Annotated in this window: 53 protein-coding genes and 1 pseudogene (1 of these 54 running past the window's edge); 14 read left to right on the forward strand and 40 right to left on the reverse strand. The window is 65.7% G+C overall.

The features are described from left to right. Window positions 1-320 precede the first annotated feature (320 nt). The 18 genes and pseudogenes from AC30QB_RS18110 to AC30QB_RS18195 form a co-directional block, all read right to left on the reverse strand. Window positions 321-536 (reverse strand): hypothetical protein, encoded by a 216-nt coding sequence (locus AC30QB_RS18110; RefSeq protein WP_489547657.1) that lies wholly within the window; start codon window positions 534-536, stop codon window positions 321-323. Then, window positions 536-2239 (reverse strand): AMP-binding protein, encoded by a 1704-nt coding sequence (locus AC30QB_RS18115; RefSeq protein ID WP_489547658.1) that lies wholly within the window; start codon window positions 2237-2239, stop codon window positions 536-538. Before AC30QB_RS18115 ends, AC30QB_RS18110 begins: the two co-directional genes overlap by 1 nt. An 86-nt stretch (window positions 2240-2325) precedes the next feature. Further along, window positions 2326-3468 carry an endo-1,4-beta-xylanase gene (locus AC30QB_RS18120; RefSeq protein WP_489547659.1) on the reverse strand — a complete coding sequence of 381 codons (1143 nt, stop codon included), beginning with the start codon at window positions 3466-3468 and terminating at the stop codon, window positions 2326-2328. Further along, window positions 3465-5114, reverse strand: a complete 1650-nt coding sequence (locus tag AC30QB_RS18125; RefSeq protein WP_489547660.1) for a glycoside hydrolase family 43 protein — start codon at window positions 5112-5114, stop codon at window positions 3465-3467. The genes AC30QB_RS18120 and AC30QB_RS18125 overlap by 4 nt, the downstream gene beginning before the upstream one ends. 158 nt (window positions 5115-5272) lie before the next feature. Beyond that, a complete protein-coding gene (gene xylA, locus AC30QB_RS18130; protein ID WP_489547661.1) occupies window positions 5273-6586 on the reverse strand; it encodes a xylose isomerase in 1314 nt (437 codons plus the stop codon). A 181-nt stretch (window positions 6587-6767) separates the two neighbouring features. Continuing rightward, window positions 6768-8237, reverse strand: coding sequence for a xylulokinase (gene xylB / locus AC30QB_RS18135; protein ID WP_489547662.1), 1470 nt, complete (start codon window positions 8235-8237; stop codon window positions 6768-6770). Window positions 8238-8304: 67 nt separating this feature from the next. Continuing rightward, a pseudogene (locus AC30QB_RS18140) lies at window positions 8305-8601 on the reverse strand (transaldolase family protein); the annotation flags it as partial. 21 nt (window positions 8602-8622) lie between these two features. Then, window positions 8623-9873 carry an ABC transporter substrate-binding protein gene (locus tag AC30QB_RS18145; RefSeq protein ID WP_489547663.1) on the reverse strand — a complete coding sequence of 417 codons (1251 nt, stop codon included), beginning with the start codon at window positions 9871-9873 and terminating at the stop codon, window positions 8623-8625. A gap of 40 nt (window positions 9874-9913) precedes the next feature. Then, entirely contained in the window at window positions 9914-10684 is a 771-nt protein-coding gene (locus AC30QB_RS18150; protein ID WP_489547664.1) for an ATP-binding cassette domain-containing protein, read from the reverse strand. After that, a complete protein-coding gene (locus AC30QB_RS18155) occupies window positions 10681-11862 on the reverse strand; it encodes a sugar ABC transporter permease (RefSeq protein WP_489547665.1) in 1182 nt (393 codons plus the stop codon). The genes AC30QB_RS18150 and AC30QB_RS18155 overlap by 4 nt, the downstream gene beginning before the upstream one ends. 69 nt (window positions 11863-11931) lie before the next feature. Next, a complete protein-coding gene (xylF, locus tag AC30QB_RS18160) occupies window positions 11932-12957 on the reverse strand; it encodes a D-xylose ABC transporter substrate-binding protein (RefSeq protein ID WP_489547666.1) in 1026 nt (341 codons plus the stop codon). Window positions 12958-13022: 65 nt separating this feature from the next. After that, window positions 13023-14300: an ROK family transcriptional regulator gene (locus tag AC30QB_RS18165; protein ID WP_489547667.1), complete on the reverse strand. Its 1278-nt coding sequence runs from the start codon at window positions 14298-14300 to the stop codon at window positions 13023-13025. 84 nt (window positions 14301-14384) lie between these two features. After that, complete coding sequence (locus AC30QB_RS18170) at window positions 14385-16883, reverse strand: FtsX-like permease family protein (protein WP_489547668.1); 2499 nt, start codon at window positions 16881-16883, stop codon at window positions 14385-14387. A 3-nt stretch (window positions 16884-16886) separates the two neighbouring features. Then, complete coding sequence (locus tag AC30QB_RS18175; RefSeq protein WP_489547718.1) at window positions 16887-17531, reverse strand: ABC transporter ATP-binding protein; 645 nt, start codon at window positions 17529-17531, stop codon at window positions 16887-16889. A gap of 1 nt (window position 17532) precedes the next feature. After that, window positions 17533-18486 (reverse strand): tRNA (adenosine(37)-N6)-dimethylallyltransferase MiaA, encoded by a 954-nt coding sequence (gene miaA, locus AC30QB_RS18180; RefSeq protein ID WP_489547669.1) that lies wholly within the window; start codon window positions 18484-18486, stop codon window positions 17533-17535. Then, on the reverse strand, window positions 18483-19694 hold the full coding sequence (locus tag AC30QB_RS18185) for a multidrug effflux MFS transporter (protein WP_489547670.1): 1212 nt from the start codon (window positions 19692-19694) through the stop codon (window positions 18483-18485). The genes miaA and AC30QB_RS18185 overlap by 4 nt, the downstream gene beginning before the upstream one ends. Window positions 19695-19716: 22 nt before the next feature. After that, window positions 19717-20166, reverse strand: coding sequence for a hotdog fold thioesterase (locus AC30QB_RS18190; protein ID WP_489547671.1), 450 nt, complete (start codon window positions 20164-20166; stop codon window positions 19717-19719). Between the two features lie 48 nt (window positions 20167-20214). Further along, window positions 20215-20574, reverse strand: a complete 360-nt coding sequence (locus AC30QB_RS18195; protein WP_489547672.1) for a hypothetical protein — start codon at window positions 20572-20574, stop codon at window positions 20215-20217. A 23-nt stretch (window positions 20575-20597) separates the two neighbouring features. Between AC30QB_RS18195 and AC30QB_RS18200 the strand changes: the two genes are divergently transcribed. Both AC30QB_RS18200 and AC30QB_RS18205 read left to right on the forward strand, forming a co-directional pair. Further along, window positions 20598-20996 (forward strand): PA2779 family protein, encoded by a 399-nt coding sequence (locus AC30QB_RS18200; RefSeq protein WP_489547673.1) that lies wholly within the window; start codon window positions 20598-20600, stop codon window positions 20994-20996. 4 nt (window positions 20997-21000) lie between these two features. Next, window positions 21001-21963: a PA2778 family cysteine peptidase gene (locus AC30QB_RS18205; protein WP_489547674.1), complete on the forward strand. Its 963-nt coding sequence runs from the start codon at window positions 21001-21003 to the stop codon at window positions 21961-21963. A 91-nt stretch (window positions 21964-22054) separates the two neighbouring features. Here AC30QB_RS18205 and AC30QB_RS18210 read toward each other — a convergent pair whose 3' ends face one another. The 4 genes from AC30QB_RS18210 to AC30QB_RS18225 all read right to left on the reverse strand — a co-directional run bounded on the left by AC30QB_RS18210 (window position 22055) and on the right by AC30QB_RS18225 (window position 26788). Further along, entirely contained in the window at window positions 22055-23173 is a 1119-nt protein-coding gene (locus tag AC30QB_RS18210; RefSeq protein ID WP_489547675.1) for an ABC transporter substrate-binding protein, read from the reverse strand. Between the two features lie 283 nt (window positions 23174-23456). Next, the gene (locus AC30QB_RS18215) at window positions 23457-24860 is read right to left on the reverse strand and encodes a pseudouridine synthase (protein ID WP_489547676.1); all 1404 of its coding nucleotides are present in this window, start codon (window positions 24858-24860) and stop codon (window positions 23457-23459) included. A gap of 60 nt (window positions 24861-24920) precedes the next feature. After that, window positions 24921-25826 carry a site-specific tyrosine recombinase XerD gene (gene xerD / locus AC30QB_RS18220; RefSeq protein WP_489547677.1) on the reverse strand — a complete coding sequence of 302 codons (906 nt, stop codon included), beginning with the start codon at window positions 25824-25826 and terminating at the stop codon, window positions 24921-24923. Continuing rightward, the gene (locus tag AC30QB_RS18225; RefSeq protein WP_489547678.1) at window positions 25823-26788 is read right to left on the reverse strand and encodes a tripartite tricarboxylate transporter substrate binding protein BugE; all 966 of its coding nucleotides are present in this window, start codon (window positions 26786-26788) and stop codon (window positions 25823-25825) included. Before AC30QB_RS18225 ends, xerD begins: the two co-directional genes overlap by 4 nt. A 108-nt stretch (window positions 26789-26896) precedes the next feature. On the opposite strand from AC30QB_RS18225, the gene AC30QB_RS18230 reads away from it, so the two are divergent. Further along, complete coding sequence (locus AC30QB_RS18230; RefSeq protein WP_489547679.1) at window positions 26897-27802, forward strand: AEC family transporter; 906 nt, start codon at window positions 26897-26899, stop codon at window positions 27800-27802. A gap of 1 nt (window position 27803) precedes the next feature. Here AC30QB_RS18230 and queG read toward each other — a convergent pair whose 3' ends face one another. Next, window positions 27804-28898, reverse strand: a complete 1095-nt coding sequence (queG, locus tag AC30QB_RS18235) for a tRNA epoxyqueuosine(34) reductase QueG (protein ID WP_489547680.1) — start codon at window positions 28896-28898, stop codon at window positions 27804-27806. A gap of 24 nt (window positions 28899-28922) precedes the next feature. Here queG and tsaE point away from each other — a divergent pair, with 24 nt between their 5' ends. The 3 genes from tsaE to AC30QB_RS18250 are packed head-to-tail and all read left to right on the forward strand — an operon-like array spanning window position 28923 to window position 31990. Further along, window positions 28923-29363 (forward strand): tRNA (adenosine(37)-N6)-threonylcarbamoyltransferase complex ATPase subunit type 1 TsaE, encoded by a 441-nt coding sequence (tsaE, locus tag AC30QB_RS18240; protein ID WP_489547681.1) that lies wholly within the window; start codon window positions 28923-28925, stop codon window positions 29361-29363. Then, entirely contained in the window at window positions 29360-30670 is a 1311-nt protein-coding gene (locus AC30QB_RS18245) for an N-acetylmuramoyl-L-alanine amidase (RefSeq protein WP_489547682.1), read from the forward strand. The genes tsaE and AC30QB_RS18245 overlap by 4 nt, the downstream gene beginning before the upstream one ends. Before the next feature lie 21 nt (window positions 30671-30691). Next, entirely contained in the window at window positions 30692-31990 is a 1299-nt protein-coding gene (locus AC30QB_RS18250; RefSeq protein ID WP_489547683.1) for an alpha/beta hydrolase family protein, read from the forward strand. Window positions 31991-31992: 2 nt separating this feature from the next. On the opposite strand, the gene AC30QB_RS18255 is transcribed toward AC30QB_RS18250, so the two are convergent. Further along, complete coding sequence (locus tag AC30QB_RS18255; protein WP_489547684.1) at window positions 31993-32640, reverse strand: DedA family protein; 648 nt, start codon at window positions 32638-32640, stop codon at window positions 31993-31995. A 72-nt stretch (window positions 32641-32712) separates the two neighbouring features. Between AC30QB_RS18255 and mutL the strand changes: the two genes are divergently transcribed. Continuing rightward, entirely contained in the window at window positions 32713-34503 is a 1791-nt protein-coding gene (gene mutL, locus AC30QB_RS18260; protein WP_489547685.1) for a DNA mismatch repair endonuclease MutL, read from the forward strand. Window positions 34504-34520: 17 nt separating this feature from the next. Continuing rightward, window positions 34521-35114, forward strand: coding sequence for a MarC family protein (locus AC30QB_RS18265; RefSeq protein ID WP_489547686.1), 594 nt, complete (start codon window positions 34521-34523; stop codon window positions 35112-35114). A gap of 73 nt (window positions 35115-35187) precedes the next feature. Here the strand turns inward: AC30QB_RS18265 and AC30QB_RS18270 are convergent, their stop codons facing one another. From AC30QB_RS18270 to AC30QB_RS18285, 4 genes are all read right to left on the reverse strand, one after another. Further along, on the reverse strand, window positions 35188-36189 hold the full coding sequence (locus tag AC30QB_RS18270; RefSeq protein WP_489547687.1) for a porin: 1002 nt from the start codon (window positions 36187-36189) through the stop codon (window positions 35188-35190). Between the two features lie 163 nt (window positions 36190-36352). Further along, on the reverse strand, window positions 36353-37105 hold the full coding sequence (locus AC30QB_RS18275) for an amino acid ABC transporter permease (protein WP_489547688.1): 753 nt from the start codon (window positions 37103-37105) through the stop codon (window positions 36353-36355). 15 nt (window positions 37106-37120) lie between these two features. After that, a complete protein-coding gene (locus AC30QB_RS18280; protein ID WP_489547689.1) occupies window positions 37121-37987 on the reverse strand; it encodes a basic amino acid ABC transporter substrate-binding protein in 867 nt (288 codons plus the stop codon). Window positions 37988-38085: 98 nt separating this feature from the next. After that, window positions 38086-38883, reverse strand: coding sequence for a ferritin-like domain-containing protein (locus AC30QB_RS18285; RefSeq protein ID WP_489547690.1), 798 nt, complete (start codon window positions 38881-38883; stop codon window positions 38086-38088). 37 nt (window positions 38884-38920) lie between these two features. Here AC30QB_RS18285 and AC30QB_RS18290 point away from each other — a divergent pair, with 37 nt between their 5' ends. From AC30QB_RS18290 to AC30QB_RS18300, 3 genes are read left to right on the forward strand one after another with little or no spacing between them, the layout of a single operon-like run. After that, on the forward strand, window positions 38921-39445 hold the full coding sequence (locus tag AC30QB_RS18290) for a gamma carbonic anhydrase family protein (RefSeq protein ID WP_489547691.1): 525 nt from the start codon (window positions 38921-38923) through the stop codon (window positions 39443-39445). After that, complete coding sequence (gene hslO / locus AC30QB_RS18295) at window positions 39445-40401, forward strand: Hsp33 family molecular chaperone HslO (RefSeq protein WP_489547692.1); 957 nt, start codon at window positions 39445-39447, stop codon at window positions 40399-40401. Before AC30QB_RS18290 ends, hslO begins: the two co-directional genes overlap by 1 nt. A 41-nt stretch (window positions 40402-40442) precedes the next feature. After that, window positions 40443-40919, forward strand: a complete 477-nt coding sequence (locus AC30QB_RS18300) for a CopD family protein (protein WP_489547693.1) — start codon at window positions 40443-40445, stop codon at window positions 40917-40919. Between the two features lie 5 nt (window positions 40920-40924). Here the strand turns inward: AC30QB_RS18300 and AC30QB_RS18305 are convergent, their stop codons facing one another. The 9 genes from AC30QB_RS18305 to mutS all read right to left on the reverse strand — a co-directional run bounded on the left by AC30QB_RS18305 (window position 40925) and on the right by mutS (window position 50736). Next, the gene (locus tag AC30QB_RS18305) at window positions 40925-41548 is read right to left on the reverse strand and encodes an AAA family ATPase (RefSeq protein WP_489547694.1); all 624 of its coding nucleotides are present in this window, start codon (window positions 41546-41548) and stop codon (window positions 40925-40927) included. After that, complete coding sequence (gene pnuC, locus AC30QB_RS18310) at window positions 41545-42174, reverse strand: nicotinamide riboside transporter PnuC (protein ID WP_489547695.1); 630 nt, start codon at window positions 42172-42174, stop codon at window positions 41545-41547. Before pnuC ends, AC30QB_RS18305 begins: the two co-directional genes overlap by 4 nt. 9 nt (window positions 42175-42183) lie before the next feature. Beyond that, window positions 42184-42468 carry a cell division protein FtsB gene (gene ftsB / locus AC30QB_RS18315; RefSeq protein WP_489547719.1) on the reverse strand — a complete coding sequence of 95 codons (285 nt, stop codon included), beginning with the start codon at window positions 42466-42468 and terminating at the stop codon, window positions 42184-42186. A gap of 2 nt (window positions 42469-42470) precedes the next feature. Further along, a complete protein-coding gene (eno, locus tag AC30QB_RS18320) occupies window positions 42471-43754 on the reverse strand; it encodes a phosphopyruvate hydratase (RefSeq protein ID WP_489547696.1) in 1284 nt (427 codons plus the stop codon). A gap of 30 nt (window positions 43755-43784) precedes the next feature. Then, window positions 43785-44642, reverse strand: a complete 858-nt coding sequence (gene kdsA, locus AC30QB_RS18325) for a 3-deoxy-8-phosphooctulonate synthase (RefSeq protein ID WP_489547697.1) — start codon at window positions 44640-44642, stop codon at window positions 43785-43787. Continuing rightward, window positions 44639-46303, reverse strand: a complete 1665-nt coding sequence (gene pyrG / locus AC30QB_RS18330) for a CTP synthase (protein WP_489547698.1) — start codon at window positions 46301-46303, stop codon at window positions 44639-44641. Before pyrG ends, kdsA begins: the two co-directional genes overlap by 4 nt. Window positions 46304-46373: 70 nt before the next feature. Further along, window positions 46374-47210 carry an alpha/beta fold hydrolase gene (locus AC30QB_RS18335; RefSeq protein WP_489547699.1) on the reverse strand — a complete coding sequence of 279 codons (837 nt, stop codon included), beginning with the start codon at window positions 47208-47210 and terminating at the stop codon, window positions 46374-46376. Then, window positions 47210-48034, reverse strand: a complete 825-nt coding sequence (locus AC30QB_RS18340; protein WP_489547700.1) for a proteasome-type protease — start codon at window positions 48032-48034, stop codon at window positions 47210-47212. The genes AC30QB_RS18335 and AC30QB_RS18340 overlap by 1 nt, the downstream gene beginning before the upstream one ends. Window positions 48035-48111: 77 nt before the next feature. Then, on the reverse strand, window positions 48112-50736 hold the full coding sequence (mutS, locus tag AC30QB_RS18345; protein ID WP_489547701.1) for a DNA mismatch repair protein MutS: 2625 nt from the start codon (window positions 50734-50736) through the stop codon (window positions 48112-48114). Between the two features lie 111 nt (window positions 50737-50847). Here mutS and AC30QB_RS18350 point away from each other — a divergent pair, with 111 nt between their 5' ends. Genes AC30QB_RS18350 through AC30QB_RS18360 form a run of 3 tightly spaced genes read left to right on the forward strand, consistent with a single transcriptional unit; the run spans window position 50848 to window position 53600 of the window. Next, window positions 50848-51834 (forward strand): sialic acid TRAP transporter substrate-binding protein SiaP, encoded by a 987-nt coding sequence (locus AC30QB_RS18350; RefSeq protein ID WP_489547702.1) that lies wholly within the window; start codon window positions 50848-50850, stop codon window positions 51832-51834. Between the two features lie 3 nt (window positions 51835-51837). After that, window positions 51838-52308 (forward strand): TRAP transporter small permease, encoded by a 471-nt coding sequence (locus tag AC30QB_RS18355; RefSeq protein WP_489547703.1) that lies wholly within the window; start codon window positions 51838-51840, stop codon window positions 52306-52308. Then, window positions 52305-53600 (forward strand): TRAP transporter large permease, encoded by a 1296-nt coding sequence (locus AC30QB_RS18360; protein ID WP_489547704.1) that lies wholly within the window; start codon window positions 52305-52307, stop codon window positions 53598-53600. Before AC30QB_RS18355 ends, AC30QB_RS18360 begins: the two co-directional genes overlap by 4 nt. A gap of 6 nt (window positions 53601-53606) precedes the next feature. Here the strand turns inward: AC30QB_RS18360 and AC30QB_RS18365 are convergent, their stop codons facing one another. The 3 genes in view from AC30QB_RS18365 to AC30QB_RS18375 are tightly spaced (at most 49 nt apart) and all read right to left on the reverse strand, a layout consistent with a single transcriptional unit that may run on beyond the window. Further along, entirely contained in the window at window positions 53607-54344 is a 738-nt protein-coding gene (locus tag AC30QB_RS18365; protein ID WP_489547705.1) for an arginyltransferase, read from the reverse strand. Further along, complete coding sequence (gene aat, locus AC30QB_RS18370; protein ID WP_489547706.1) at window positions 54341-55120, reverse strand: leucyl/phenylalanyl-tRNA--protein transferase; 780 nt, start codon at window positions 55118-55120, stop codon at window positions 54341-54343. The genes AC30QB_RS18365 and aat overlap by 4 nt, the downstream gene beginning before the upstream one ends. Before the next feature lie 49 nt (window positions 55121-55169). Further along, window positions 55170-56006, reverse strand: partial view of an XdhC family protein gene (locus AC30QB_RS18375; protein WP_489547720.1) — the 3' portion only. It continues 150 nt past the right edge of the window; the window shows 837 of its 987 coding nt (coding positions 151-987); its start codon lies off the right edge, out of view; the stop codon is at window positions 55170-55172.

Here is a 56006-nt window from a genome sequence, read left to right on the forward strand (position 1 = left end):
CAGCGATTCATGCGCATCGACCTGCGTCTGCCCAGCGTGCACACTTGAGAAGGTGTTACCCATGTCTGTGCACACCCGTTACCCCTGTCCCGCGTCTGAACAGTCGACACAAGAAAGTAGGTTGCCTGCCGGGGCGACATCCCGGCGCGCCTTCGCGGGAATGACGGCATGCGTGATTCTTGCCAACGCCTTTCGTCACGGCGCGCCGATGCCAGCTCGCTGCAGCGTTGCTGCACGGCCTCGCGCTCGGTCTGGGCGCGGTGGCGCTTGAGCGTTTCAACTACCACGTGGCGGTGGATGTCGAACTCGGGGTCGAGCTCCTACTCGGTAAACAGCATCCCTTGCACGGTGCGCTGGCGAAAGCGCCTGTACTTCAACAGTTTGTCGCTGAGCCGCTGGAACAGCGCCCCATGGCTGATGCCCGGGCGCAGCATCCACACGCCCAAGATCACCATCTGTTGACGTCGTTGTCGCTGCGCAGCCAGGCTGTGTCGACGAGGCGCATCGCCTCGGGCGAGGCCGTGGCGGTCTGGCATTACGCAGCGGCCTTCGGTGAGCCGGTGCGCTGCGAGTCGCTGTCGCGCAGCTCGCGCCGCAAAATCTTGCCGATGTTGCTCTTGGGCAGCGGCTCGCTGCGAAATTCGATGAACCTCGGCCTCTTGTAGCCAGTGAGCTTCTGTTGGCTGTACTCGCGCAGCTGCGCTTCGGTGAGGGTGTCGTCGCGCGGCACCACGAAGAGCTTCACCACCTCGCCCGACCGGTCGTCTTGCACGCCGATGGCTGCCACTTCACGCACGCCCGGGTGGGCCGAGATCACGTCTTCGATCTCATTGGGGAAGACCTTGAAGCCTGACACGATGATCATGTCTTTCTTGCGGTCGGTGATCTTGAAGTAGCCGCGCTCGTCCATGAAGCCCATGTCGCCGGTGCGCAGCCAGCCGTCGCTGGTGAAGACGTGGGCGGTTTCGTCGGGCCGGTTCCAGTAGCCCTTCATCACCTGCGGGCCGCGCACGCAAATCTCGCCCACGTCGCCCAGGGCCACCGGCGCGCCGTCGTCGTCGAGGATGGTGGCTTCGGTGGAGGGGATGGGCACGCCGATGGCGCCCGTCCAGTCTTTGATGTCGAGCGGGTTGGCTATCACCACGGGAGAGGTTTCGGTGAGGCCGTAGCCTTCGATGACGGCCGTGCCGGTGAGTGCCTTCCAGCGCTCGGCCACCGCACGCTGCACCGCCATGCCGCCGGCTGAGGTCATCTTGAGGTGGCGCACGTCGACGTCTTTGAACGCAGGCGCGTCTAGCAAGGCGGCGTACAAGGTGTTGACCGCAATGATGCCGGTGAAGGGGTACTTCTTCAGGTCGGCAATGAAGGCCGGCATGTCGCGCGGGTTGGTGATGAGCATCACGTGCGCGCCGATCTTCATGAACACCAGGTTGGAGAGCAGGGCATACACGTGGTACAGCGGCAGCGGGATGACGCAGATCTCTTTGCCGTCTTCGAGGTTGAGCCCGATCCACAGCGACATCTGCTGCACGTTGGCCACGATGTTGCCGTGCGTCAGCATCACGCCCTTGGCCACACCGGTGGTGCCGCCGGTGTACTGAAGGAAGGCGATGTCATCTTGCGTGAGCGGCACGTCGGTGAGCGTGAGGCCATGGCCTTCGCGCAATGCGGCGTTGAACTCGATGGCGTGCGCGATGCGCCACCCGGGCACCATCTTCTTCACGTACTTCACCACCGCATTGGTGATGAGCTCTTTCACCAACGGCAGCATGTCGCCCACCTCGGTGGTGAGCACGGTGAGCTGCAGCGACTTGTTCGACTCCAGCACCTCTTGCAGCGTGTGGGCGAAGTTCTCCAGCACCACGATCACTTCGGCACCCGAGTCGGTGAGCTGGTGCTCTAGTTCACGCGGGGTGTACTGCGGGTTGACGTTGACCACCGTGTAGCCGGCGCGCAGGGCGCCAAACAAGGCCACCGGGTATTGCAGCAGGTTGGGCAACATGATGGCCACTCGCGCGCCTCGGGGCAGCTTGAGCGACTTTTGCAGGTAAGCCCCGAAATGCCGGCTCGCTTCGTCGAGCTGCTGGTAGCTGAGGTGGCCCCCCATATTGCTGTAGGCGGTGAGCGGGCCGAAGCGGCGAACACTGGTCTCCAGCACCTGCTTGAGCGAGCTGAATTCACCGAGGTTTGCTTCGGCGGGAATGCCCTTGGGATATTGCTTGAGCCAGATCTTTTCCATGGTGTCTCCAGTCTTTGAGGGGCTGCGCTCGGGGCTGTTTCCGGCGCACCCTCAGACTCCCATGGAACACCCATGGCGCCAAGGCGTCATTGACGTGTGTCAATTCTGCGGCGCTTGCGTGCCGTGGCGAGCACGGCGTGGAAGGCCGGCTTGGGGCGGAACTCGTCGTCGAACAGAAGGGGGGCTTCAAACCGTGGCGAGGGCCACTGTCGCAGCCATGACTGCGCGTCACTGATGCCCCAGGTGAGCACCGCGCTGATGTGCTGTCGCTTGCGAATGAACAAGTCGAAGAACTCGGCATACCGCTTGGCCTGCGCCGCCAGAAGCTTCGGGGTGGCTTCGAAGACCCGGTTGTCGGCAAGGTTGTCGTTGAGCGCGATGTCGAGTTCGGTGATGTGCTGCGTGACCTTGAGCTTGGCGTATTCGTCGATGGCGCTTTCGAGCGCGCCCACGCGCGGGTGCAGCATGCTGCAATGCGCCTGGTGGCCGATGCCGTCGATCTTCACGCCGCGGGCCTTGAGTTCGCCCACCATGCGCGAGATCGCGGCCACCTTGCGCGGCTGCTGGGTTTCGTAGTCGTTGTAGAACAGCAGCGCGTCGGGGTCTGCCTTGGCCGCGGCACGAAACGCGATCTCGATGTACTCGGGCCCCACGATCTCGCGCATCTGGCTCATGCGCATGCCCTGTGGATCGGTGGGGCCGGCACCGGGCTCGTCGAAGACAAACGCCTCGTTCACCACGTCCCAGGCGAACACGCGGCCCTTGAAATGCGTGACCACGTCGGTGATGTACTTCTCCAGCCGCGCGATGAGCACGCTGCGTGACACCGTCTTGCCGGCGTCCGAGTAGAACCAGGCCGGTGTCTGCTGGTGCCAAACCAGCGTGTGGCCGCGCACCTTGATGCCATTGGCGAGCGCGAAGTCGACCATGGTGTCGGCGGTCGTGAAGTCGTACTGGCCCTCGCGCCCGCCCTTGGGCATGAGCTCTGTCGGCTTCATCGCGTTTTCAGCCACGACCACGTTGAAGTGCTGCTTGATGAAGTTGGCGGCCGACACCGTCACCTGCCCCGGGGTGATGGCCGCGCCAAACAGGAAATGCCCCGCCAGGGCCTGGGCCAGCGAGGGCTCGCTCGGGGCCGTGGCGTCGGTCCGGCTGCTGGTGGCGGCGAGCGCCGCCACCCGCAGCGAGAACTGACGTCGGGTCAGTTTCGGCGATCCTTTCGGGCTCATGCGCTCAACTCGCGGTAGCTGAAGTGCGCGAAGTCGGCATGCAGGTGCGAGCCCGACTGGTCTTGGCAGGCCAGGCCGATGTAGTTGCCGGTGAAGCCGAAGCTGCGCGGGTAGCCGCCTTCGAAGCGCGTGGCGTATTCGTCGGACAGCATCGACGAGGGCAGTGCCTCGCCGACGGGCTGCCACTGCCCTTCGGTCAGCGCGTACCAGAAGCGGAACCGCGGCCCCTCGAAGCGCAGCTTCAACCACACGCGGGGGGCTTCGCCCACGGGCACCGGCGCGGCGGCTTCGCGCAGCTTGCCGTCGTCGTTGACCTCCAGGCGCAGTACGCGGGCATCGAGCGATTCGTCGTGGGTGACGTGCAGGTACGCGTGGTTCTGCGTGTTGTAGTAGGCCACCAGCCCGGCCATCTGCTGGAACACCGTGGGCTGGAATTCGAGCACGGTGTCGGCTTCGCAGTTGAAGTGCTGCTGGCGCCTTGCCACCAGGCTCTGGTCGAAGTTCGACATCAGCGAACAGCGGCCGACCAGGCGCAGGTGGCCGGGGCGGGCCTTCAGCGAGAGCCACGATTCGTCGGCGGGTTCGCGCAGCGTGTTCCAGTGGCCCGACAGGCTGCTGGCCGAAAAGTTGTCTTGCTCGGCCTCACGCTCCACCGGCGCGGGTGGCAGCTGCGGCGCGGCGGGTTCGGTCAGCGGCGTGTTGTCGCCATGCGCGAGACGGGGCCAGCCGTCGGGTGTCCATTCCACGCGCTGCAATGCGGTCTCGCGGCCGAGGTTGCAATGCAGGCCCTCGTACTGCGCGGGTGCTTCGGGTGGCGGGTTGTGAAGCCACTCCAGCGGGCGCCCGCACAGGTGGGCCAGGTACCACTCGCCGAGGCCGGTGTCGACCAGGCTCGCATGGCCGGCGCGTTGCAGGCCGGCGGGTGCAGCGCGGTGCGCCGTCAGCATCGGGTGATGCGGGCTCAACTCGTAGGGGCCGCCGATCTGGCGTGAGCGTGCGATGGTGACCGCGTGCTCGTAGAAGGTGCCGCCCTCGGCGGTGAGCAGCACGTACCAGCCGTCGTGCTTGTAGAGGTGCGGGCCTTCGACCACACCGAGCGAGGTGCCGGCAAAGATGTTGGTGACCGGGCCTGTCAGGCAACGGCGTTCGTGGTCGTACTCCTGCAGCAAGATGCCGTTGAACTGGTTGCGCCCGGGGCGGTGGTCCCACTGCATGCTGAGCAGCCAGCTGCGGCCGTCGTCGTCATGGAACATCGAGGCGTCGAAGCCCCGGCTGTGCAGCTCGATCGGTTCCGACCAGGGGCCGCTCGGGTGCGGTGCGGTCACCAGGTAGTTGGGCGTGTCCTTGTGCGCGCCGAGCGTGCTGCGCACATTGGTGAACACCAGGTAGAACGTACCGTCGCGGTGGCTCAGGCAGGGCGCCCAGATGCCGGCGGAGTTGGGGTTGCCGCGCATGTCGAGCTGGCTGCGCCGGGTGAGCGCGTACGACAGGTGCTGCCAGTGCACCAGGTCGCGCGAATGATGGATGCGCACCGCCGGCCACCACTCGAAGGTCGAGGTGGCGATGTAGAAGTCGCGCCCCACGCGCAGGATGGATGGGTCGGGGTGAAACCCCGGCAGCACCGGGTTGTGAATGACGGTATTCATCGCGGCAAGCTCCAGATATTCAGATGTTCAGAGGGTTCGAAGGCCGAGAGTTCTTTGATTTCGGTTCGGACTGAGCCTGTCGAAGTCGGCGCAGTGCACGGCGCACCCTTCGACAGGCTCAGGGCGAACGGACGAGGGAACCGAGAACTCTCAGCCCTTTAGGCGAAACGGTTGACCCAGTTTTCCAGCGCCTCCTGGCGGCCCGAGCGCGGCAGGGTGTCGGTGTTGCGATCGAGCGCGCGCTGCGCCAGGGTGTCGAGGCCGAGCCGGCCGTCGCGGATGTCGCGGCCCAGCGGGCCTTGCCAGCCGGCGTAACGCTCGCCGAGGCTGCGGGCCATGCCGCCGTCCTGGATCATCTTTTCGGCCACGAGCAGGGCTCGGGCCGAGACATCCATGCCGCCGATGTGGCCGTGGAACAGGTCTTCGGCGTCGAGCGACTGGCGGCGCACCTTCGAGTCGAAGTTCAGCCCGCCGGTGGTGAAGCCGCCGCCCTGCAGGATGTAGTACATCGCCAGCGCCGTCTCTGGCACGTTGTGGGGGAACTGGTCGGTGTCCCAGCCGCACTGCATGTCACCGCGGTTCATGTCGATCGAGCCGAAGATGCCGAGCGCGAGCGCAGTGGCGATCTCATGCTCGAAGCTGTGGCCGGCCAGGGTGGCGTGGTTGGCCTCGATGTTGACCTTGACCTCGTTCTCCAGCCCATTGGCCTTGAGGAAACCGAACACGGTGGCGACGTCGAAGTCGTACTGGTGCTTGGTCGGCTCGCGTGGCTTGGGCTCCAGCAGGATCGGGCCTTTCAGGCCGATCTTGTGTTTGTATTCGACGGCCATGCGCAAAAAGCGCCCCAGGTTGTCGAGCTCGAGTTTCATGTCGGTGTTGAGCAGGGTTTCGTAGCCCTCACGCCCACCCCAGATCACATAGTTTTCGCCCCCCAGCTTCTTGGTGGCGTCCATCGCCTCCTTCACCTGCAGAGCGGCCAGCGCGAAGATTTCGGGGTCGGGGTTGGTGGCTGCGCCGCTCATGAAGCGGCGGTGGCTGAACACATTGGCCGTGCCCCACAGCAGCTTCAATCCCGTGCGTTGCTGCTGCTCGCCGAGCACGTCGACCATGCGGCGCAGGTTGTCGACGCTCTCGCGCGGGGTGGCGCCTTCGGGGGCCACGTCACGGTCATGGAAGCAGTAGTAGGGCAGGCCGAGCTTGCTGAAAAAATCGAACGCCACTTCGGCCTTGGCGCGTGCGGCCTGCATCGGGTCGGTGTGTCTGTGCCACGGGCGCTCGAACGTGCCGTCGTAGCCGAAGGGGTCGAAGCCGTTCCAGCAGAAGGTGTGCCAGTAGCAGGCGGCAAAACGCAGGTGGTCTTCCATGCGCTTGCCCAGCACCATGCGGTCTTTGTCGTAGTAGCGAAACGCCAGCGGGTTCGGGGTCTGCGGGCCTTCGTAACGAATAGGTTCGATGTTGGACAGGTAGCTCATGTTTTCTCCTGGGGTCGTCAATCGGTGTCTCGGGGCGGCACAGCAGCTGGCCGTGTTGTTCGCTTTGCGCCGTTCGCCCTGAGCTTGTCGAAGGGTGCACACAGCTCTGCGCCGGCTTCGACAGGCTCAGCCCGAACGGGGGGGTGAATGGCGCGTTTGGATCAAGTGGGATCAGGTTGAATCAAGTGGCTGGAAACAGCCCACGTGTGGCCGCATACAGCGCGCTGAAGCGTTTGTGGCGCGAAGCCAGCGCGTGGGCGCGAGGGGTGTCGGGCGTGAAACGGTGGCGCACGGCGGGCGGCTGGCACACCTGGGCTTCGTCGCCGCCGTCGGCCAGCCAGGCCAGGCGAGCCGCACCCAGCGCGCCGCCGGCTTCGCCACCGTCGAGCGTGACGATCGCAAGCCCCAGCACGTCGGCGTGCAGTTGGGCCCAGAAGCCGCTGCGTGCGCCGCCGCCCACCAGGGCCAGCGTGCCGGGTTGTGTGCCGGCCGCGCGCAAGGCGTCGAGCCCGTCGCGCAGGCCGAAGGCCACACCTTCGAGCACGGCGTAGCACAGGGCTCGTGCGTCGGTGTCATGGTCGAGCCCGAAGAACACGCCGCGTGCGTGGGGGTTGTTGTGCGGCGTGCGCTCGCCCGACAGGTAGGGCAGGAACAGCGGCGCCGCCAGCTGCTCGGCGGCAGAGAGTGTCTCGGTGCGAGCCACCAGCGCGGCCTCGCTTTCGGCGCCCACCAGGCGGGTGACCCAGCTCAGGCACGCGGCCGCCGAGAGCATCACGCTCATCTGGTGCCAGCGGCCCGGCACGGCGTGGCAGAAGGCGTGCACGGCCGAGGCCGGGTTGGGCCGGAAACGGTCGTTGACGACGAAGATCACGCCACTCGTGCCCAACGAGATGAAACCCTCGCCCGGGCGCACCGCGCCGATGCCGATGGCGCTGGCGGCGTTGTCGCCGCCGCCACCCGCCACGATGACCTCGGGCGACAGGCCCCAGGCTGCGGCGGTCTCGATCGAAAGACGCCCCGACACCTCGCTGCCTTCGACCAGGCTGGGCATCTGCGCCTGGCTGAGCCCGGTCAGCGCCAGCAGCTCGTCGGACCAGCGGCGCTGTGCCACGTCGAGCCACAGCGTGCCGGCGGCGTCGGACATCTCGCTCACGTACAGGCCAGTCATGCGGTAGCGCAGGTAGTCCTTCGGGAGCAGCACTTTGTCGATGCGCGCAAACAGCGCCGGCTCGTGCGTGCGCACCCAGGCGAGCTTGGGTGCGGTGAAGCCGGGCATGGCCAGGTTGCCCGCGATCTGGGGCAGCGCGGGCAGGGCCGCCATCATCGTGGCGCACTCGAGCACCGAGCGGCCGTCGTTCCACAGGATGGCCGGGCGCAGCACCTCACCGTGCCGGTCGAGCAGCACGGCGCCGTGCATCTGGCCTGACAGGCCGATGGCGCGCACTTGTGCCCAGGCCTGCGGCGCGAGCGAGCGCAGCTGGGCCACGGCCTGCTCAGCGGCGGCCCACCAGGCGTGCGGGTCCTGCTCGCTCCAGCCGGCGGCCGGCCGCTGCACGCTGAGCCGCGCGCCCGCCTGCGCCACGATGGCGCCGCTGTCAGCCAGCAGCAGGAGCTTCAGCTCGGAGGTGCCGAGATCGAATCCGAGGTACATCGACGGGCCTTGTTGTCAAAGGTTTGAGTTGAGGCGCAGGCGCTCACGCGCGGGCCGCGTGGATCAGCGCGTCGACCTCGGTGCTCACGCTGCCTGGCACCACCTTCAGGATCTCGGTGCCGAAGCGCACCAGCAAGGCGTCGGCCATGTCATCGACCGACGCCTGTGGGTGGGCCCGCACCGTCTCATGCAGCAGCGGCGCGTATGCCGCACGGCGCACGGCGTTCAGCACCAACGACGGGTTGGTGGTGGCGTCGCGCGGGGTCGAGCGCTCGATCTTGTTGAAGTCGCCGGTGTCGGCGACCACGGTCGTGTAGCGCTTCAACTGCTCCAGTTGCGACGTTGGCGTGATGCGGTAGGTCATGCTGCGGGCCGCGGGCGTGGCTCAACGGCGTGTGCGCTTCTTGACTTGCTCTTGCGCGTCGGCGAGGGCGGTCTTGATGTCCTTGCCCTGTTCGAGCACCTTGCTCAACTCGCTGTTCACCACGTCGTTGGCGATGGGGTCGAATTTGTCGACCGCAATCGCCTGGATCTTGTCGGCCGAGACCTTCCAGAGCTGGCGTGCCTTCTGGTCGCCGAGGTAGGCGATGGGCTGGTCAAGGAAGGGGTCGGACTGCGCCTCGATCAGCGCCGGGAAGGCATCGAGGCTGCGGAAGGCTTCCAGCTGCATCTCCTTGCTCAGCGTCATGAACTTGATGAACTCGAAGGCCGCGGCCTTGTTCTGCGCCTTCTTCGGGATGGCGTAGAACGAGCCGCCCCACGAAGCAAAGGTGCCGTTGGGCAACTGGGCCGAACGCCAGTTGCCCTTGGATTCGGGGGCCAGCCAACTGCTCAGGTGGCCTGCCAGCCAGGCGCCCATCATCTGCGAGGCGACCTTGTCGCGCTTGAAGCCTTCGCTCCACTCGTTGGACCAGGCGCTGATCTTGCCGTCGATGCCGGCCTCGCGCGCGCTCTTGGCCAGCTCGAAGGCCTTCTGGAAGCGCGGCGTGTTGATCAGCGGCTGGCCCTTCTTGTTGAAGTAGATGCCTTCGCCGTCTTTCAGGCCCGAGCGGATGTAGATGTCCTTGATGTCCGCCGCATTGGCCAGCAGGAAGGCGCCGGTGGCGGCTTTGAGCTTCTTGCCGGCGGCGATGTATGAGTCCCAGCTGCGGGTGAGATCGGCTTCGGTGACACCGGCCTTGTCGAGCAGGTCCTTGCGGTAGAACAGCGCGCCCGGGCCGATGTCGGCCGGCATGGCGGCCAGCGCGCCGGTGCCGCTCATCGCCTGGGGCACCGAGAATTTGGCAAAACGCGAGGTGCTGGGCATGGCGTTGTACGGCGCCTTGGCCAGGTCTTCGAGACCACCCGACTCGGCAAACTTGCCGATGTAGCTCAGCTCGACGGCCATCACGTCGGGCAGGTTGGCGCCGGTGGCCAGCGCCGTGGTCATGGCGGTGTGGTGGTCGGCAAATGCCAGGCTGGCGAGCTTGATATCGATTTCAGGATGGAGCTTTTTATACAGCGGGATGGCGGCCTTGATCGCCATGTCGAAGCTCGGGAACGAGGCCACGGTGATCGTGGTGGTGGCTTGTGCTTGCGCACCGAAAGTCACCAGGGCGCTGACGGCCAGCACCAGGGGTTTGATCAGGTTCTTCATGCTTGTCTCCTTGTTGTCCAGTGGTTGTTGTGGGGGATCTCTACAAGGGCGCCAGACGTTGCAAAGGTCTGCCACCGATGATCATGCCGAGCACCTCGTCTTCGCTGACGTCTGTGGTGCGGTAGGTGCCGACGGTCTTGCCGTTCTTCATGACCGACAGGCGGTCGGACAGGCCGAACACGTCGGGCATGTCGTGTGTGATCAGGAAGATGCCCACGCCGCTGGCCTTGAGCGTGCGCACCAGCTCATGGACCATGCGCGTCTCTTCGGGCCCGAGGGCGGCGCAGGGCTCGTCCATGATCAGCGCGCGGGCGTTGAAATAGAGCGCTCGCGAAATGGCGACCACCTGTCGCTGCCCACCCGAGAGCGAACGCACCGGCACGCGGATGTTCTTGAAGTTGGGGTTCAGGCGGTGGAAAACCTCACGTGCGGCCTTCTCCATGGCGTAGTCGTCGAGCGTGCCCCAGCGGGTGAGCAACTCGCGCCCGAGGAAGAGGTTGGCCACGGCGTCGAGGTTGTCGGCCAGGGCCAGGGTCTGGTAGATGGTTTCGATGCCGAGCTTCTGCGAATCGGCTGGGCTGTCGAGCCGCACCAGCTCGCCCGCCACCCTGATCTCGCCGCTGTCGATGCTGAAGGCGCCGGCCAGCAGCTTCATCAGCGTGGACTTGCCGGCGCCGTTGTGGCCCAGCAGGGCCACCACCTCGCCGGGGTGCACCGACAGGCTCACCCCCTCCACGGCGCGCACACCGTGGAAGGCTTTGTGGATGTCGCGCATCTCGATGAGCGGCGTGGTCATGGGCAGTGCACTCATGTCATGCGCTCCCCGGTGGCGCGGCGGTACAGCACGTCGAACACCACGGCCACGATCAGCACCTGGCCGATGATGACCATGCGCAAGCCGATGTTCACGTCGAGCAACAGCAGGCCCGACTCCAGGAACTGGATCACCAGCGCGCCCAGCACCGAGCCCAGCACGGTGCCGCTGCCACCCGACAGGGCCACACCGCCGATCACCGCAGCGGCAATCACGTACAGCTCCATGTTGGAGCCGAGCGAGTTGGTGCCGGCGTTCAGCCGCGACACCGAGACCACCGCAGCCACGGTCACCATCACGGCCAGCAGCAAGAAGAGCCTGAGCATGACCCGCTTCACCGGAATGCCCACCAGCAACGCCGCTTCGGGGTTGCCGCCGATGGCATAGACATAACGCCCGAAGCGCGTGCGGTTGACGATGAAGGCCATGCCCGCCACCACTACGCCCCAGATCACCACCGGGATCGGAATGCCCTGGCCCGCACCTTTGTCGGCCAGCACATAAGTGTTCATCGTGGCCACGAAGCCGAGCAGTGAAGCGATGAAGAAGAGCGTGAGCCCGGCCTCGAACCACAGCGGGCGCAGCGGGAAGCCGTGCGCATGCGCCTTGCGCCGGCGCGACACGGCGTTCCAGGCCAGCAGCAACGACAGGCCCACGCCCAGCACCCAGCTGAGCAGGGGGCCGAGCGAGCCTTCGAGGCCGCCGCCGATCATCAGGAAGACGGGGTCGTTGATCGGCTGTGTCTTGCCGTCGGCCACCAAAAAGGCGGCGCCGCGAAACGACATCAGGCCGCCCAGCGTCACCACGAAGGAAGGCACGCCCAGGTAGGCGGTGAGCCAGCCCTGGTAGAGCGCGATGGCCAGCGACAGCGCCAGCCCGGCCAGCGAGGCCGGCACCCAGTGCCAGCCCTTGGTGTACATGAGAAAGGCGATCAGCACGCCCACCACGCCCATCACCGAGCCGACCGACAGGTCGATCTGGCGCGCCACGATGATCAGCGCCACGGCGGCCGCGACGATGCCCACCACCGCGGTCTGCTGGGCGATGTTGTAGAGGTTCTCAGGCGTCAGGAAGGTGCCCGTGAGCCCATGAAAGACCAGCGCCATGGCGATCAACACGCCCGCCATGATGGACAGGCGCAGGTCGAGGCTGCTGATTTGAAGTTGGTTCCACATGGGGTGCTTCTGTGTGCCGGGCAGGCGCGTGTGCCGCATGACGCGGCACACGCGGGCGCAACAAGCCGCTTACTTGCAGGCGGCAGGGCCGGCGGCTTTGTCAACGCCCTTGCACAAGGCGTCTTTGGAGATGTGACCGGCCTTGACCACCACGTCGAGGTTGGCCTGCGTCACCGGCACGGCCTTGAGGAAGATCGCGCTCATCGGGATCTTCTTCTCGCCTTCGGCCCAGGTCGACGAGCCTGCGACCTTCTTGCCACCGGCCAGCGCGAGGGCCGCCGTGGCGGCTTCGCGGCCGAGGTCACGTGCGTCTTTCCAGACCGACACCGTCTGCGTGCCCAGCGCCACGCGGTTCAGGGCGGCGTGGTCACCGTCCTGGCCCGACACCGGCACGCCCTTCAGGCCGCGTGCCGACAGGGCCGCCACGGCGCCGCCCGCCGTGCCGTCGTTGGAGGCCACCACCGCGTCGACCTTGTTGGCGTTCTTGGTGAGGATCTGCTCCACGTTCTTTTGCGCCACTTCGGGCTTCCAGCCTTCGGTGTACTCCTCGCCCACGATTCGGATGTCGCCCTTCTTGATGGCATCGGCCAGCACCTCTTGTTGGCCTGCGCGCAGGAAGTCGGCGTTCGGGTCGGTGGGCGAGCCCTTGATCATCACGTAGTTGCCCTTGGGCTTGGCGGCCAGCACGGCGCGCGCCTGCATGCGGCCCACTTCTTTGTTGTCGAAGGTGATGTAGAACACGCCGGGGGCTTCGATCAAGCGGTCATAGGCGACCACCGGAATGTTCTTTGCCTTCGCCTTGGCGAGCGCGGGAACGATGGCGTCCTTGTCCATGGCCAGGATGATCAGCGCCTTGGCGCCCTTGGCGATGAGGCCGTCGATGTCGGCCAGCTGCTTCTCGGGCGAGCCGCCCGCGTCGGCGCTGACATAGCTGCCGCCTGCCTTGGCCAGCTGGCCCTTGATGGCGGCTTCGTCGGTCTTCCAGCGCTCTTCCTGGAAGTTGGACCAGCTCACGCCGACCAGGGTTTGTGCCATGGCCAGGCTGCCGAAGGTGGCCAGAAAGCCGGCGGCCAGAAGTTTGTGTTTCGTGTGCATGTTGTCTCCTTGCTGTTGTTGATGAACGCGCCGGCATGCAACGGGAGCCGGCTCGCGCTTTGGGGTCATGCGTCGGGCCGTCTCCCGCCGCTTTCGTGATCGAAGCCATGGCGCGAGATCGACTCGACGACCTCGGTCGATTCGTCGAGCCGCTGCAGCACCAGCGAGGCCGCGCCGCGCGCCCACACCTCGTCGCCCTGGTGGCGCACCACCAGCTGCACGGCCTCGCGGTGGGGCAGCAGCATGGCCTGCGTCATGGCTTCGCGCAGGGCGGGCTCGTAGAGGTCGGCTGCACTCGTGCCGTCACCATCGAGCAGCACCAGCTGGGGCGCCAGCAGGTTGACCACGTTGCCTATCCATTGGCCGAGCGTGCTGCCTTGGGTCTCGAAGATCTCGCGGGCGCGTGCATTGCCATGGCGCGCCAGCTTGATCAGCTCGGCGTGGGCGGCCATCACCCCCTCGGCCGTCAGCGGCTCGTCGCCGGCCAGGAGCCCGGCCTGGCGACCCTGGCGCACCAGCGCGTAGTGCGCGACGTAGGCCTCCAGGCAACCTTGTTTGCCGCACTGGCAGGTGAAGCCGTTGCGTTGCAGTTGCAGGTGCGCGAGCTCGGAGGCCAGGCCTGAGTGCCCGCGGTAAAGCTCACCATTGAGCACCAGGCCCAGGCCCAGGCCGTGTTCGAGCGTGACCACCGCCATGTTGGGCACACGCGCGGCCTGCCCGAACCACTGCTCGGCCAGCGCCAGCATGTTGGCGTCGTTCTCGATGAAGACGGGCACGCCCATCGCGTCGGTGAGCGCCTGGTCGAGCGACGCAGTGTCTTTGCGCGTGGCGGGTTTGAGCACCGGGGACCACAGCACCTCACCGCGCATCGAGTCGACGAAGCCCGGCAGCGCCACACCCACGCCGGCCAGCCGCTGGCGCACGGCACCGCCAGCACCGGCCAGGCAGGCTTCGATCTCGCGTACCAGCGTGCGCACCAGCGCGGCCTGCGTCATGGGCGAGGAGAGCGGCACCTTCAGCGTGTTGCGCACGCCGCCCGCAAAGTCGCACAAGGCCACGGTCAGCTGGTGCACCGCCACCTTCACGCCCACCACCCAGGCGTGATCGGGGTTCATCGCCAGCTCGCGTTCGCGCCGGCCACCGCCTTGCGAGGGCCTTGCGCCCACTTCGATGAGCGCGCCGCTCTCGAGCAGGCGCCGTGTCAGCGTCGACACGGCGGGCTGGCTCAGCCCGGTGCGCTCACCGATTTCCGCACGCGACAGCGGCTCGCTCGCCAGGCGCACCGCATGCAGCACCTGGTACAGGTGCAGCTGCGAGATTTGCCGTGATTGAAGACGCGCCATGCCAGTCCATTGAAATAATTCGGCATTTTATTTCGGCGAGTTTTAATTGAATGAGGACTTACCCGCGTGGCACCGCACGGGGTGCTACCAGTCTTCCTTCACGGCCAATGCCGCCTGCCGCGTGGCTGCGCCACGGGCGGCGATCCAGGCGGTGAGGGTGCCTGCCAGAACCACCGCGCCACACAGCACAACCAGCCGGCCCCAGGGCAGCACGAGCTCCATGGTCCAGTGAAAACTCTGCGGGTTGACCACGTGCACCAGCACCACGCTCACCGCCAGACCCAGCAGCAGGCCGAGCACGCTGCCTGCGGCCGTCCACACCGCGCCTTCGGCCGCCACCACGGTGAGCACCTGGCGGCGCGTGAGGCCCAGGTGGGCGAGTAGGCCGAACTCCTTGCGCCGCGCCAGCACCTGCGCCGAGAAGCTGGCGGCGATGCCAAACAGGCCGATCGCAATGGCCACCGCCTGCAACCAGTAGGTCACGGCAAAGCTGCGGTCGAAGATGCGCAGCGACAGCGTGCGCACCTGGCCGGCGGTGGCGAACTCGAGTGCTGCGCTGTCGGGCCCGCCCAGGCCGCGCAAGGCTTGCTGCACGGCGCCAGGGTCGGTGCCGGGTTGCAGCCACAGCGCCATGTCGTTCACGCGCAGGTCGTGCGTCAGCCGTTGGTAGTCGGCCAGTTGCAGCGTGACGGCGCCGTGCTGGTGGGCGTAGTCGCGCCACACGCCGCGCACGAACACGGTCACGCGCTGGCCGTCGGGCAGTGGCAGCGCGAAGCGTGTGCCGGGCTGTGCACCGTAGAGGCTGACCATGGCTTCGCTCACATAGGTGGCAGTCTCACCGGGCGGCAGAAGGCGCAGCTCGCCGATCAATGGCAAGTCTTTCTCGGCGTTGACGATGGGGCGAGCGAGCAGCGCCACAGCGGGCCGGCCCGCTGCGAGCTGCACAGCCGACACACGCTGCGTGCTGGTGCGCAGCACGCCGGGCACTGCAGCGGCACCTTCGAGCAATGCTGGGGGCAGGGTGAGCACGTCGCCTGCGCCGCTGCTGCTGGCGGCGCGCACGTACAGGTCGGCGGGCAGCACGCTGTCCAGCCACTGCGTCATCGAGTCTCTGAAGCTGGTCACCATCACCGTGAGCGCCACGGCCAGGCTCAGGCTGGCCACCACACCGGCGACGGCAATGGTGGCGGTGTGGCGCTCGTGGCGGGCGCGTGCCACCGCCAGCAGGGCGAGTGCATTGCGCGACGGCGGCAAGGCCTTGAGCAACCAGCCCACGCCGGTGGGCACGCAGGCGATGCCACCGAACAGCAGGCACGCCACCGAGCCGTAGGCGGCCAGCGGTATTTCGGCGATGGGCGGAAGCAACGCGAGCAGGCAACCTGCAGTCAACATGACGGGGCCGAACCAGGGCGACGCGGTGTCGGCGCTGCTGCTGCCCAACCCCTTCAAAGCCTGTGCAGGCACAAGCCGCTGAGCGCTGCGCGCAGGCCACCAGCCGCCGACCACGGCTGCGGTTGTGCCGAGCACGCCGTAGACCAAGGCGGCCAGGGCACCGAACTGCAAGCGGGGCGCCACGCCCGGAAAGTAGCCACCGCCCAGATCACCGGCCAACAGCCGCAGGGCCAACGCCGCGAGCGCTGTGCCTAGCAACAGCCCGAGCGCGCTGCCCACCAGTCCCAGCAAGGCTGACTCGGCCAGCACCAGCATCAAACGCTGGCGTGCGCTCAGGCCCAGCACGCCGAGCAGGGCCAGCTGTGGCTGCCGCTTGGCCACCGACAGCGACAAGATGGAAAACACCAAAAACGCGCCGGTGAACAGCGCCACCAGCGCCAGCACCGTGAGGTTCACACGGTAGGCGCGCGACACGTTAGACACGCGCTGCGCCGCTTCGTCGGGCGATGCGGCGCGCAGGCCTGCGGGCAGGGCCAGCTCACGCAGCACGGCAGCGCGGTCGGCGCCGGGGCGCAAGCGCACGTCGATGCGGCTCAGCCGCCCCAGCCAGGCGAACTGCTCTTGCGCGCCGGCAATGTCCATCACCGCGATGGGCGGGCCGCTGGCCGAGACGGTGCCGAGCACGCGCAGGTCTACATGGCCTTGCGGCGTTTGCGGGCGCACCGTGTCACCCAGGCGCTGCTGCGCTGCGGCGTTGAGAAAAACCGCAGCAGGGTCGAGCAGGGCGAGCCGGTCGGTGCCCTCGCGCGGGTGCGGCACCAAGGCGGGCGAAAGAGGGCCTGCGACCAGTGCATCGAGGCCCAGCACGCGCAGTGGCATGCGCTGGCCTTGCGTGTCGATGGCGTAGGTGTCGATCTCGACCACGGGGCTGGTCCAGGCCACCTGAGGGTGAGCTGCCACGTGCTCGTAAATCGCTTCGTCAAAACCGCCGCGCTGCCCGCGTAACTCGAAGTCGGGCTGGCCATTGACCGAGCGCACGGCGGCGCTGAACTCGCTCAGTGCCGACTGGTTGATGAGCTGCACCGAAAAGGCCAGCGCCACACCCAGGGTGACGGCGAGCAGCGCGGCCAGGTTACGCCAAGGGTGGTGGCGCAGCTCGGGCCAGGAGAGGTGGCGCAGCAGGCTGAGCATGGGTCAACCGGCCATGCCGTTCGCGGTGAGCGTCAGCACGCGATCGGCCCGCGCAGCGGCGGCGCGCGAGTGCGTCACCAGCACACAGGCTGCACCCTGTTCGCGCACCTGAGTGGCCAGCAAATCCATCATCTTCTCGGCCGTGGCGGGGTCTAGGTTGCCGGTGGGCTCGTCGGCGAGGATGAGCTGCGGCCTGTGCACCAGCGCACGCGCCAGCGCCACGCGCTGCAGCTGGCCACCCGAGAGTGTTTGCGGCAGCCGCGGCCCGAGCCCTTGCAGGCCGACAGCGGTGAGCAAGTTTTCTACACGCGCATCGTCGGGTCGCCGTTGCAGCAGCAGAGGCAGACCCACGTTTTGCGCCACGCTCAGGTGCGGCAACACATGGAAGGCCTGAAACACAAAGCCGAGGTGCTGGCGCCGAAACAGCGCCTGCTCGGCTTCGGGCAGCGTGGTGATGGGCGTGCCGGCGATGTGCACCGAGCCACTCGCCACGGTGTCTAGCCCCGCGATGCAGTTGAGCAGCGTCGATTTGCCCACGCCCGACTCACCGAGGATGGCGACGAACTCGCCCGCCGCGACGTTCAAGTCGACGTTGCTGAAGATGGCCGACTCGCCGTAACGCTTGGCGAGGCCGCGCACTTCGAGCAGATCAGCCAAGCGTCAGCTCCGAGGCCAGGCGCACGCCGAGCGCAGTGGCCTGGGCCAAGGCATCGGGTGCGTCGCAAGCCACGATTTGCCGCTGCGGCATGCCGCGCAGCCAGGTGATCTGCCGCTTGGCGAGCTGGCGCGTGGCGGCCACGCCGCGCTCGGGCAGCTCGCTCTGGTCGCCTTCGACCAGCGCCTCCCAGGTCTGGCGGTAGCCCACGCAGCGCATGGAGGGCATGTCGGCGTTGAGGTCACCACGCGCTTCGAGGGCAACCACCTCGTTCACCAGGCCCTGTTCGAGCATTTGGTGAAAGCGCTGCTCGATGCGCTGGTGCAGCCAGGCACGGTCGGTGGGCTCTAGCGAAATCAGCGGCGGCGTTTCGACTGTGGCCTTCTCGCTGTGGAACGACGACATGGGCTGGCCGCTCACCCGATACACCTCAAGCGCGCGCTGGATGCGCTGCTGGTCAGCGGGCTTCAGGCGCGCGGCGGTGATGGGGTCTACGCGCTCCAACTCGCGGTACAGCGCGTGCAAGCCTTTGCGCTCCAGCTCATCGCTGAGTGCCGCACGCACGGCGCGGTCAGCGGCGGGCATGGCGTCCAGCCCTTCGAACAAAGCCTTGAAGTACAGCATGGTGCCGCCCACCAGCAGCGGCAGGTGGCCGCGTGCCGCAATCTCGGTGATGAGCGCTTGCGCATCGGCCACGAAGCGCGCGGCCGAATACGACTCGCTGGGCTCGATGATGTCGATCAGGTGATGTGGCACCTGCGCACGCTCGGCGGCGCTGGGCTTGGCGGTGCCGATGTCCATGCCGCGGTACACCAGGGCCGAGTCGACGCTGATGATCTCGACGGGTCGCGTGGCGGCCAGCGCTTCGGCGATGGCGAGTGCCGCGGCTGTCTTGCCCGAGGCGGTGGGGCCGGCGAGGCACAGGTAGTTGAAAGAAGAGGTGGTCATGCAGTCTTGGGGATAGAGGGAGTGGCATGCGGGTCGCCGTGGCGCTGCACCAGCGTCCAGGCCACCAGCGCCAGGCAAATGCTGAAGGCGCACACACCCAGGGTCATGGGGTAGACGGTGCCATTGAAGCTGTGGCCCAACCACAGCCCCACGGCGAAGGCGCTCAGTGTCATGCACAAGCCCGACAACGAAGCGGCAGTGCCCGCCATTTCAGGGAACTGGCCGACCGCGCCCGCCTGCCCGCAGGGCTGGTGTATGCCGTGGCCCATGGCATACAACCACTGCGGCACCGCGATGGCCCAGGGGCTGTGTAAGCCCAGCAAGCTCAGTGCACCCATGCTCAGGCCGCCCGCCAGTGAGAGCCCGCCGCCCACCGCGACCGTGCCGCGCAGCCCGCGCGCCAGCAGCAGTCGGCGGCAGAGAAAGGTGCCGGTCACATAGGCCATGGAGCTGGAAAACAGAAACGCGCCATAGGCGATGCGCGAAGTGCCCAGCACGTCGATGAACACGAACGATGAGCCTGCCAGCATCATGAAGAGCCCGCCATAGGTCAGCGCCGACAGCGCAACCCACGCCTGGAAGGTTGGGTGGCGTGCCACGCTGGCCCAGTTGCGCAGCATGGGGGCGATCTGTGTGGCGGTGGGGTTGCGCTGCGGCACGGTTTCTTCGAAGCGCCAGGCCACCGCACCCAGCGCCAGGGCGCCGAACGCCGCGGGCACGCTGAGCGCGGCGTGCCAGTCGGCCCATTGCACGGCCAGCCCACCGATCAGCGGGCTGGCCATCGCGATGAAGCCCAGGCCGGTGAGGGCGCGCGACATCACGCGTGCCCCTTCGTGCGGTGCGTACAGATCGCGAATGATGGATCGCCCACATGTCACCGCCGCCGCCATGGCAGCGCCTTGAAGCGCGCGCCACAGGATCAGCCAGCCGATGCTGGGCGCTGTGGCGCTGAGCACGCTCGCGGCCGTGTAGAGCGAGAGCCCGAACAGCAGCACCGGCCGGCGCCCATAGCGGTCGGCCAGCGGCCCGCAGATGAGCTGGCCGATGCCAAAGCAGATGATGAGGGCCGACAAGGTGAGCTGCGCGGCCGACGCCGTGGTGTGCAGGTCATGTGCCAGCATGGGCAGCGCAGGCAGATACAGGTCGGTGGTGACGGGCTGGATGCCCAGCAGCAGCGTGAGCACCAGCACGACGGTGGCGGGGTTCATGGCCGCCTTAGGCGCTGCAACCTCAAGCGCCACTTGCAGCAGCCTCAGCTGCCTGCGCGAGTATGGCCATGGTGATGCGCGACACGCAGGTGAGTTGGCCTTTCTCGTTTGTCACGTCGATCTGCCAAACATGCGTGGTGCGGCCGATGTGGATGGGGCGGGCGGTGCCGGTCACCCAGCCTTCGCTTGCGCTGCGGATGTGGTTGGCGTTGATGTCCAGGCCTACGGCGCGGTGGCCGGTGGGCGAAGAGAAGGCAGCGCCGCAAGAGCCCAGCGTCTCGGCCAGCACCACCGAGATGCCGCCGTGCAAGATGCCTGCGGGCTGCTTGGTGCGTGCGTCGACGGGGCAGCGGGCGCGTATGAAATCGTCACCCACTTCTAGGAACTCGATGCCCAGCAGCGCCACCGTGGTGTTGACGTGGATGGCGGTGAGCAATTCAACCGAGGCGGGCTGCTTCCAGATGGCGGTCATGGTGAAGTGACGTCGTGGAGAAACGCCGATTCTGGCAGGCGCCTGTGGTCACCGCCCGTGCTTGACCCCGGTGCCCTGCGCCTTGGTGTGGCAGGCCTTGCAGTAGAACTTGCGCGTGCCTTGTTGCCAGGCGCTCAGGGTGCGCCGGGAGTGGGTGAACTTGACCGAGCAGCCGGCACAGGTGAAGCGCAGGTTGGACGGGCCGCCTTCCACTCGGCGCCCCACGCTGCGCGTGCGCTTGGCCCGACGGTGCAGGTACCACATCCCGATGAGAAAGGCGACGGCGGCAACGCCAATGGCAAACAAGAACTCAGCGGTGAAGGGAAAGTACATCCGCGCAGCTTGCCACAGGCCAGCCTTCAGCTCGTGGAAGGCGGCGATTCGGAGCGGCGTTGCTAGGATGCGCACTCTTCACAGTGCAGGAGCAGTTCATGACTAAAACCAGGCGCATCGTGGCCGCCCTTGTGGCCACTTGCATCGGCTTCGTGCAGGCCGCACAGGCGGGCGGGCTGATCACCACCGAGCAGGTGGCCGCGAGTCAGGGCCTGCGCACCGCGGCTGAAGAGCGCGCGCTGGTGATGGCCACACTGGAGCGGGCCGACGTGTCGGCTGCACTCGTAGAGCGCGGGGTGAGCCTTGCGCAGGCTCGGGCACGCGTGGCGGCCATGACCGATGCCGAAGCGGCGCGGCTGGCCGCCGAGATCGACAAATCGCCTGCGGGTGGGGCAAGCGAGCTGATCGGCACGCTGGCGCTGGTGTTCGTGGTGCTGCTGTTCACAGACATCCTGGGCTACACCCACATCTTCCCGTTCATCCACCCGGCACGCTGAGCGTGTGTTGATTCACCGCGCCGTTCTGGCGCTCTTGCTGGTGCTGATGGGCCTCTCAGGCCTGTCAGGCTGTGCGGTGCAAACGGCGGCACTGCGCGCCCACCCGCCGCCCGGCCTGCCGCTCAGTGCCGAGCTGTCGGCCACACCCTTCTTCGCGCAAACCGAATACCAGTGCGGCCCCGCGGCGCTGGCCACAGCGCTGGGTGCTGTTGGCAATGCGACTTCGCCGGCCACGCTGGGCGACGAAGTGTTTTTGCCCGCGCGCGAAGGTAGCTTGCAGACCGAGATGCTGGCCGGGGCACGCCGGCATGGGGCTGTTGCCACGTTGATTCCCCCCACGCTGGTAGCCGTGTTGCGCGAAGTGGCCGCCGGCCATGTGGTGGTGGTGCTGCAAAACCTGGGCCTGAGCTTCGTGCCGCTCTGGCACTACGCGGTGGTGGTGGGCTACGACCTTGACGCGGGCGAGATGCTGCTTCGCTCGGGCACCACGCAGCGCGAGACCATGCGCATGCGCACCTTCGAGCACACCTGGGCGCGCTCGGGCCATTGGGCGTTTGTCGCCTTGCCACCGGGTGTGTGGCCCACCACAGCGCAATTGCCGGCAGTGACCGAGGCCGCGGTGGGCTTCGAGCGCAGTGCAACGCCGACGCAGGCCTTGCGCATGTATGAGAGCGCCGTGCAGCGCTGGCCTGACGACCTCACGCTGGCGATCGGCCTCGGCAACGCTGCGTATGCCACTGGCGACAAGCGCCGCGCCGCCGTGGTGTTTGGCGCAGCGGCCGAGCGACACGACAGTGGCGCCGCCTGGGTCAACTTGGCGAACGTGTTGCTGGAGCTGGGTGAGCGAGGAGCCGCCGTGGCGGCGGCGCAGCGCGCGGTGGGCGACCCGCGCTGGGGCACCATGGCGCGCGAGATCGTGTCGGCTCAGAACTTGAGCGGTGTCGGTTTACCGCTCCGCTCGCCCTGAGCGAAGTATTCCTCGCGATGCACCGAAAGACGGTGGGAAGAAACAAACATGCCAGTCATCAGACTGGCACAGGGCGAACCGAATCGCGGCCTCAGCCCACCATGCGGCCGTAGCGGTCGAGGGTTACCAGCTCTACGTACTTCGAGCCTTGCGTGCTGCCGGGCGAGAACTGCACGGTGTAGCCGCCGAGGTCGGCGCGCAGCGTGCTGAGCGCCTCCTTCATGCTGCGCTTGCCCACGGTGGCCACCTTCATCGCGTTGCGCGCCGCCTCTACGGCAATGCGCCCGCTGATGTAGCCCTCAAGCGTGGTGACGCTCATTTTCACGTCGGTGTTGAGCGCGGTCAGGTCTTGCTGGCAGCGGCTGACCACAGGCAGGCCCAGTGATGAGGGGCGTGGCACCACCACACTCAGGATGGCGCTTTGCTTCTTGGCCGACAGCGTTTCGATCAGGTCTTGCCCCGCCATCGACGAGGCGTAAAACATGCCACGGTACTTGGCTGCGTTCATCTGCTCGATGATGGCCGCCACTGGCGTTGCGCCGGCCACGAAGAGCACGCAGTCGAGGTTGGCCGAGATCAGCTTGCTCGCGGCGAGCTGGAACGAGGCGGGCGTTTGCTCAACCGCAATCGCTTCGCGCGGTGCGATGCCGGCGGCAGCCAGCGCGCTGGTCATGGCCGTGAGGTTGGGGGCGCTGGTTTCCTGGGTGTAGACCAGGCCCACGCGCAGCAGGGCGCGCTCTTTGGCATAGGACACCATGCGCTTGAATTCGAGGTCGTAGCCGGCGCGCACGTTATAGGCCGCGGTGGGCTTGTCGCCGCGCAGGCCCATGGTGCCGCTGGCGGTGCCGAGCAAGGGCATTTGGCTCAGGTCTATGGCGCTCATGGAGGCCTCGGCGCCGGCGCCGCTGGTCAGGCCGATGAGGGCTGCGACGTTGGAGCCCAGCAGCGTGCCCACGTTTTGAACGCAGCGCTCGGCTGAGCCGGCGTCGTCGAGCGTGATCAGCTCGAAGCGCGTGCCACCTGTCTTGGAAGCCGCCTCGAACGCCGCCACGATGCCGGCCCGTATGTCGCGCCCTTTCTCGGCGCTGGCGCCGCTCATGGCCGCCGATTGCCCGAACTTGACGACCGCGGTCTGTGCCAACGCGAAGCGTGGGAGCCCCACCGCGACGCTGCCAACCAAACCACCCAGGACCAGATTTCTGCGCTTCATGACGTTTCCTCGTTGCCCTTGCCAGGAGCGCATTAACTGCGCATTCGAGGTGTTACGCCGTGTCAGGTTGTTGCGCCCGCAAATTTCATAAGCCAAGTGCAACCCCCTGTTTGCGGGGGAATCGCACACTTTTCGCCTCGGGTTTTCCCAAGTGCGCCGCTTACGTGTGGACACGAAGTCGGAAGTGCACGTGCTAATTGAAGCGATCGAAACAGAGCTTGCGGGCGACGAGCGCTAGGCCCGAAGGCAGGGTGGCTTCAGAAGAACGCGCCCAAAGTGTTGATCAGGCGAAGTGCTCGGTGCCGCGAAGGTAGCGCCACTGCCCCGCCGGCAGGTCGCCCAGCATGATTGCGCCCACGCGCACCCGCTTCAAGCCCAGCACCGTCAGGCCCACCTGCTCGCACATGCGGCGAATTTGGCGCTTCTTGCCTTCGCGCAGCACAAAGCGCAGCTGGTCGTCGTTGACCCACTCCACTACTGCCGGGCGCAAGGCCTCGCCGTCGAGCTCGAGGCCGTGGTTGAGCAGTGCGAGTTGGTCGTCGGGCAAGGCCAAGCCATCGATGGTGTTCACGCGCACCAGGTATTCCTTTTCGACTTCGCTGTCTTCGCCGATCAGCTGCTTGGCGATGCGGCCGTCTTGCGTCAGCACCAGGAGGCCCACCGAATCGATGTCGAGCCGGCCGGCCGGCGCCAGGCCCCGCATGTGGCTGTGCAGGTAGCGCACGCCGGAGCGGTCTTCTTTCCACTGGTTTTGCGGGGTGACCAGCACCGAGGCGGGCTCGTAGCCGTCTTCGGCCTGGCCGCTCACGTAGCCCACCGGCTTGTTGATGAGGATGGTGACCTTCAAGGCCTGGGCGTCCCGTGCCTTGGCCTCGATGGTGATGAGCTGGCCGGGCAGCACGCGCGAGCCAAGCTCGTTGACCACCTTGCCGTCGACGCGCACCCAGCCTTTGGGGATCCACTCGTCGGCCTCGCGCCGCGAAGCAATGCCCAGCTCGCTCATGCGCTTGGACAGGCGCATGCTGCCGGGCTGTTCGGCGTGCTGGGGGAATTCGTCGTCGTCATCGTCGTCATGCTGAGGGCGCATCGGCGTGTTGCGCGGGCCGCCGAAGGCTTTGTTCGGCCCGCCGAACGCGGTGTTCGGCCCCGAAGGCGTGGCAGGGCGCGGGCCGTGGGGCCGCGGCGTTGCGCGCGGGTCACGCTGGGGTGCGCCGCGGCCGTCGTCGCGCGGGCCGCCGTAGGGCACGTTGACGGGGCCGCGCCCGTCGTCGCGAGGGCCGCCGTACGGTGCGTTGGCCGGACCGCGCGGGGCGCTGCGACCCTCTTGGCGTTGATCACTTCGGCGCTGGTCGTCGCGCCGGGGCGGGCGTGCCTGCGGCGGGCGGTCTTGGCGCGGCCGGTCGTCTCGCTGCATGCGTGGGTCGGTGCGCTCGTCGCGGCGCTGGGGAGGGCGCTGGCGCGGTGCTTCGGGCTCATCGCGGCGCTTGAAGTCGGCTGGCGGCTTGTCACCGAAGCGCTGGCGCAGTTGCTCTTGGTAGCGCGCTTCACGCTCCGCGCGCTGCGTTTGGGCCTCGGCCAGGGTGGGGCGCTTCTTCACGCCAGAGCCGGCGCCGCGCACGGGGGCTCGATCAGGCTTGGCAGAGGTGGAGCGGGGGCCGGCAGGGGTTTTCAGTTTCAGCGTGGCCATGGTGTCGTCTCGGTTGCGCCCTTGGGTAAGCAAGCGATTGGAACATGGGCGCTCAGGGCCTCACCCCCGCGGGTGGTGTGTCGCATGCAGCGATTTCAGCCGCTCGCGCGCCACATGGGTGTAGATGGTGGTGGTGGAGATGTCGGCGTGGCCCAGCAGCATTTGCACCGCGCGTAAATCGGCGCCGTGGTTCAGCAAGTGGGTGGCAAAGGCGTGGCGCAGCGTGTGCGGCGACAGCGGCACGCTCACGTGGCCCTGCAAGGCGTATTTCTTGATGAGCTGCCAGAACATCTGCCGTGTCATCGGCCCGCCGCGGCCGGTGACGAAAAGCGCATCGCTCGCTTGGCCGTGCAGGATGGTGGCGCGCGCCTCGGCCAGGTAGCGCGTCAGCCAGGCATGGGCCTCTTCGCCAAACGGCACCAGGCGCTCCTTGGCACCTTTGCCGGTGACGCGCAGCACACCGTCGCTCAGGCTCAGGTGCACGCTCTTGAGCGTGACCAGCTCGCTCACCCGCAGGCCGCTCGCGTACATCAGCTCGAGCATGGTGCGGTCGCGCAGACCGAGCGGCGTGTCGGTGTCGGGGGCGTTGAGCAGAGTTTCGACCTGCGCCTCGCTCAGCACCTTGGGCACGCGCAGTGGCTGTTTGGCGCTCAAGAGCTTGAGCGTGGGGTCGGTGCTCAACAGGTGCTCGCGCAAGGCCCAGCGGAAATAGCGCTTGAACACCGTGAGCCGCCGGTTGGCGCTGGTGGGTTTGCTTCCGGCGTGGTGCGCAATGGCATGCTCGCGCAGGTCGGTCTCGGTGCTGTCGTTGAGCGATTTGCCGGCGCTCTGCGCCAGCCACTGCGCGTAGAGCGTCAGGTCACGGCGGTAGGCGGCCAGGGTGTTGGGTGAAAGGCCGTCTTCAATCCACAGCGCGTCGATGAAACGATCGATCGCGCCGTGGCTGGCGGTCACGGCGGCAGTCAATCCAGCGAGAGCTTCTGTTGCACCACGACCTTCTTGTAGACCGCCAACTCGGCCTTGATCTGCTCGGCGAACTGCTCGGGGGTGTTGGCCACGATCAGCGAGCCGGTGTCTTCAATGCGTTTCTTCACGGCCGGGTCTTCAAGGGTTTTCTTGACGGCTGCGTTCACCTTGTCGACTACTTCCTTCGGCAGGCCCTTGGGACCATAGATGCCGTAGTAGGCCATGCGGTTCACTGCCTCTAGCCCCACTTCCTTGAAGGTGGGCACATCCGGCAGGGCCGCCAGGCGATTGGGCGCGGCCACCACGATGGCGATCAGGCGGCCGTCTTTGATGAAGGGCAGGGCTGAGGGCATGTTGTCGAAGATCATCGGCACCTGGCCGGCCACGGTGTCGTTGAGCGCTGGGCCTGCACCGCGATACGGAATGTGGGTGACGAAGGTGCCCGACAGGTTCTTGAAGAGCTCCATCTGCAGATGGCCAATGCCGCCCGTGCCCGAGCTGGCGAAGGAATACTTGCCTGGGTTCTTCTTGAGTTCGGCGATGAAGCCCTTGTAGTCGCGCGCCGGGAAGCTTGGGTGCACGGCGATCACGTTGGGCGTGGCCGCCACGTTGATGATGGGTGTGAAATCGGTGATGGGGTTGTATGGAATCTTCGGGTTGATGGCCGGGTTGGCCGCCGTGGTCGACACCGTGGCCATGCCCAGCGAGTAGCCATCAGGCGCGGCTTTGGCGATTTCATTGGCGCCGATGGAGCCGCCACCGCCGGCCTTGTTCTCGACGATCATGCTTTGGCCGAGCGCGACGTGCATCTTCTCGGCCACCACGCGGGCCACGATGTCGGTGGTGCCGCCCGGGGCAAACGGCACCACCAGGCGCACTGGCTTGCTGGGGTAAGCCTGGGCCCATGCGCCGGAGACGGCAGTCAAGAGGCTGGTGGCGAGAAGAAGGGTTCTGCGCTGCATGCGTGTTCCTAGGCAATGGAAAGCGGGTTGAAGGCAGATGCTGCACGCTGAAGGGCGGGCTGGCGACTGTGGAAACTACGCAGCAGTTTGCACTGGCAAACTCGACCCATGACCCATGGCCTCTTGTTGCTGCCAGATTTTTTGCTCATCGCCTGCGGCTTCCTGCTATGCCGCTACACCGCGTTAGACCGCCCGCTATGGGAGAGCGCCGAGCGCCTGGTGTACTACCTGCTGTTCCCGGTGCTGCTCTTCAATTCCATCGTCAACAGCCGCCTGCAGCCCTTGCAGACGCTGAGCCTGGCGGCGGTTGGCGTGGGTCTCACCTTGTGTGGCATTGCGCTGGCATTTGCGCTGCGGCGCTGGCCAGGGGTCGACGCGCGCATGCATGCTTCGGGCGCTCAGATTGCCTTTCGCTTTAACTCGTACATCGCGCTGGCGCTGTCCGAGCGCCTGGGTGGCGCGCAGGGCGTGGCCTGGATGGCGCTGCTGATCGCCTTGTGCGTGCCGCTGGTCAACGTGGCAGCGGTGTGGTCACTGGCGCGGCACGGTGGCCATGCGTATTTGCGCGAGCTGCTGCGCAACCCCTTGATCATCAGCACGGCGGCGGGCTTGCTGGCCAATGTGCTGGGGCTGAAGTTTCCCGACGCGGTGGCGACCACGCTGCAGCGCATCGGGGTGGCCGCGCTGCCGGTGGGCCTGCTGGCGGTGGGGGCGGGGCTCAAGCTGGGTGGGCTCAAACGTGCGCCGGGTCTGGCCGCGGCGCTGTTGGGCATACGGCATGTGGTGCTCCCGGCGCTGGCCATCGGCTTCACGATGGCAATCGTGCTGCCGACCGAGCAGCGGCTGATCGTGGTGTTGTTTTCGGCGCTGCCCACTGCATCCAGCGCCTACGTGCTGGCGGCTCGCATGGGGGGCGATGCGCCTTATGTGGCGGGCCTGGTCACGCTGTCGACGGTGCTGGGCATGCTCAGCATTCCGTTGTGGTTAGCGGTGTTGCAGGCGGTGACCGCTTGACTCAGGCGGTTTGCGCCAGCGCCCAATCGATGTGCTCGCGCACCAACTCGCTGGCGTTGCTGCGCGCGCTTTGCAAGGCTTCGACCATGTCCACATCGGGTAGCGCGCGCAAGGCGTTGCCTAAGCCGACCGCGAGGTTGCGGCGCCAGCGCTGGTAGCCGATGCGGCGTATGGGGCCGCCTTCGGTGTACCGCAGAAAATCTTCTTCCGACCAGCCCCACAGCTGCAGCAGCGTGGCATGGGTGAGGGGCTGGCGCGTGTCGAAGTCGGGCAGGGTGCTGGCCTGGGCGTATTTGTTCCAGGGGCAGACGAGCTGGCAGTCGTCGCAGCCGTAGATGCGGTTGCCCATGGGGGCACGCAGCTCCTCGGGGATGGGGCCGTCGTGCTCGATGGTCAGATAAGAGATGCAGCGCCGCGCATCCACCCGATACGGGCCGATGATGGCCTGCGTGGGGCACACGTCTATGCAAGCGCTGCAGCTGCCGCAATGCGAGCCCACCGGCTGCGACAGCGGCAGCGGCAGGTCGATGTAGATCTCACCCAGAAAAAACATGGAGCCGGCCTCGCGGTGCAAAGCAAGCGTGTGCTTGCCACGCCAGCCGATGCCGCTGCGCGAGGCGAGCTCCACTTCGAGCACGGGCGCCGAGTCGGTGAAAGCGCGGTGGCCGAGCGGGCCGACCGCTTCAGCCAGACGCTGGGCGAGCGTTTGCAGTCGCGAGCGCAAGACCTTGTGGTAGTCGCGCCCTCTTGCGTACATCGACACGCCGGCCTGTCCCGGGTCGGCGAGGTGCTGCCACTCGATGGCTTGCCAGTCGTTGCCGGTGCCGCGCGGCAGGTAGTCCATGCGCGCCGTGATCACGCGCACCGTGCCCGGCACCAGCTCGGCCGGCCGAGCTCGCTTTACGCCGTGCGCGGCCATGTAGCCCATGCTGCCGTGAAAGCCGTTGTGCAGCCACGCCATGAGGCCCGGCTCGGCCGAGGACAAATCGACATCGGCCACCCCGATCTGGGAAAATCCGAGTGCCGACGCCCACTCGCGCAAGCGGGACACCAACGCGATCAGGCTTTCTTCATCCAACATGCGAGCGACTGTCATTTGCCGATTCTAGGAACCTGCACTGTGCAATGGGCTGACGAAGCCGCTTGCGCCACCACCGCCCAGGCGCTTGCGCAGCGTCCGGCGCTGCGCGAGGCCTTCATTGAACTGCACGGCACGCTGGGGGCGGGCAAGACGACCTTCGTGCGCCACTTGCTGCAGGCGCTGGGTGTGCAGGGGCGCATCAAGAGCCCCACTTACGCGGTGATGGAGTCGTATGAGTTGCCCGGCTTGCCCATCTGGCATTTCGACTTCTACCGCTTCAAAGACCCGCAAGAGTTTGAAGATGCGGGTTTTCGCGACGTGTTCGCGAGTGAGGGGCTCAAGCTGGCCGAGTGGCCCGAGCAGGCCGCGGGTTTGTTGCCTGTGCCTGATCTGCGCATGGAACTCATTCCGCTTGAAGGAGACGAACGCTGCGTGAGATTTGATGCCTGCACACCGCGTGGTCTGGAGCTTCTGCCTTGAAGCGGCGGGATGTGCTGCGTGGAGCGGGGAGTCTTGCACTGCTGCTGAGTGCTCATGAGATCGCGTTTGGCGCCAGCATCGTCGCGGTGCGCGTGTGGCCGGCCGATGAATACACCCGCGTGACGCTCGAGTCCGATCAGGCGCTGTCGATACGTCACTTCATGGCCGACAAGCCGCAGCGCCTGGTGATCGACATCGATGGGCTGGAGCTGAGCCCCGAGCTGCGCGAGATTGTGGGCAAGGTGCGATCCGACGACCCGTTCATCGCCGGTGTGCGAGTAGGGCAAAACCAGCCGCGCGTGGTGCGTCTGGTGATCGACCTGAAGCAGGCCACGGCGCCTCAGCTGTTCACGCTGGCGCCGGTGGCAGCCTATCAGCATCGGCTGGTGTTCGACCTCAAGCCCACGCACGAGCGCGACCCCTTGCTGGAGCTCATCCTGGACAAAGAGCAAGCCGAGCAAAAGGCCGCGCAGGCGGTGCAAGACGCACTGGGCGAGTTCATCGGCAAGATGAACAAGCCGGTGGGCCCCCGGCCCGCGGCTTCGGCGCCGGCCGTGGTGGCACCGGTGCTGCCGCCGCTTTCCAAATCGCGCATCGACCGCCTCATCATCGTGGCGCTAGACCCCGGGCATGGCGGCGAAGACCCCGGTGCAAGTGGCCCCACTGGCCTGCGCGAGAAAGATGTGGTGCTCGCCATCGCCCTGAAGCTGCGCGACAGCCTGAATGCGCTGCCCGGCATGCGCGCCATGCTCACGCGAGATGGCGACTACTTTGTGCCGCTGCAAGAGCGCGTGCGCAAGGCGCGGCGCGTGCAGGCCGATCTCTTCGTGTCGCTCCACGCTGACGCGTTCTTCAAGCCACAGGCGCGCGGCGCTTCGGTGTTTGCCCTGTCGCAACACGGCGCCAGCAGCACCGCGGCGCGCTGGATGGCCGACAAGGAAAACGCAGCCGACATGGTGGGAGGCGTCAACATCAAAGCCAAGGACGCCGCCGTGCTGCGTGCCCTGCTCGACATGAGCACCACCGCCCAGATCAAGGACAGCCTGAAGCTCGGCGGCGAGGTGCTGGGGCAGATGGGCAAGGTGGGCAAGCTGCACAAGGGCAGCGTAGAGCAGGCCGGCTTCGCGGTGCTGAAGGCCCCCGACGTGCCCTCGATATTGGTTGAGACAGCCTTCATTTCCAACCCGGAAGAAGAGGCCAAGCTGCGCAGCGTCGACCACCAGAATCGCCTGGTCGAGGCGCTCACCACCGGCATCAAGCGCTACTTCGCCAAGAACCCGCCGCTGGCGCGGCAACGCCAGCTGTAGACACACTACATAGGAGCGCTCATGCTCTATCGCCTTGTTGCCCTGCTGGTCGCGTCGGCCGTGGTTTCGTCCTGTAGCCATGTGCCCGTTGAAGCGCATGCATGCCCCCCCGGTGTGCCGGCAGACACGCGTTGCGTGGCCGGTGTTGATTCGTTCGGTGCGCAGTTCCTGATCGCCGTACCGGCCCAGTGGAATGGCACCCTCGTCTTGCACGCGCATGGCGGCCCGGAGCTGGGCCCTCCTCAACTCAAGCGCACCGAAGAGGACCTGAAGCGCTGGGCCATCTTCACCCGCGCGGGCTATGCCTGGGCCGGGTCGGCCTTCCGCACGGGAGGCGTGTCGGTGCGCACGGCGGCCGCCGACACCGAGCGGCTGCGCGGCATCTTTGTCGACACCTTCGGCGCGCCCAAGCGCGTGATCCTGCATGGCCAGTCGTGGGGCGCGAGCGTTGCGGCGCGCGCTGCCGAGACCACGGCGCTGCTCTACGATGGTGTGTTGCTCACAAGCGGTGTGCTGGGTGGCGGCAGCCAGTCATACGACTTTCGGCTAGACCTGCGGGTGGTGTACCAGGCGGTCTGCGGCAATCACCCCCGCCCCGATGAGCCAGCCTATCCGCTGTGGCAAGGGCTGCCGCTGGCCTCGAAGCTGACGCGCGTTGAGCTGTCGCGGCGTGTGAACGACTGCACCGGGGTGGGCAAGCCAGCCGCGCAGCGCAGCGAGGCGCAGCAGAAGAACCTGAAGACCTTGCTCGACGTGATCCGCATTCCCGAGCGCTCACTGGTAGGCCACCTGGCTTGGGGCACCTGGCACTTTCAAGACATCGTCTTCAAGCGGCTGAACGGGCGCAACCCCTTCGGCAACGACACCGTGCGCTACAGCGGCTCGGCCGACGATGCGGCGCTGAATGAGAAGGTCGCTCGTTACCGTGCCGACCCGCAGGCGCAGGCCGATTTCGCGGTCGACACCGACCCCACCGGGCGCATCGCCGCGCCGGTGCTCACGCTGCACGCGGTGGACGATCCCACCGCCTTCATCGAGCTGGAGTCTGCGTTCCACGACACCATGGCCAAGGCCGCAACGGCGGACCATCTGGTGCAGGCCTACACCCGCGACATGGAGCACAGCTACCTCAGCGATGCGCAGTACGTGGCGGCGATCGAGAGCTTGCTGGCCTGGGTGGAAAAGGGCGAGAAACCCGATGCTGCTGAACTGGTTTTACGCTGCGCGCGGCTCGACGCTCGCTTCGAGCCGGCAACAGGCTGCCGCTTTTTGCCAGAGTACCGACCGGCGACCCTGGGGCAGCGCGTGCCAGCGCGCTGAGCTCAGGAGCTTTTCGGCTTGCGGCGTGCCTTCCAGGCACCGAAGATCACCAAGAGCCCGGGCAGCAAGATGGCGGCCCAGATGATCTTGTCCAGGTTTTCCTTGATCCAGGGGATGCCGCCGAACACGTAGCCGGCGGTCGTCACACCGCCCACCCACAGAGCTGCACCGCTCACGTCATACAAGGTGAACTTGCCACGCGTCATCTGCGCCACGCCGGCCACGAAAGGCGCGAAGGTGCGCAGGAAGGGCATGAAGCGCGCCGCGATGATGGTGATGCCCCCGTATTTTTCGTAGAAGGCGTGGGCTTGCTCGAAGGCCTTTTTGTTGAAGAAGCGAGAGTTCTCCCACTTGAACACCTTGGGCCCGAAGTAGCGGCCGATGGTGTAGTTGCTCTGGTTGCCGAGTATGGCTGCGGCTGTCAGCAAACCGATCGACAGAGGCAGGCTCATCAGGCCGGCGCCGCACATCGTGCCCACGACGAACAGCAGCGAGTCGCCGGGCAGGAAAGGCATCACCACGACGCCGGTTTCCACGAAGATGATCAGGAAGAGCAGGGCATAGACCCAGGCGCCGTAGGTCTGCACGAAGGTGGCCAGGTGCACGTCGACGTGCAGGATGAAATCGAAGAGAAAGCCGAGGATGTCCATGCGGCGGCATTATCGGGGTGGGCCTGGTGAGGGGCTTGTTGGGGTGCGGGGGCGGATTCATACAATGCCCCGATGAACGCCGTGCCGCAGCCCACCCTCCGCCGCCCCATACGCGAGCTGCCCGATGAGTTGATCAGCCAGATTGCCGCCGGTGAGGTGGTGGAGCGCCCGGCCTCGGTGGTGCGCGAGCTGGTCGACAACGCGCTCGATGCGGGCGCCACCGAGGTGGTGGTCAAGCTGATGGCGGGGGGCGTGCGCAGCATCGTGGTTGAAGACGATGGTGCCGGCATTCCATCTGACGAGCTGCCCCTGGCCTTGCGCCGCCATGCCACCAGCAAGATTGCCTCGCTCAACGAGCTGGAAAACGTGGCGACCATGGGCTTTAGAGGCGAGGCGCTTGCGGCCATCGCCTCTGTGGCCGAGCTGAGCATTGCCAGCCGCACCCACGGTGCAAGCCACGCGCAGCGCATCGACGCCCGCTCGGGCGAGCTGGTGCCGGCAGCGCGCGGCGTGGGCACAAGCGTGGAGGTGCGTGAGCTGTTCTTCAGCACGCCGGCACGCCGCAAATTCTTGAAGACCGACGCGACCGAGCTGGCGCATTGTGTTGAGGCCGTGCGCCGGCATGCCCTGGTGCGGCCCGATGTGGGTTTTGCCATCTGGCACGAAGGCAGGCTGGTGCAGCAGTGGCGTCGTGCAACGGCACCGGGCCAGCGCGTGCGCGAGGTGCTGGGCGAAGAATTCATCAGTGAAAGCCGTGAGGTGTCGTTCGCGATCGGCCCGCTGCGCGTGACCGGCCGGGCCGGCACGCCTGCTGCTGCACGCACGCGTGCCGATCAGCAATATGTTTACGTCAACGGCCGCTATGTGCGCGACAAGCTGCTGGCCCACGGTGTGCGGTCGGCCTACGAAGACGTGCTGCATGGCGGTCGCCAGCCGGCTTATGTGCTGTTCATCGAGATCTCGCCAGAGCGGGTGGACGTGAACGTGCACCCGACCAAGATCGAGGTGCGCTTTCGTGATTCACGGGAGGTGCATCAGGCAGTGCGGCGTGCGGTTGAGTCTGGGCTGGCGCCGCCGCAGGCTGCAACGGCGTCATCCTCAACGCCGCAGGCAAGCGCGACCCCTCAGTCTCAGGCGCCTGGCATTCTTTCAAGCTACCGACCGCTTGCGTCACAGGCTTCGCTGGGTTTGGAGCAAGTTGCGGTGCTGTATGCCCAGGAGCCCGCCGCTGCATGGGTGGTGCCGGCCACTGCCGCTGCTGTCGCCTTGCCCGTCGGTGATTTGCCACTCGGCATGGCGGTCGCGCAAATCGGCGGTGTGTTCGTGCTGGCCGAAAACGCGCAGGGGCTGGTCATTGTCGACATGCATGCGGCGCACGAGCGCATCGTCTATGAGCGATTGAAGGCGAGCCTGGGCGCCGCCGCGATCGAGTCGCAGCCTTTGCTGATCCCTGCGACGTTTGCGGCCACGGCGCAAGAGATCGCAACCACGCAGTCTCAGACTGAGAACCTGCTGAAGCTGGGGCTGGATGTGTCGGTGTTGTCGGCCACGACCCTGGCGGTGCGCTCGCGGCCTGCCGCACTGGCCGGTGGCGACGTGGTGGAGCTTGCGCGCAGCGTGCTGGCCGAGCTGGCGCAGTACGACGCCAGCAGCGTGATCCAGCGCGCCCAGCATGAGCTGCTGTCGACCATGGCCTGCCACGGTGCGGTGCGCGCCAACCGCCAGCTCACCGTCGACGAGATGAATGCGCTGCTGCGCGACATGGAGCGCACAGCGCGCGCCGACCAGTGCAACCATGGTCGCCCGACTTGGCGGCAGATCACCATGAAAGAGCTCGACGCCCTGTTCTGGCGCGGGCGCTGAAGAGGGCTAGCGCCGCGATGGACCACAACTTTCTGTCGGCCTTCATCTTGCTGCTGTTGGTGCTCGACCCCTTGGGCAGCCTGCCCGTGTTCATTCCGGTGATGCGCCAGGTGGCGCGCGAGCGGCGGCGCTGGGTGGCATTGCGTGAGGTGGGCATCGCGTTCGCGGTGCTGTTCGCCTTCATGTTCCTCGGCGAAGGCTTTTTGAGCGTGATGCACCTTTCGGAGCGCTCACTCGAAGTGGCGGGTGGCGTGATCTTGCTGATGGTGGCCATCCGCATGATCTTCAGCCACGAAGGCAGCGTGTACGGCACGCCTGAAGGCAAAGAGCCGCTGATCTTCCCGCTGGCGGTGCCGCTGCTCGCCGGGCCATCGGCCATGGCGACCGTGCTGCTGCTGGCGTCGCGCCAGCCCGAGCGCATGCTCAGCTGGGTGGGTGCCTTGGCCTGTGCCATGGGGGTCTCGCTGGCGGTGCTGCTGCTGTGCGATCGCATACGCCGCTGGGTGGGCGACTCGGTGGTGTCGGCAGTCGAGAAACTGATGGGCCTGGTGCTGACCGCCATTGCGGTCGAGATGATCCTGGCCGGCCTCAAGCGCTACTTTCTCGGCTAGTTTTCAGCGCACAAAGAAAAACGGCCGGTCTTTCGACCGGCCGTTTCTCATGCTTGGCTTGCTGATCGGGAGATCAGAAGTTGTGGCGAACGCCCAGAGCGGCCGACGAGAAGTCGACGCCTGCAGCGCCTGTTGCGTAGGCTGCAGCGGCCTTGTTGTCGACCTTCGTGTAGAAGGCGTAGACCTTGGTGCGCTTGCTCAGGTTGTAGTTGTAGCCCAGCGTGAATTGCTTGGCGTCGGTGTCTGCAACGCCAGCGACCTTGCCGGCGACGCCGACGTTGGCGTGGAACTCGGAAGCACCCATGGTGTACATGCCCGACAGGCGAACGTTGTTGCGCTTGGTGTCAAGGGCGGTGGTGGTGTTCGTGCCCGAGTCGCGCTCGAAGTAGCCACCAAAGGTAAACGCACCCAGTTCATACAGGCCACGCAGGGTCACGCTCTTGCGCTCGTCCGCCAGGGCTTCGAGACCCAGACCCAGGTGCAGAGGGCCTTGGTCGAAGTTCACGGCGAAGGAACGCTGATGATTGAACGGGACGGGTTGGGCTTGGCCTTCGCCCAGACGGTACTGTGCGTCGAAACGCAGGCCGCCAAAGGTCGGCGAGGTGTACGCCACGGTGTTGATCAGGCTACCGGTCTGCAGCGACAGGAACGACCAGAGCGCGTCAGACGAGGTGCCGGTGTCATGGTTGTGCATGGACACGTAGTCGGCGGTGGCAAAGTAGGCTTCCGAAGCGGGCATGTTGCCCAGACGGATGGCGCCGAACGAAGCATGCGACAGACCGACAGTCGACTCGCGGTTCCAGAATTGCCCGCCGCCGGCCGCGGTGCCGGTGTCGACGTTGAAGCCGTGTTCGAGCACGAAGTTGGCCTTCAGACCGCCACCCAGATCTTCGGTACCTTTGAAACCGATACGCGAGGCGCTGTCTTGCAGAACGTTCTTGCTGGTATCGCCGATCTTTTGGTGTTCCACAGACTCATTCAAACGACCGTAGACGGTGACCGAGCTTTGAGCCAGAGCCGAACCAGCAGCCACGGTGGACAGGGCGGCGATGAGGAGAGAGCGCTTCATGAGCATTCCTTTTATTGATGTGCGGAGTGAGTACCGCGGGGGGTGTCACGAGGTTGTGCTGTATGCCCGCACAACCGCGGCGTGAGTTTAGGCGTGCCCGTCATGGAAAACCCCGCCCACGTTGCTCTTGCGCAACACGAAATTGTGTGAATCAGATGGTTATCACATGTCAGCGACCGCGTTGGTGCGCGGGGGCTTCCAAGCGTTTTGCAAGCAACGACAGCAGCAGGGTCAGGGCCAGGTACATCACCGAGATGGCGAGGTAAGGCTCCCAATAACGCGAGTACGCGCCGGCGACGGTGCGGGCCGCTAGGGCCAGCTCGCCGAGCCCGATGGCCGAGACCAGCGATGAGTCTTTGATCAGCGTGATGCCTTCGTTCACCAGCGCCGGCAACATGCGCCGAAACGCCTGCGGCAGCACGACGAAGCGCATGGCCTGCGGGTGGGTCAGGCCCAGGCTGTAGCTGGCTTGGGTCTGGCCGAGGTGAATGCTCTGTATGCCGGCGCGGAAGATCTCGGAGATGTACGCCCCCGCGTTCAGGCTGAGGGCCAACGCACCCGAAAAGAATGCGCCGTGAGACTGGCGAAACTCGCGCGCCGCTTCACCCGCCAGCAGCAGTCCGTTGTCTGGATGTATGAGCAAGGGCATGAGCGCAAAGTGCACCAGAAGAATTTGCACGAAGAGCGGCGTGCCGCGGAAGAAAGTGACGTAGGCCAGCGTGACGATGCGCAGTGCGCGCAAGCCGAAGGCCAGCGGTAGCGACGTGGGCTGGGGTGCGTCGCGCGAGCTGCTGATCAGCCCCAGCAGCACGCCCAACACCAAGCCAGAGCAAATTGAAACGACGGTGAGCGAGATGGTCATCCACAGGCCGGCCACGAACAAGGGCCCGTAGCCAGCCAGGATCTCCCAGCGCAGATCCACCGTCGGTGTCTCGTCTTACTTCGAGGCCGCTGCGGCCGGTGCACCCGCCCCAGTGGGAGCGGCGCCGAAGTACTTGGTGTAGATCTGGTCGTAGCTGCCGTCGGCTCTGATGTCGGCCAGGCCCTTGTTCAGCTTGCCCAGCAGGTCGGCGTTGCCCTTTTTCACCACCAGGCCGTATTGCTCGGGCGCGAAGGCCTTGTCGGCGACGGTCTTGAACTTGCTGCCGGCGTTGTTGGTCACGTAGTTGATGACCACGCCGTTGTCAGCGACCACAGCGTCGACACCCCCGGCTTCCAGCTCTTTCAGGGCCAAGGGTGTGGACTCGAAGCGCTTGATGTTGGCGCTGGTCTTGCCTTGGAGCTTGCTCACCACTTCGTCGCCGGTGGTGCCGGTTTGCACGCCGACCTTGAGCTTTTTGATGTCGTCGAACTTCGAGATCTTGGAGTTGCCCTTGACCGCGATCAGCTGCTGCGCGTCGAAGTAGGGGTTGCTGAAGTCGTTGCTCTGCTTGCGCTCGTCGGTGATGGTCACGGCAGACACGAGCATGTCGCGGTCGCCCTGCTGCAGCGTGTTGAAAATGCCTTCCCACGGCGTGTTGACGAACTTCACTTCGATGCCGGCCTTTTTGGCCACGGCATTGACCACGTCGATGTCGAAGCCGACGATCTCGCCTTTTTCGTTTTGCGACTCGAAGGGTGCGTAAGCGGCATCGGTGCCCACCACGTAGACCTTGGCGGCCGGTGCGGGCGCCGAAGCTGCGGCCATCGGCGCTGCGGGCGGTGCTGGTGTTTCTTCAGCCTTCTTGCCGCAGGCCGAGAGCAGCAGGCCGGTGATCAGCAAGGCGCTGGTTTGCAAAAAGCGTCGGGTAGATATGGCGGTCATGGACATCCTCGGATGGGGGCGCGTCGCGCGAAGGGGCACCAGTGTACTGGCGGCATAGACCCCCTTAGCAGCAAGATGCGCGCCATTGGCAAGGCCTGTCAGGTCGACGTGCTGGCGTCCAGCCTGGCCATTTCATCGGCAGTAAACCCAGCGGCTTCGCGTGCCGGCCAGTTGAAGGGCGGGCGCAGCTTCGGGGCCTCATGTCGAAGGGCCAGCTCAGCGTAATGCGCGATCGGGTCCAGCCCATCGCGCTCGCACAGCCAGCGGTACCAGTGGTTGCCGATGGCGACATGGCCCACCTCGTCGCGCAAGATGATGCTGAGGATCTCGACGGCGCGCCCATCACCGGCGCGGCCGAACTTGGCTTGCAGCGGCGGTGTGGCATCAAGCCCGCGGGCTTCGAGTGTGCGTGGCACCAGTGCCATGCGCGCGACCACGTCGCCGCTGGTGCGCTGGGTCATCAGCCACAGCCCGTCGTGGGCATCGAAGTCACCGTAGTCGTGGCCTAGGCTTTGCAGGTGCTCGCGCAGCAGGCTGAAGTGCAGCGCCTCTTCGCTGGCCACGCGCAACCAGTCGACGTAGAAGGCCACGGGCATGTCGGCGAAGCGAAACGCGGCGTCTAGCGCCAGGTTGATGGCGTTGAACTCAATGTGCGCGATGGCATGGATCAGCGCGGCCCGGCCTTCGGGCGTAAAGGGCGTGCGCGAGGGCACTTGCCGAGGCGGCAGCAGGGCCGGGCGCGCCGGGCGGCCCGGCAGGCCGGGCGGGGCATTGATGGTTGCGAGCGGGTCGATCAGATGGCTGTTGAGCCCAGCGAACAAGGCACGTGCTTCAGCTGCCTTCTCGATCGGGTCGCGCAGGCACAAGACCTCCAGGGCGCGGTGTCTTGGGTTCATCCCTAGAATTATCGGCTTCGCACTCAAGACCGCGCCCATGGCCCTCTACCAACTCGGTGACGACACGCCCGACATCGCTGACACCGCCTGGGTCGCCGACAGCGCCCAGGTCATGGGCGCGGTGACACTCGCCGACAACGCGAGCGTGTGGTTTGGGGCCATCCTGCGTGGTGACACCGAGCGCATCACCATCGGCAAGAACTCCAACGTGCAAGACGGCACCGTGATCCATGCCGACCATGGCTACCCGGTCACACTGGCCGACAACGTGACGGTGGGCCATCGGGTGATGCTGCACGGCTGCACCATCGGCGAAGGCTCGTTGATCGGCATCGGTGCGGTGGTGCTCAACGGCGCCAAGATCGGCAAGCATTGCCTGGTGGGCGCAAGCGCGCTGATCACCGAAGGTAAAGAGTTCCCCGACGGCTCCATGATCATCGGCTCGCCGGCCAAGGCCGTGCGCCTGCTCACGCCCGAGCAGGTCGAGGGCTTGAAGCGCAGCGCGCTGCACTATGTCGACAACGCCCAGCGATTCAAAGCGGGGCTGAAAAAGATTGCCTGATGAGTGAATTGCACAAGTTTCTGTTCGATGGCCTGCCCGTGCGCGGCCTGCTGGTGCGCCTGACGAATGACTGGCGCGAGGTCTTGCACCGCCGCGAAGTGGCACAAGACGCCTTCCCGCAGCCCGTGCGGGCGCTGCTGGGCGAGATGGCCGCCGCCGGTGTGCTGATGCAGTCCAACATCAAGTTCAATGGCTCGCTGATCATGCAGATCTACGGTGACGGCCCGGTCAAGCTCGCCGTGACCGAGGTGCAGCCCGACCTGTCGTTTCGCGTCACGGCCAAGGTGGTCGGCGAGATGCCTGAAGCGCCGCGGCTCGACACGCTGCTCAATGTGAACGGCGCGGGCCGATGCGCGATCACGCTCGACCCCAAAGACAAGTTTCCCGGCCAGCAGCCTTACCAAGGGGTGGTGGCTTTGCATGGCGATCAACGCGAGCCGCTGCACCACCTGAGCGAGGTGCTGGAGCACTACATGCTGCAGTCGGAGCAGCTTGATACCAAGCTCATCTTGGCGGCCAACGACGACATCGCGGCCGGTTTGCTGATCCAGCGGCTGCCCGTCGAAGGCGTGGGCAATCTCGGGCAGAAGAACGAAGACGAGATCGGCATCAACGAAGCCTACAACCGCATTGCCCACCTCACCGCCACGCTCACGAGCGAAGAATTGCTATCGCTCGATGCCGACACGCTGCTGCGCCGCCTCTATTGGGAAGAGGCGGTCACGCGCTACGAGCCGGTGGCGCCGAGATTCGTTTGCACCTGCTCGCGCGAGCGCGTGGGCAACATGCTCAAGAGCCTGGGGCGCGACGAGGTCGACGGCATCATTGCCGAGCAGCGCAGGGTCGAGATCGCGTGTGACTTCTGCGGCGTGAAGTACCACTTCGACCCGGTGGACGTGGGTGAATTGTTTACGCCTCAAGACCGGCAGCCGCCGGGCTCGGCGACACTCAACTGATCTGCATTGATCTCACCGAACTCACCATTGGGGTACACGACATGGCTTATGCACTGCTGAAGCTGCTGCACCTCGGCTCTGCCGTGGTCTGGATTGGTGGAATGTTCTTTGCGCTGTTCTGCCTGCGGCCTGCGGCGATGACGCTGGAACCACCGGTGCGTGTGCCCTTGATGGCCCAGGCGTTGGGGCGCTTCTTCTCAATCGTGCTGTGGTTGGCGCTGGCGGCGCTCGCCAGTGGCACGGCCATGGTCATGCGCGCGGCGCAGGCTGCGCGCATCACGGGTGCGCCGTTCCACATGCCGGTCGACTGGATGGCCATGGCCGGCCTGGGCGTGCTGATGTTCCTGATCTTCGGCCACATCCGCTTTGCGCTCTACAAGCGCTTGCAGCGTGCGGTCACCGCGCAAGACTGGCCTGCCGGTGGCGCGGCCCTGAGCGAAATTCGCTTCTGGGTAGGCGCGAATCTCGCGCTGGGCACGCTGATCATCGTGGTCGTGGTGCTGGGCGCCGCGACCTGATTCGTTCAGCCGCGGCATGGCAGCAGTTGCCGCTCGCAGCTGGCCTCACCACACCGCTCGCACGTCCACTGCCAGCGCGGAGCCCGCGGGTCTGCTGGCGGCTGCAAGGTCTGCCGTACGGCGGCCAATGCCGAAGCAAGCCTTTCATCGCCTGCGCCACTGATCACCGAGTAAGCCACACCGGCTCTCGCGAGGCTGGTACGAACCAGTGCCGTGACGGGCTCGCGCACATGGGGGCCGTCGCGCTGCAAGCCATCGGCACGCCAGGGCAGATCGAGGGCGGTGAGCAGGGTCAAGCCGTACTCGCGCTGTGACGCTTCGGCTTGTGCATACACGCTGCGATCGGCGAACACCGTCTCGCTGTAGACCGCAATCATCACGGCCGTGGTGTCGGCCACCACCAGCTCGTGCGTCTGCGCGGCCTCGGCAATGCGGCGGGTTTGCTCGGCTGCAATGGCGGCTTGCTCATGCACGTGCGGCGTGCGGCCCTGCAGCTCACAAAACTCGCGCAGGTACTCGCTGACCAGTGTGACGCTGCGGCCTTCTGCACGCAAAGCCGTGGCCAGCTGCGAAGCCACGGTCGTCTTGCCGGTGCTCTCGGCGCCCACGATGGCGATGATGCAGCTCATGTCTTTGCGGCCAGCCGCAGCCAGGCTCGCCAGCCGACGAGCGCCATCGCGATGAAGATGAGGTACAGCACGGTGGTGAGCCACAAACCCTTGTACGCAAACAGCGCCACGCTGACCACGTTGACGATGACCCAGGTGGGCCAGTTCTCCACGTACTTGCGGCCCAGCAGCCATTGGCCGATGAGGCTGGCGGCGGTGGGGAAGGCGTCCCACCAGGGCACGTCGGTGTCGGTGTAGTGCTTTAGAAAGAGACCGATGGCTGGCCAGGTGATGGCCAATATGCCCAGCATCAGCCAGCGGCCCTGCTTGCCCACGGAGCGCACCACAAGCGCCGTGCCATCGGCCTGCGTGCCACGCAGCCACTGCCACCAGCCCCAGCCGGCCACGACGGCAAAGACGATCTGCAGGCTGGCATCGCCGTAGAGCTTGCTGCTGTAGAAGAGCGTGAAGTAGAGCAGGGAGCTGATGATGGCCAGCGGCCAGCCGGCGGGGTTGGCACGGATGTTGAGCACCACCATCGCGATCGCCAGCACAAAGGCCACGATCTCCAGCCAGCTGACCGGGGAGCCCCAGAGCGTAAACGCGGCAGCGAAGAAAGGCTGCAGCGATTGCAGCAGCGCATCCATCCGCAGAGACTAATGTTTGGCGGTCGACACCTGGACGTAAATCTCGTCCGGCTTGACCATGCCCAGCTCGAAGCGGGCCTTCTCTTCCACCATCTCCAGGCCTTCTTTCAGGTCACGCACTTCAGCGGTGATCTGGTCGTTGCGCGCATGGGCGGCTTCGTTGTCGGTCTTCTGGGTTCGCAGCTTGCCTTCAAGCTCCATCACACGCGGCACGCCACCTTTGCCGAACCAGAGTTCGACATGCACCAGCGCCAGCAAGGCGATCAGTGCGAAGGTGACGATCCTCACAGCCAGCTTTAGCGCAAGTTGTAGAACGCTGCGCGGCCCGGGTAGCTGGCCACGTCACCCAGGTCTTCTTCGATGCGAAGCAGCTGGTTGTACTTGGCCATGCGGTCGCTGCGGCTCATGGAACCGGTCTTGATCTGGCCGGCGTTGGTGCCGACCGCAATGTCGGCGATGGTCGAGTCTTCGGTCTCACCCGAGCGGTGCGAGATCACGGCCGTGTAGTTGGCGCGCTTGGCCATCTCGATGGCGGCGAAGGTCTCGGTCAGCGTGCCGATCTGGTTGATCTTGATCAGGATCGAGTTGGCAATGCCCTTCTCGATGCCTTCGCGCAGGATCTTGGTGTTGGTGACGAAGAGGTCGTCGCCCACCAACTGCACTTTCTTGGCCAGGCGTTCGGTCAGGTGCTTCCAGCCTTCCCAGTCGCCTTCGTGCATGCCGTCTTCAATGCTGATGATGGGGTACTTGTCGACCCAGTTGGCCAGCACGTCGGTCCACTCGGGGGCACTCAGCGTGAGGCCTTCGCTGCCCAGCACGTACTTGCCGTCTTTGTAGAACTCGCTGGCTGCGCAGTCGAGGCCGATGGCAATCTGCTCGCCTGCGGTGTAGCCGGCCTTGTCGATGGCTTCCAGAATCATCTGAATGGCCGCTTCGTGGTTGGCCACGCTGGGGGCAAAGCCGCCTTCGTCGCCGACCGCGGTGCTCATGCCCTTTGCGGCGATGATCTTCTTCAGCGCGTGGAACACCTCGGCGCCGTAGCGCACGGCCTCGCGGAAGCTCGGCGCTCCCACGGGAATGATCATCAGCTCTTGCAGGTCGAGGTTGTTGTTGGCGTGCGCGCCGCCGTTGATGACGTTCATCATCGGCACCGGCATCTGCATGGCGCCCGAGCCACCGAAGTAGCGGTACAGCGGCAGGCCGCTTTCTTCGGCCGCAGCGCGTGCCACGGCCATCGAGACGGCCAGCGTAGCGTTGGCGCCGAGGCGGCTCTTGTTTTCGGTGCCGTCGAGGTCAAGCAAGGTGCGGTCGAGAAAGGCTTGCTCCGAGGCGTCGAGCCCGAGCACGGCTTCGCTGATCTCGGTGTTGACGTGTTCAACGGCCTTGAGCACGCCCTTGCCGAGATAGCGGCTCTTGTCGCCGTCGCGCAGCTCAATGGCTTCGCGTGACCCGGTGGACGCGCCCGAGGGCACAGCCGCTCGGCCCATGGTGCCGCTCTCAAGCAGCACGTCGCACTCGACGGTGGGGTTGCCGCGGCTGTCGAGAATCTCGCGGCCGACGATGTCAACAATGGCGCTCATTCAGTCTTCCTCTTCGATGGTTCTAAAAATTCAGCAGGAGAAGTCGTTTTCCAACAGCGGCTGCTTCTTGATCACTCGATCCAGCGCGAGCAACTGCTCGAGTAGGGCCTTCATGTGCTTGAGCGGCACGGCGTTCGGGCCGTCGCTCATGGCATTGTTGGGGTCGGGGTGTGTCTCCATGAACACGCCGGCCACACCGACGGCAATGGCCGCACGCGCCAGCACCGGTACGAACTCACGTTGCCCGCCTGAGCTGGTGCCTTGCCCACCGGGCAATTGCACGGAGTGGGTCGCGTCGAACACCACCGGCGCGCCGGTTTCGCGCATGATGGCCAGCGAGCGCATGTCGCTGACCAGGTTGTTGTAGCCAAAGCTCGCGCCACGCTCACAGGCCATGAAGTTGTCTTCGTTCAGGCCGCGGGCCTTGGCGGCCGCACGCGCCTTGTCGATCACGTTCTTCATGTCATGGGGGCTAAGGAACTGACCCTTCTTGATGTTGACCGGCTTGCCCGACTGCGCCACCGCGTGGATGAAGTCGGTTTGGCGGCACAGAAAGGCAGGCGTTTGCAGCACGTCGACCACCGAGGCCACGGCGGTGATCTCGTCGATGCTGTGCACGTCGGTCAACACCGGCACCTTCAGCTCGCGCTTCACCTTGCCGAGGATCTCTAGGCCCTTTTCCATGCCGGGGCCACGAAAGGTGGTGCCCGACGAGCGGTTGGCCTTGTCGTAGCTGCTCTTGAAGATGAACGGGATGCCGAGCGCTGAAGTCATTTCTTTCAGCGTGCCCGCGACGTCGATCTGCAACTGCTCTGATTCGACAACGCAAGGCCCCGCGATCAAGAAGAAGGGCTTGTCGAGGCCGACGTCGAACCCGCACAGCTTCATGCCGCCACCTTCGCAGTGCGCGACGCTTGATGCGCCAAAGCCGCTTCGATGTACGACCTGAACAGCGGGTGGCCACCCCAAGGCGTGGACTTGAACTCAGGGTGAAACTGCACACCCATGAACCACGGGTGCACGTTGCGCGGCAGCTCCACGATCTCGGTGAGCCTCTCGCGCTGTGTGAGCGCTGAGATCACCAAGCCCGCTTCGGTAAGCTTGTCGAGGTAGTTCACGTTGGCTTCGTAGCGGTGGCGGTGGCGCTCGGTGACCACATCGCCATAGATCTCATGGGCCAGGGTGCCGGGCTTCACGTCGGAGCTTTGCGCGCCCAGGCGCATGGTGCCGCCGAGGTCGGAATTGACGTTGCGCTTTTGGATGGAACCGTCGGCGTCTTGCCACTCTTCGATCAGCGCGATCACGGGGTGCGGCGTGTCGGCTTCGAACTCGGTGCTGTTGGCGTTGGCCAGGCCCGCCTTGTGGCGCGCGTACTCGATGGTGGCCACCTGCATGCCCAGGCAGATGCCCAAGTAGGGCAGCTTGTGCTCGCGGGCAAACTGGGCGGTGAGGATCTTGCCCTCGACGCCGCGCTTACCGAAGCCGCCGGGCACCAGGATGGCGTCGAAGCGCGCGAGCTGGCTCACGTTGGCGGTGGTCAGCGTTTCAGAATCAACGTACTCGATGTTGATCTTGGCGTGGTTCTGGATGCCGGCGTGGCGCAGCGCCTCGTTGAGCGACTTGTACGAGTCCGACAGGTCGGTGTACTTGCCGCACATGCCAATGGTGACCTCGCGCTGCGGGTGCTCCACCTCGCGCACCAGATCGTCCCAGCGTTTCAGGTTTGCGGGCGGCGTGTTGATGCGCAGCTTGTCGCAGATCAGGCCGTCGAGGCCCTGCTCGTGCAGCATGCGCGGCACCTTGTAAATGGTGTCGGCGTCCCACACCGAGATCACGCCCCATTCGGGCACGTTGGTGAAGAGCGAAATCTTCTCGCGCTCTTCGTCGGGAATGGCGCGGTCGGCGCGGCACAAAAGTGCGTCGGGCTGAATGCCGATCTCGCGCATCTTCTGTACCGTGTGTTGGGTGGGTTTGGTCTTCAACTCGCCGGCGGCGGCGATCCAGGGTACGTAGGTCAGGTGCACAAAGGCACAGCTGTTGGGGCCCATGCGCAGGCTCATCTGGCGCACGGCTTCCAAGAAGGGCAGCGACTCGATGTCGCCCACCGTGCCGCCGATCTCGACGATGGCCACATCGACGGCGTGGTCGGTGCCCAGGCCGGCACCGCGCTTCACGAAGTCTTGAATCTCGTTGGTGACGTGTGGAATCACCTGCACCGTCTTGCCGAGGTAGTCACCGCGCCGCTCTTTCTCAAGCACGCTCTTGTAGATTTGCCCGGTGGTGAAGTTGTTGGCCTTCTTCATCTTGGTGGTGATGAAGCGCTCGTAGTGGCCCAGGTCGAGGTCGGTCTCGGCCCCGTCGTCGGTGACGAACACCTCGCCGTGCTGGAAGGGCGACATGGTGCCCGGGTCGACGTTGAGGTAGGGGTCGAGCTTGATGAGGGTGACCTTGAGGCCGCGCGATTCAAGAATCGCTGCAAGCGACGCAGCCGCGATGCCCTTGCCCAGCGAGGACACCACACCGCCGGTGACAAAGACGAACTTGGTCATTGCTGTTGGCACTTGCATGATGCAAATGCGCTGGTGGTAAAGCGCGATTATAGGCGTGCGACTGAGCGCCTTACCCCGGTGCTGACACTGGTTCTTCTGCCAGCGCTTTCAGCCACTTCAGCACTTCGGCGGTCGATTCTTCCGGCCGCTCGAAGGGAAACAGGTGAGAGCCTTCGACCCATGACACCCGGCCCGCGGCCAGGCGCTCGGTGGTCGACATGCCCACCTGCCTCACCTCGGTCGACTGCGTGCCACCCACGAAGGCGAGCGGGCATTTCAGCGGGTGGCGACGCAGGAAGCTGGGAATGTCGTGAGGGAGGGTGTCGTAGATGTCGGTCTCGACTTCGCGGGTGAAGCTCAGGGTGTAGCCGCCGGCTTCGTCGGGCTCTATGCCGCACTCGATGTAGTCGTGCAGCACCTCGGGCGCCCAGCGGGCAAATGAAGCCTTGCTGGCGAAATGGGCATGCGCCGCCTCTTTCGTCGGCCAATGCCTGCGCCGGCCCTTGGAGATGTGGGCCGGTGAGAAGCGCTGGACCAAGCCTGTCATTTTGGCGAGCTGGATGGTGGGTGTGAGCAGGCCGCCAATGATGGGCGAGTCGAGCAGCAGCACGCCGCGGGCGAGGTCGGGGCGCTTGGCTGCGGCCAGCAGGCTCAAGAAGCCGCCCAGCGAGTGGCCGACGAAGAACACCGGCTCCTTCGCGTGCGCTTCGGTGAACTGGAGCAGTTGGTCGCGCAGACGCGGCCAGTGCTGGGTGACCGGGTGCTCTGGGTCGTGGCCGTACTTCTCGACCGCGTGCACGGTGTAGCCGGCTTTGCGCCAAGCTTCGAACAGCACGCGGTAGGTGCCGGCGGGGAAGCTGTTGGCGTGGGAGAACACGATGGTTCCCTGCGCAGCCTTCTTCTTCATCAGATGTTTTTCTCGCTCGAATTCGTGATCTTGCGCATGGGCTCATAGCGGCCCGCTTTCACGCAAAGCGGGAACTCGGTGGCGCTGCCGTCCCAGTGAGGGTCTTCGATCGACTCGAACACCTGGCGCAACTTCTGGCCCCAGCTGTTGCGGATCATGTGGAAATAAGGGTTCTGCTCGTCGATGCACACCAGCTGGTCGCTCTGCAGCTTGTCGGCCTCGTACACCAGCAGGTCAAGGGGTAAGCCTACGGACAGGTTGGACTTGAGCGTGGAGTCCATGGACACCATGGCGCACTTGGCGGCTTCGTCTAGCGGTGTGCTCGGTGTGATCATGCGGTCGAGCACCGGCTTGCCGTACTTCGACTCGCCCACCTGGAAGTAGCAGGTCTCGCGCGTGGCCTCGATGAAGTTGCCCGCCGAGTAAACGAGGAAGAGCCGCATGGCCTCGCCGCCGATCTGCCCGCCGAAGATCATTGAGGCGTTGAAGTCAATGCCGGACTTTTTGAGCGAGGGGCCGTCTTGCTCGTAGATGCGACGCACCGCGCTGCCCAGCACGCGGACGGCGTCAAACATGCTGGTGGCGTTCCAGATGGTGATGGGCGGCTCGTCGCCGTTGTCGAGCTTCTCGACCTGAAGAATCTCGCGCACCGATTGCGAGATCGACAGGTTGCCGGCCGACAGCAGCACCATGAAGCGATCGTCGGGTTTCTCGTAGACCATCATCTTGCGGTAAGTGCTGATCTGGTCGAGGCCGGCGTTGGTGCGCGAGTCGGAAAGAAACACCAACCCGGCGTCGAGTTTGATGCCTACGCAGTAGGTCATGGCTTGCTTTCTTGGGTGGTTTGTGAACACCGTTCGCCCTGAGGTATCGAAGAAGGGCCGCGCTGGGCTTCGATACCTCAGCCCGAACGGGTGGGTGGGTTTGAGAGCGCTTTGAGGCGATACAGGCAATCCAGCGCTTCCTTGGGCGACAGCATATCGGGATTGATCGCGGCCAGCGCCTTGTCCACTGCCGAGGTATCGGCTTCAACCATCGGTGCCGGTGCGGCAAAGAGGTCGATCTGCTTGTCGCTCGATTTCTGTTGCGCCTCCAGTGCTTCGAGCGCAGCACGCGCCTGGCGCACCAGCGTGCCGGGCATGCCGGCGAGGCGGGCCACTTGCACGCCGTAACTGCGGCTTGCAGGGCCGGCTTGTATGTCGTGCAGGAAGACGATGTCGTCGCCACTCTCGGCAGCCGACACGTGCACATTCAAGGCGCGCTCGTGCTTGAGCGGAAACTCGGTCAGCTCGAAGTAGTGCGTTGCGAAGAGCGTGAAGGCGCGGTTGCGCTCATGCAGATGGCTGGCAATCGCGCCGGCCAGCGCCAGCCCGTCGAAGGTTGACGTGCCGCGGCCGATCTCGTCCATCAACACCAGCGACTGTTCGCTTGCGCCGTGGATGATGGCGGCGGCCTCGGTCATCTCGAGCATGAAGGTTGACTGTGCGTTGGCCAGGTCGTCGGCCGCGCCGATGCGGGTGTGGATGGCGTCTATGGGCCCGAGCCTGCAGACCGTGGCCGGCACGAATGAGCCCACCGCGGCCAGCAGCACGATCAGCGCCACCTGGCGCATGAAGGTGCTCTTGCCGCCCATGTTGGGGCCGGTGATGACGAGCATCTTGCGCGTGGCGTCGAGCCGGCAGTCGTTGGCCATGAAGTTGCCGGCACCGGTCTCGGCGAGCCGTGCTTCGACCACCGGGTGTCGGCCCGCTTCGATGTCGATACAAGGCTCGCGCACGAACAGCGGGCGGCACCAGTTGAGCGTGGTCGCGCGCTCGGCCAACGCGGTGAGAGCGTCCAGGCTGGCCAGCGCGCGGGCCAGGCCGCTCAGCTCGTCGAGGTGCGCTTGCAGCTGGTCAACCACCGCTTCGTACAGCATCTTTTCGCGTGCCAGCGAGCGGTCTTGCGCCGACAGCGCCTTGTCTTCAAACGCCTTGAGCTCGGGGGTGATGAAGCGCTCGGCGCTCTTCAGCGTCTGGCGGCGCTGGTAATCGCTGGGCACCTTGCTGGCCTGGCCTTGCGTGACCTCGATGTAGAAGCCGTGCACCTTGTTGTACTGCACGCGAAGGTTGGGGATACCGGTGCGGGTACGCTCGCGCGCTTCCATGTCGAGCAGGTAGGCGTCGCAGTTCTGGCTGATGCCGCGCAGCTCGTCGAGCTGGGTGTCGTAGCCGGGGGCGATCACGCCGCCATCGCGCAGCAGCACCGAAGGTTCTTCGGCGATGGCTGCGCGCAGCAGGGCTTCGATGGCGGCCGGCGGGCTCAGCGCCTCGGCCAGCATGTCGAGCAGCAGCGCCTGGCCGGGCGGCACCAGCGTGCGCAAGGCGGGCAGGCCTTGCAGCGTGGCGCGCAGGCCGGTCAGCTCGCGGGGCCGCACCTGGCGCAGCGCCACGCGGGCGGTGATGCGCTCAACGTCGCTCACATGGCGCAAGGCTTCGCGCAGCGGCTCGGGTGAAGTGGCTATCAGCACTTGCACGGCATCGTGCCGCTGCGTGGCCACCTGGCGCTCGCGCAATGGGTGGGTGAGCCATTGGCGCAGGGCGCGGCTGCCCATGCCGGTGCGGCAGGTGTCGAGCAAGGAAAGCAGGGTGGGCGCATCGTCGCCGCGCAGGGTTTGCGTGAGCTCTAGGTTGCGGTGCGTGGTGGGTGGCAGGTCGAGCAAATCGCTGGCGCGTTCAACGGTCAGTGTGCGCACATGGGCCAGCGCTTGGCCTTGGGTGTGCTCGGCGTAGCTCAGCAGGGCGGCGGCAGCGGCTTGCGCGACGCTCATGTCTTGTGCGTTGAAGCCGCCGAGGCTGGCCACCCGAAGTTGCTCGCACAGCTTGCGCTGGCCTAGCGCGGTGTCGAATTGCCATGCTGGGCGATTTGTCAGCGCCATCCTTGACGACGCTAGAGCGTGCGCCAGCACCGCCGGGACCTGATCGCGGTCAACCAGCGCTTCGGCCGCGTTGAGCCGCGCCAGCCAGCCGGCCAGCTCGCGCTCGTGGCATTCGGTCATGCCGAGCTGGCCGTTGGACAAGCCCAGCCACGCCAGGCCATAGGTGACCACGCCACGCTTGGTCTGTTGCGACACCGCCAGCAGCAGCGCATCGCGCTTGTCGGCCAGCAGCTCCGAGTCGGTGACGGTGCCGGGCGTGACCACGCGCACCACTTTGCGCTCGACCGGCCCCTTGGCTGTGGCCACGTCGCCCACTTGCTCGGCAATGGCCACGGGTTCGCCCAGCTTGATGAGCTTGGCGAGGTAGCTCTCGACTGAGTGCACCGGCACGCCCGCCATCACCACCGGCTCACCGCCGCTTTGGCCGCGCTGCGTCAGCGTGATGTCGAGCAGCTTGTTGGCGCGGCGGGCGTCGTCGAAGAAAAGCTCGTAGAAGTCACCCATGCGGTAGAACACCAGGGTGTCGGGGTGCTCTGCCTTGATGCGCAGGTACTGCTGCATCATGGGGGTGTGGTGAGAAAGGTCGGGGGCCAGGGTCGCGGAGTTCATGCGGGGGTGGTGATCACCAAAGAGAGAGCGCCAGGGTCAGCGCTTATTGTCGTGCAGTCGTCCATCGGTAACATCGCCGCTTTTCGACAGCCCACAACAAGAGGAGACGCCATGACCCGTCGCCATGCATTCGCTGCCGCTTTGCTAAGCCTGCTCATGGCCGGCTCGGTTTTCGCGCAGGGCAAGACCCTGCTGCGCATCTCCACCCCTGCCGTGCCTGATGACTGGCACGCCAAGATGTGGACGGTGTTCAAAGACGAGCTCGAGAAGTCGGCGCCCGGCCAGTTCGAGGTGCAGATCCACCTCAACGGCTCTCTTTTCAAGCAAGGCGCAGAGTCCACCGCCATGGCGCGCGGCAGCCTGGAGCTGGCGGCCATGTCGGCGCAAGACATCGCGAAGATCCTGCCCGAGTACTCCATCTACACCGCGGGCTACCTGATCCGCGACCCCGATCACCAGAAGAAGGTGTTCAACGGCCCCATCGGTGCCGAGCTGGCGAAAGATGTGGCCGCGAAGATGGACGTGCAGCTGCTCACCGTGGCCTACCTCGGCACGCGCCAGCTGGCGTTGCGCGAGCCGCGCAAGGTCAGCACGCCTGCCGACCTGAAAGGCGTGAAGCTGCGCATGCCAGCCACCAAAGAATGGTTGTTCCTCGGCGATGCGCTAGGTGCCACCGCCACACCGCTCGCGTTTGGTGAGGTGTACCTGGCGCTCAAGACCGGCACCATCGACGGCGAAGACAACCCGCTGCCCACCGTGCGCTCGGCGAAGTTTTACGAAGTCACCAAGCAGATCGTGATGACCAGCCACCTGGTCGACGGCCTTTTCATTGCCATCGCCAGCAAAACCTGGAACGGGCTCAAGCCGGAGCAGCAGGCCAAGCTGCGCGCCGCTGCATTGGCGGCTGCCAAGTACAACGACGACAACCGCATGCAAGACGAGATTCAGCTGGTCAACTTTTTCAAGAAGGAAGGGCTGGAGGTCAGCACGCCCGACGTGAGCGCCTTCCGCCAGGCCGTGCAGGCGAAGTACCTGGCCTCCGACCTGGCCAAGGGCTGGCCGTCGGGGCTGCTGGAACGCATCAACAACGTCAAGTAGGCAATGCGCAAGCGTTTGCAGCAGGCCGCCGAGGCGCTGGCGGCCGGCATTTTCGCGCTCTTGTTCCTGACGTTCGTCGTGCAGGTAGGGGCGCGTTTCATCTTCAACCGGCCGCTCGCTTGGTCTGATGAGCTGGTCGTCATCCTCTACATCGCGATGGTGTTCTGGTCAGCCGCCACCTTGCTCAAAGAGCGCCAGCACGTGATGTTCGATCTGGTGTACGCCATGCTGCCGCCCAAGGGCAAGCGTGCAGTTGGCTTGGCGGGCGCCGCGCTGATGGTGGGCTTGATGGGCGTCTTGCTGCCCTATGCATTCGACTACGTGCGCTTCATGCACCGCGAGCCCACGGCGGTGTTGGGCGTGCCGTTTTCCATCGTGTTTGCGCCTTTCCTCATTTTTGTGCTGGCGCTGGTGCTGATGTACTTGCACAAAGGCTGGAAGCTGCTGCGCCCGGGCTGGCAGGAGCTGCTGTGAGCCTGGCGCTCGGTGTGCTCTTGATGATGCTGGTGGTGACGCTGGTGCTGCGCCTACCCATCGGCTTCGGCATGCTGGCAAGCGGCGTGGCCTATCTGCTGGTGAAAGGCCAAGACGTGGGCCTGGTGGCCGAGCAGGTGCTCAACGGCCTCTACAACAGCTATGTGCTGCTGGCGGTGCCACTCTTCATCTTCGCGGCCAGCATCATGAACTCGGGCAGCATCAGCGAGCGCCTGTTCGACTTTGCGCATGCACTGGTGGGCCGCGTGCGCGGCGGCCTGGCGCATGTCAACGTGATCGTCAGCGTGATCTTTTCGGGCATGAGCGGCAGCGCCATAGCCGACGCCGCAGGCCCGGGCATCGTGAGCATCCGCATGATGACCAAGCACGGGTACTCGGCGGCATTTTCGGGCGCGCTCACTGCGGCGTCATCGACTATCGGGCCCATCATTCCGCCCTCGATTCCGCTGGTGATCTATGCGCTGGTGTCAGGCACTTCGGTGGGCGCGCTGTTTCTCGGCGGCGTGATCCCCGGGCTCTTGATGGCTGCCGCGCTGATGATCTGCGTGCAGCTCGTTGCCAAGCGGCGAAACCTGCCGCGCAGCGAGGCCTTGCCGAAAGGCGAGCTGCCGCGCGCGCTGGTGCGTGGCTTTCTGCCGTTGACCTTGCCAGTGGTGCTCTTGGGTGGCATCTACAGCGGTGTGTTCACACCCACCGAAGCGGCGGCCGTTGCGGCCTTGTATGCCTTGTTCCTGGCCACGGTGGTGTACCGCGCGTTGAGCTGGCGGCGCTTCTACGAGATCTTGATCGAGTCGTCGAGATCGAGCGCCACCGTGACGTTGATCGTGGCTTCGGCCTTCCTCATCAACTACGCCTTTGCTGCGGAGAACGTGCCGGCCGCGCTGGCCACCTGGCTGGGCAGCTTTCAGCTCTCGCCACTCGGGTTTTTGTTGGGCGTGAACCTGCTGTTGCTGGTGTTGGGCTGCTTTCTCGACACCTCAATCATGCTGCTGGTGCTGGTGCCCATCTTGCTTCCGACCGCGCGGCTGCTGGGCGTTGACCTCGTGCATTTCGGCGTGATGGTGGTGGTCAACATGATGATCGGCATGGTGACGCCGCCCTTCGGGATGCTGCTGTTCGTGATCAACGCGCTGGCGAGCGTGCCGCTGAAGGCCATGATCCGCGAGGCCTGGCTCTTCATCGGCGTGCTGACCGTGGCGTTGTTGATCATCACGCTGTTTCCACAGACGGTGCTGTGGTTGCCGCAGGCCATGGGCTATGCGGGGAAGTGACCGGCGTCAGTCTTCGGCAGGCACCCAGCGCTCGTTCACCAGCAACTCGTGCGGCTTGAATTGCGCCTTGTATGACATCTTGTTGCTCTCGCCGATCCAGTAGCCCAGGTACACGTGTTTGAGCTTGAGCAAACGGGTCTGCTCGATCTGCCACATCACGTTGTAGGTGCCGTAGCTGGTGCGCTCTTCGGGCTCGTAGAAGGTGTAGACCGCTGAGAGACCGTCGTTGAGGATGTCGAGGATGGACACCATCTTGAGCGCTCCCAGCCCGTCGGGCGAGGGCTCGCGAAACTCAACCAAGCGCGAGTTGACGCGGCTTTGCAGCAAGAACTGGGTGTACTGGTCGACGCTGTCGTTGTCCATGCCACCACCGCTGTGGCGGCCAGCCTGGTAGCGCAGGTAGAGCTGGTAGTGCTCGGGCACGAAGCACAGGCGCAGCACGCGGGCCTGCAGGTTGGCGTGCTGTTTGTAGGCGCGGCGCTGGCTGCGGGTGGCCTCGAAGCTCTTGACCGGGATGCGCAGCGGCACGCAGGCGCGGCAGCCATCGCAAAACGGCCGGTAGGTGAACATGCCGCTGCGCCGAAAACCATTGGCGACCAGGCCTGAGTAGGCGTCGGCATGAATCAAGTGGCTGGGCGTGGCCACCTGCGAGCGCGCCATGCGGCCCGCGACATAGCTGCACGGGTAGGGTGCAGTGGCATAGAACTGGATCGATGAGAGCGGGAGCTCTTTCGGGTGGGTCACTGGCCAGGTTCCTGGGGGGGCGCGCCGTGGGTTTCAGAACGATCAGTTTCCAGCTGCGCCCACATCGCAAGATGATAGGACCAATCGCTGATTGAGGGCTCCCTTACACGTGGGGTGATGGCGGTTTCGAAATCGCTGCGCGGGATCTCGCGCGCCCCCAGTGACGCCAGGTGGCCGGTGCGCTGCTGGCAGTCGATCAGAGCGATGCCGTGCGTGCGGCAAAAGCACACCAGTGCGGCCATCGCGATCTTGGAGGCATCGGTGCGGTGCGAAAACATCGACTCGCCGAAAAACATGCGGCCGAGGCTGATGCCGTAGAGGCCGCCGACGAGCTCGCCGTGGATCCAGGTCTCAAAGCTGTGCACCGTGCCCAGCGCATGCCAATCGCAATAGGCGTCAATCATCTCCGGCACGATCCAGGTGCCGCCCTGGCCGTCGCGCGGCGTGCTCGCGCAGGCGGTGATGACGCGGCGAAAAGCGTTGTCGATGCGGATCTCGCAGCGCTTGTCCCAGGCAAAATGCTTCACCGTCTTGCGCAGAGAGCGTGACAGCTTGAACTCGTCGACGTACAGCACCATGCGCGGGTCGGGTGACCACCACAAGATGGGCTGGCCTTCGCTGTACCAGGGGAACACGCCTTTGCTGTAAGCCTCGACGAGGCGCTCGGGTGTGAGCTCGCCGCCCGCAGCCAGCAGGCCGGGTGCGTCAGAGCCGGCAGGCAGCGCCAGCCGTGTGTCGGGCAGGGGGTCTAGCGGGTGGCGCAGCCACGGGATCATGCGTGTTCGTCCGTGCCAGAACCCAGATACCTCAGCCTGAGCGGCTTGCTCATTCGGTGCAGGCTTGAGTTGCCGCCACCGGCTTCTTCTGCATCAGCATCACCCCATGCCGCACCGCCACGATCTCGGCCAGGATAGACACCGCAATCTCGGCCGGCGTGCGCCCACCCAGGTCGAGCCCGATGGGGCCATGAAGGCGGCTGATTTCTTGTGCCGACAGGTCGAAGAGCGCCAGCCGCTCGCGGCGCTTGGCGGTGTTGCTGCGCGAGCCCAGGGCGCCCACGTAGAAGGCGGGCGATTTGAGCGCTTCGAGCAAAGCCATGTCGTCCAGCTTGGGGTCGTGCGTGACGGCCACCACCGCGCTGTGCGGGTCTAGCTGCAGCTCGACCACGAGGTCGTCGGGCATGGCCCGGCTGAAGGTGGTGCCGGGCACGTCCCAGCTGAGGTGGTATTCCTCGCGCGGGTCGCAGCAGATCACCTCGAAGTCGAGCGCCAAGGCCATTTGCGCCAGCACACGCGAGAGCTGCCCCGCGCCGATGACGAGCATGCGCCAGCGCGGTCCGAAAAGCGCGCGCAGCACTTGTCCGTCGAAGCTGAACTCTTCGCCGCGTGTGGCGGCTTCCACGCGCACCTCGCCGGTGCGCAACTCAAGGCAGCGTGCCACCAGCTCGTGCCGGTGTGTGCGGGCCAAGACCTCGTCGATCCATGCCAGGTCTCTGAGTGGCTCTTGCACCAGGCGCAGGTTGCCGCCGCAAGGCAGGCCGAAGCGGGCGGCTTCTTCCTTGGTGACGCCGTAGGTCACGAGCGAGGGGTGGTTGACTTGGTCACCGGCGCGCACACGCTCGATCAGGTCGTCTTCCACGCAACCGCCCGACACCGAGCCCAC

Origin of the sequence: Rhizobacter sp., assembly GCF_046595475.1 — a bacterium.
In the GTDB taxonomy this organism is placed as follows: domain Bacteria; phylum Pseudomonadota; class Gammaproteobacteria; order Burkholderiales; family Burkholderiaceae_C; genus Rhizobacter.

Coding starts and splice junctions, on each gene's coding strand:
- AC30QB_RS18110 (WP_489547657.1), bottom strand. CDS start 536: ATGCCAGACCGCCACGGCCTCGCCCGAGGCGATGCGCCTCGTCGACAC.
- AC30QB_RS18115 (WP_489547658.1), bottom strand. CDS start 2,239: ATGGAAAAGATCTGGCTCAAGCAATATCCCAAGGGCATTCCCGCCGAA.
- AC30QB_RS18120 (WP_489547659.1), bottom strand. CDS start 3,468: ATGAGCCCGAAAGGATCGCCGAAACTGACCCGACGTCAGTTCTCGCTG.
- AC30QB_RS18125 (WP_489547660.1), bottom strand. CDS start 5,114: ATGAATACCGTCATTCACAACCCGGTGCTGCCGGGGTTTCACCCCGAC.
- xylA (WP_489547661.1), bottom strand. CDS start 6,586: ATGAGCTACCTGTCCAACATCGAACCTATTCGTTACGAAGGCCCGCAG.
- xylB (WP_489547662.1), bottom strand. CDS start 8,237: ATGTACCTCGGATTCGATCTCGGCACCTCCGAGCTGAAGCTCCTGCTG.
- AC30QB_RS18145 (WP_489547663.1), bottom strand. CDS start 9,873: ATGAAGAACCTGATCAAACCCCTGGTGCTGGCCGTCAGCGCCCTGGTG.
- AC30QB_RS18150 (WP_489547664.1), bottom strand. CDS start 10,684: ATGAGTGCACTGCCCATGACCACGCCGCTCATCGAGATGCGCGACATC.
- AC30QB_RS18155 (WP_489547665.1), bottom strand. CDS start 11,862: ATGTGGAACCAACTTCAAATCAGCAGCCTCGACCTGCGCCTGTCCATC.
- xylF (WP_489547666.1), bottom strand. CDS start 12,957: ATGCACACGAAACACAAACTTCTGGCCGCCGGCTTTCTGGCCACCTTC.
- AC30QB_RS18165 (WP_489547667.1), bottom strand. CDS start 14,300: ATGGCGCGTCTTCAATCACGGCAAATCTCGCAGCTGCACCTGTACCAG.
- AC30QB_RS18170 (WP_489547668.1), bottom strand. CDS start 16,883: ATGCTCAGCCTGCTGCGCCACCTCTCCTGGCCCGAGCTGCGCCACCAC.
- miaA (WP_489547669.1), bottom strand. CDS start 18,486: ATGACCACCTCTTCTTTCAACTACCTGTGCCTCGCCGGCCCCACCGCC.
- AC30QB_RS18185 (WP_489547670.1), bottom strand. CDS start 19,694: ATGAACCCCGCCACCGTCGTGCTGGTGCTCACGCTGCTGCTGGGCATC.
- AC30QB_RS18190 (WP_489547671.1), bottom strand. CDS start 20,166: ATGACCGCCATCTGGAAGCAGCCCGCCTCGGTTGAATTGCTCACCGCC.
- AC30QB_RS18200 (WP_489547673.1), top strand. CDS start 20,598: ATGACTAAAACCAGGCGCATCGTGGCCGCCCTTGTGGCCACTTGCATC.
- AC30QB_RS18210 (WP_489547675.1), bottom strand. CDS start 23,173: ATGAAGCGCAGAAATCTGGTCCTGGGTGGTTTGGTTGGCAGCGTCGCG.
- AC30QB_RS18215 (WP_489547676.1), bottom strand. CDS start 24,860: ATGGCCACGCTGAAACTGAAAACCCCTGCCGGCCCCCGCTCCACCTCT.
- AC30QB_RS18225 (WP_489547678.1), bottom strand. CDS start 26,788: ATGCAGCGCAGAACCCTTCTTCTCGCCACCAGCCTCTTGACTGCCGTC.
- AC30QB_RS18230 (WP_489547679.1), top strand. CDS start 26,897: ATGACCCATGGCCTCTTGTTGCTGCCAGATTTTTTGCTCATCGCCTGC.
- queG (WP_489547680.1), bottom strand. CDS start 28,898: ATGACAGTCGCTCGCATGTTGGATGAAGAAAGCCTGATCGCGTTGGTG.
- AC30QB_RS18250 (WP_489547683.1), top strand. CDS start 30,692: ATGCTCTATCGCCTTGTTGCCCTGCTGGTCGCGTCGGCCGTGGTTTCG.
- AC30QB_RS18255 (WP_489547684.1), bottom strand. CDS start 32,640: ATGGACATCCTCGGCTTTCTCTTCGATTTCATCCTGCACGTCGACGTG.
- mutL (WP_489547685.1), top strand. CDS start 32,713: ATGAACGCCGTGCCGCAGCCCACCCTCCGCCGCCCCATACGCGAGCTG.
- AC30QB_RS18265 (WP_489547686.1), top strand. CDS start 34,521: ATGGACCACAACTTTCTGTCGGCCTTCATCTTGCTGCTGTTGGTGCTC.
- AC30QB_RS18270 (WP_489547687.1), bottom strand. CDS start 36,189: ATGCTCATGAAGCGCTCTCTCCTCATCGCCGCCCTGTCCACCGTGGCT.
- AC30QB_RS18280 (WP_489547689.1), bottom strand. CDS start 37,987: ATGACCGCCATATCTACCCGACGCTTTTTGCAAACCAGCGCCTTGCTG.
- AC30QB_RS18285 (WP_489547690.1), bottom strand. CDS start 38,883: ATGAACCCAAGACACCGCGCCCTGGAGGTCTTGTGCCTGCGCGACCCG.
- AC30QB_RS18290 (WP_489547691.1), top strand. CDS start 38,921: ATGGCCCTCTACCAACTCGGTGACGACACGCCCGACATCGCTGACACC.
- hslO (WP_489547692.1), top strand. CDS start 39,445: ATGAGTGAATTGCACAAGTTTCTGTTCGATGGCCTGCCCGTGCGCGGC.
- AC30QB_RS18300 (WP_489547693.1), top strand. CDS start 40,443: ATGGCTTATGCACTGCTGAAGCTGCTGCACCTCGGCTCTGCCGTGGTC.
- AC30QB_RS18305 (WP_489547694.1), bottom strand. CDS start 41,548: ATGAGCTGCATCATCGCCATCGTGGGCGCCGAGAGCACCGGCAAGACG.
- pnuC (WP_489547695.1), bottom strand. CDS start 42,174: ATGGATGCGCTGCTGCAATCGCTGCAGCCTTTCTTCGCTGCCGCGTTT.
- eno (WP_489547696.1), bottom strand. CDS start 43,754: ATGAGCGCCATTGTTGACATCGTCGGCCGCGAGATTCTCGACAGCCGC.
- kdsA (WP_489547697.1), bottom strand. CDS start 44,642: ATGAAGCTGTGCGGGTTCGACGTCGGCCTCGACAAGCCCTTCTTCTTG.
- pyrG (WP_489547698.1), bottom strand. CDS start 46,303: ATGACCAAGTTCGTCTTTGTCACCGGCGGTGTGGTGTCCTCGCTGGGC.
- AC30QB_RS18335 (WP_489547699.1), bottom strand. CDS start 47,210: ATGAAGAAGAAGGCTGCGCAGGGAACCATCGTGTTCTCCCACGCCAAC.
- AC30QB_RS18340 (WP_489547700.1), bottom strand. CDS start 48,034: ATGACCTACTGCGTAGGCATCAAACTCGACGCCGGGTTGGTGTTTCTT.
- mutS (WP_489547701.1), bottom strand. CDS start 50,736: ATGAACTCCGCGACCCTGGCCCCCGACCTTTCTCACCACACCCCCATG.
- AC30QB_RS18350 (WP_489547702.1), top strand. CDS start 50,848: ATGACCCGTCGCCATGCATTCGCTGCCGCTTTGCTAAGCCTGCTCATG.
- AC30QB_RS18355 (WP_489547703.1), top strand. CDS start 51,838: ATGCGCAAGCGTTTGCAGCAGGCCGCCGAGGCGCTGGCGGCCGGCATT.
- aat (WP_489547706.1), bottom strand. CDS start 55,120: ATGATCCCGTGGCTGCGCCACCCGCTAGACCCCCTGCCCGACACACGG.